Annotated in this window: 54 protein-coding genes and 1 tRNA gene (2 of these 55 only partly in view); 38 read left to right on the forward strand and 17 right to left on the reverse strand. The window is 67.9% G+C overall.

The genetic code is table 11. From position 1 onward, the window contains the following. A protein-coding gene (locus PQ455_RS08565; protein ID WP_273690956.1) for an SDR family oxidoreductase crosses the window boundary here: on the reverse strand, positions 1-114 show its 5' portion. It extends 51 nt beyond the left edge of the window; 114 of the gene's 165 nt are visible here — the first part of the coding sequence; the start codon lies at positions 112-114; the stop codon falls past the left edge of the window. A 166-nt stretch (positions 115-280) separates the two neighbouring features. Here PQ455_RS08565 and PQ455_RS08570 point away from each other — a divergent pair, with 166 nt between their 5' ends. The 5 genes from PQ455_RS08570 (at position 281) to PQ455_RS08590 (ending at position 3,845) form a co-directional block, all read left to right on the forward strand. After that, the gene (locus PQ455_RS08570; protein ID WP_273690958.1) at positions 281-415 is read left to right on the forward strand and encodes an aa3-type cytochrome c oxidase subunit IV; all 135 of its coding nucleotides are present in this window, start codon (positions 281-283) and stop codon (positions 413-415) included. Positions 416-430: 15 nt separating this feature from the next. Beyond that, positions 431-1,552, forward strand: coding sequence for an NAD(P) transhydrogenase subunit alpha (locus PQ455_RS08575; RefSeq protein WP_273690959.1), 1,122 nt, complete (start codon positions 431-433; stop codon positions 1,550-1,552). A gap of 74 nt (positions 1,553-1,626) precedes the next feature. Beyond that, the gene (locus PQ455_RS08580) at positions 1,627-2,019 is read left to right on the forward strand and encodes an endonuclease domain-containing protein (RefSeq protein WP_273690962.1); all 393 of its coding nucleotides are present in this window, start codon (positions 1,627-1,629) and stop codon (positions 2,017-2,019) included. Beyond that, positions 2,019-2,306 (forward strand): NAD(P) transhydrogenase subunit alpha part 2, encoded by a 288-nt coding sequence (locus PQ455_RS08585; protein ID WP_273690964.1) that lies wholly within the window; start codon positions 2,019-2,021, stop codon positions 2,304-2,306. Before PQ455_RS08580 ends, PQ455_RS08585 begins: the two co-directional genes overlap by 1 nt. Positions 2,307-2,432: 126 nt before the next feature. Beyond that, positions 2,433-3,845 (forward strand): NAD(P)(+) transhydrogenase (Re/Si-specific) subunit beta, encoded by a 1,413-nt coding sequence (locus PQ455_RS08590; RefSeq protein ID WP_273690966.1) that lies wholly within the window; start codon positions 2,433-2,435, stop codon positions 3,843-3,845. A 115-nt stretch (positions 3,846-3,960) separates the two neighbouring features. Here PQ455_RS08590 and PQ455_RS08595 read toward each other — a convergent pair whose 3' ends face one another. Then, the gene (locus tag PQ455_RS08595) at positions 3,961-4,632 is read right to left on the reverse strand and encodes a glutathione S-transferase family protein (RefSeq protein WP_273690968.1); all 672 of its coding nucleotides are present in this window, start codon (positions 4,630-4,632) and stop codon (positions 3,961-3,963) included. Positions 4,633-4,743: 111 nt separating this feature from the next. On the opposite strand from PQ455_RS08595, the gene PQ455_RS08600 reads away from it, so the two are divergent. The 8 genes from PQ455_RS08600 to PQ455_RS08635 all read left to right on the forward strand — a co-directional run bounded on the left by PQ455_RS08600 (position 4,744) and on the right by PQ455_RS08635 (position 13,165). After that, positions 4,744-6,288, forward strand: a complete 1,545-nt coding sequence (locus PQ455_RS08600) for an amidase (protein ID WP_273690970.1) — start codon at positions 4,744-4,746, stop codon at positions 6,286-6,288. 655 nt (positions 6,289-6,943) lie between these two features. After that, a complete protein-coding gene (locus PQ455_RS08605) occupies positions 6,944-7,198 on the forward strand; it encodes an exodeoxyribonuclease VII small subunit (RefSeq protein ID WP_273690972.1) in 255 nt (84 codons plus the stop codon). Next, complete coding sequence (locus PQ455_RS08610; RefSeq protein ID WP_273690973.1) at positions 7,195-8,109, forward strand: polyprenyl synthetase family protein; 915 nt, start codon at positions 7,195-7,197, stop codon at positions 8,107-8,109. The genes PQ455_RS08605 and PQ455_RS08610 overlap by 4 nt, the downstream gene beginning before the upstream one ends. Then, complete coding sequence (gene coaD / locus PQ455_RS08615) at positions 8,109-8,591, forward strand: pantetheine-phosphate adenylyltransferase (protein WP_273690974.1); 483 nt, start codon at positions 8,109-8,111, stop codon at positions 8,589-8,591. Before PQ455_RS08610 ends, coaD begins: the two co-directional genes overlap by 1 nt. A gap of 865 nt (positions 8,592-9,456) precedes the next feature. After that, a complete protein-coding gene (locus tag PQ455_RS08620; protein WP_273690976.1) occupies positions 9,457-10,131 on the forward strand; it encodes a peptidylprolyl isomerase in 675 nt (224 codons plus the stop codon). Further along, on the forward strand, positions 10,131-11,156 hold the full coding sequence (queA, locus tag PQ455_RS08625) for a tRNA preQ1(34) S-adenosylmethionine ribosyltransferase-isomerase QueA (RefSeq protein ID WP_273690978.1): 1,026 nt from the start codon (positions 10,131-10,133) through the stop codon (positions 11,154-11,156). The genes PQ455_RS08620 and queA overlap by 1 nt, the downstream gene beginning before the upstream one ends. A gap of 88 nt (positions 11,157-11,244) precedes the next feature. Next, positions 11,245-12,414, forward strand: coding sequence for an FAS1-like dehydratase domain-containing protein (locus PQ455_RS08630; protein ID WP_273690980.1), 1,170 nt, complete (start codon positions 11,245-11,247; stop codon positions 12,412-12,414). Positions 12,415-12,577: 163 nt separating this feature from the next. After that, entirely contained in the window at positions 12,578-13,165 is a 588-nt protein-coding gene (locus PQ455_RS08635; protein WP_273690983.1) for a carboxymuconolactone decarboxylase family protein, read from the forward strand. A 13-nt stretch (positions 13,166-13,178) separates the two neighbouring features. Here PQ455_RS08635 and PQ455_RS08640 read toward each other — a convergent pair whose 3' ends face one another. Further along, positions 13,179-13,649, reverse strand: coding sequence for a nuclear transport factor 2 family protein (locus PQ455_RS08640; protein ID WP_273690986.1), 471 nt, complete (start codon positions 13,647-13,649; stop codon positions 13,179-13,181). 97 nt (positions 13,650-13,746) lie between these two features. Continuing rightward, the gene (locus tag PQ455_RS08645; RefSeq protein ID WP_273691317.1) at positions 13,747-15,321 is read right to left on the reverse strand and encodes a cation:proton antiporter domain-containing protein; all 1,575 of its coding nucleotides are present in this window, start codon (positions 15,319-15,321) and stop codon (positions 13,747-13,749) included. Positions 15,322-15,501: 180 nt separating this feature from the next. Here PQ455_RS08645 and PQ455_RS08650 point away from each other — a divergent pair, with 180 nt between their 5' ends. The 5 genes from PQ455_RS08650 (at position 15,502) to pth (ending at position 21,919) form a co-directional block, all read left to right on the forward strand. Next, the gene (locus tag PQ455_RS08650) at positions 15,502-17,292 is read left to right on the forward strand and encodes a cation:proton antiporter domain-containing protein (RefSeq protein ID WP_273690989.1); all 1,791 of its coding nucleotides are present in this window, start codon (positions 15,502-15,504) and stop codon (positions 17,290-17,292) included. A gap of 69 nt (positions 17,293-17,361) precedes the next feature. Next, complete coding sequence (locus PQ455_RS08655; RefSeq protein WP_273690991.1) at positions 17,362-18,327, forward strand: bile acid:sodium symporter family protein; 966 nt, start codon at positions 17,362-17,364, stop codon at positions 18,325-18,327. 10 nt (positions 18,328-18,337) lie between these two features. Beyond that, positions 18,338-20,281, forward strand: coding sequence for an acetate--CoA ligase (gene acs / locus PQ455_RS08660; RefSeq protein WP_273690993.1), 1,944 nt, complete (start codon positions 18,338-18,340; stop codon positions 20,279-20,281). 245 nt (positions 20,282-20,526) lie between these two features. Further along, positions 20,527-21,141, forward strand: a complete 615-nt coding sequence (locus PQ455_RS08665) for a 50S ribosomal protein L25/general stress protein Ctc (RefSeq protein ID WP_273690994.1) — start codon at positions 20,527-20,529, stop codon at positions 21,139-21,141. A 211-nt stretch (positions 21,142-21,352) separates the two neighbouring features. After that, entirely contained in the window at positions 21,353-21,919 is a 567-nt protein-coding gene (gene pth / locus PQ455_RS08670) for an aminoacyl-tRNA hydrolase (RefSeq protein ID WP_273690995.1), read from the forward strand. Positions 21,920-21,941: 22 nt separating this feature from the next. Here pth and PQ455_RS08675 read toward each other — a convergent pair whose 3' ends face one another. Next, entirely contained in the window at positions 21,942-22,541 is a 600-nt protein-coding gene (locus PQ455_RS08675; RefSeq protein ID WP_273690997.1) for a hypothetical protein, read from the reverse strand. A gap of 276 nt (positions 22,542-22,817) precedes the next feature. Between PQ455_RS08675 and ychF the strand changes: the two genes are divergently transcribed. Beyond that, on the forward strand, positions 22,818-23,918 hold the full coding sequence (gene ychF, locus PQ455_RS08680) for a redox-regulated ATPase YchF (protein ID WP_273690999.1): 1,101 nt from the start codon (positions 22,818-22,820) through the stop codon (positions 23,916-23,918). Next, positions 23,915-24,391 (forward strand): MaoC family dehydratase, encoded by a 477-nt coding sequence (locus PQ455_RS08685; protein ID WP_273691002.1) that lies wholly within the window; start codon positions 23,915-23,917, stop codon positions 24,389-24,391. The genes ychF and PQ455_RS08685 overlap by 4 nt, the downstream gene beginning before the upstream one ends. 7 nt (positions 24,392-24,398) lie before the next feature. Here the strand turns inward: PQ455_RS08685 and PQ455_RS08690 are convergent, their stop codons facing one another. The 3 genes from PQ455_RS08690 to PQ455_RS08700 all read right to left on the reverse strand — a co-directional run bounded on the left by PQ455_RS08690 (position 24,399) and on the right by PQ455_RS08700 (position 28,037). Next, on the reverse strand, positions 24,399-24,995 hold the full coding sequence (locus PQ455_RS08690; protein WP_273691005.1) for a DedA family protein: 597 nt from the start codon (positions 24,993-24,995) through the stop codon (positions 24,399-24,401). A gap of 102 nt (positions 24,996-25,097) precedes the next feature. After that, the gene (locus PQ455_RS08695; protein ID WP_273691009.1) at positions 25,098-26,384 is read right to left on the reverse strand and encodes a class I SAM-dependent methyltransferase; all 1,287 of its coding nucleotides are present in this window, start codon (positions 26,382-26,384) and stop codon (positions 25,098-25,100) included. Positions 26,385-26,444: 60 nt separating this feature from the next. Next, the gene (locus PQ455_RS08700; protein ID WP_273691319.1) at positions 26,445-28,037 is read right to left on the reverse strand and encodes a peptide chain release factor 3; all 1,593 of its coding nucleotides are present in this window, start codon (positions 28,035-28,037) and stop codon (positions 26,445-26,447) included. A 79-nt stretch (positions 28,038-28,116) separates the two neighbouring features. Here PQ455_RS08700 and PQ455_RS08705 point away from each other — a divergent pair, with 79 nt between their 5' ends. Further along, positions 28,117-28,611, forward strand: coding sequence for a GNAT family N-acetyltransferase (locus PQ455_RS08705; protein WP_273691012.1), 495 nt, complete (start codon positions 28,117-28,119; stop codon positions 28,609-28,611). Between the two features lie 138 nt (positions 28,612-28,749). Here the strand turns inward: PQ455_RS08705 and PQ455_RS08710 are convergent, their stop codons facing one another. From PQ455_RS08710 to lon, 4 genes are all read right to left on the reverse strand, one after another. After that, the gene (locus tag PQ455_RS08710) at positions 28,750-30,096 is read right to left on the reverse strand and encodes a class I SAM-dependent methyltransferase (RefSeq protein WP_273691015.1); all 1,347 of its coding nucleotides are present in this window, start codon (positions 30,094-30,096) and stop codon (positions 28,750-28,752) included. A gap of 63 nt (positions 30,097-30,159) precedes the next feature. Then, positions 30,160-30,234: transfer RNA gene (locus tag PQ455_RS08715), tRNA-Val, on the reverse strand. A 119-nt stretch (positions 30,235-30,353) separates the two neighbouring features. Then, positions 30,354-30,626: an HU family DNA-binding protein gene (locus tag PQ455_RS08720; RefSeq protein WP_273691017.1), complete on the reverse strand. Its 273-nt coding sequence runs from the start codon at positions 30,624-30,626 to the stop codon at positions 30,354-30,356. 242 nt (positions 30,627-30,868) lie between these two features. Beyond that, positions 30,869-33,274: an endopeptidase La gene (gene lon / locus PQ455_RS08725; RefSeq protein ID WP_273691020.1), complete on the reverse strand. Its 2,406-nt coding sequence runs from the start codon at positions 33,272-33,274 to the stop codon at positions 30,869-30,871. Positions 33,275-33,394: 120 nt separating this feature from the next. Here lon and opgC point away from each other — a divergent pair, with 120 nt between their 5' ends. Beyond that, positions 33,395-34,561 carry an OpgC domain-containing protein gene (gene opgC / locus PQ455_RS08730; protein ID WP_273691023.1) on the forward strand — a complete coding sequence of 389 codons (1,167 nt, stop codon included), beginning with the start codon at positions 33,395-33,397 and terminating at the stop codon, positions 34,559-34,561. A gap of 132 nt (positions 34,562-34,693) precedes the next feature. Here opgC and PQ455_RS08735 read toward each other — a convergent pair whose 3' ends face one another. Further along, entirely contained in the window at positions 34,694-35,188 is a 495-nt protein-coding gene (locus PQ455_RS08735; protein ID WP_273691026.1) for a hypothetical protein, read from the reverse strand. Positions 35,189-35,295: 107 nt separating this feature from the next. On the opposite strand from PQ455_RS08735, the gene PQ455_RS08740 reads away from it, so the two are divergent. From PQ455_RS08740 to PQ455_RS08765, 6 genes are all read left to right on the forward strand, one after another. Next, positions 35,296-35,937, forward strand: a complete 642-nt coding sequence (locus tag PQ455_RS08740) for a phosphoribosylanthranilate isomerase (RefSeq protein ID WP_273691029.1) — start codon at positions 35,296-35,298, stop codon at positions 35,935-35,937. Next, complete coding sequence (trpB, locus tag PQ455_RS08745; protein WP_273691032.1) at positions 35,934-37,178, forward strand: tryptophan synthase subunit beta; 1,245 nt, start codon at positions 35,934-35,936, stop codon at positions 37,176-37,178. Before PQ455_RS08740 ends, trpB begins: the two co-directional genes overlap by 4 nt. Next, complete coding sequence (gene trpA / locus PQ455_RS08750; protein ID WP_273691035.1) at positions 37,175-37,999, forward strand: tryptophan synthase subunit alpha; 825 nt, start codon at positions 37,175-37,177, stop codon at positions 37,997-37,999. Before trpB ends, trpA begins: the two co-directional genes overlap by 4 nt. After that, a complete protein-coding gene (gene accD / locus PQ455_RS08755; protein WP_273691038.1) occupies positions 37,996-38,844 on the forward strand; it encodes an acetyl-CoA carboxylase, carboxyltransferase subunit beta in 849 nt (282 codons plus the stop codon). The genes trpA and accD overlap by 4 nt, the downstream gene beginning before the upstream one ends. A gap of 21 nt (positions 38,845-38,865) precedes the next feature. Beyond that, positions 38,866-40,176, forward strand: coding sequence for a bifunctional folylpolyglutamate synthase/dihydrofolate synthase (locus tag PQ455_RS08760; protein WP_273691040.1), 1,311 nt, complete (start codon positions 38,866-38,868; stop codon positions 40,174-40,176). Between the two features lie 286 nt (positions 40,177-40,462). Next, a complete protein-coding gene (locus tag PQ455_RS08765; protein WP_273691041.1) occupies positions 40,463-40,903 on the forward strand; it encodes a DUF6628 family protein in 441 nt (146 codons plus the stop codon). Positions 40,904-41,210: 307 nt separating this feature from the next. Here PQ455_RS08765 and PQ455_RS08770 read toward each other — a convergent pair whose 3' ends face one another. The 3 genes from PQ455_RS08770 to PQ455_RS08780 form a co-directional block, all read right to left on the reverse strand. Further along, complete coding sequence (locus tag PQ455_RS08770; protein ID WP_273691042.1) at positions 41,211-41,507, reverse strand: hypothetical protein; 297 nt, start codon at positions 41,505-41,507, stop codon at positions 41,211-41,213. Between the two features lie 84 nt (positions 41,508-41,591). Then, complete coding sequence (locus tag PQ455_RS08775; RefSeq protein WP_273691044.1) at positions 41,592-42,872, reverse strand: glycoside hydrolase family 130 protein; 1,281 nt, start codon at positions 42,870-42,872, stop codon at positions 41,592-41,594. Positions 42,873-42,976: 104 nt separating this feature from the next. Next, positions 42,977-45,262, reverse strand: coding sequence for a glycosyltransferase family 4 protein (locus PQ455_RS08780; protein ID WP_273691046.1), 2,286 nt, complete (start codon positions 45,260-45,262; stop codon positions 42,977-42,979). Positions 45,263-45,513: 251 nt separating this feature from the next. Between PQ455_RS08780 and PQ455_RS08785 the strand changes: the two genes are divergently transcribed. From PQ455_RS08785 to PQ455_RS08830, 10 genes are all read left to right on the forward strand, one after another. Then, positions 45,514-45,741, forward strand: coding sequence for a hypothetical protein (locus tag PQ455_RS08785; protein WP_273691048.1), 228 nt, complete (start codon positions 45,514-45,516; stop codon positions 45,739-45,741). A gap of 151 nt (positions 45,742-45,892) precedes the next feature. Then, the gene (cysS, locus tag PQ455_RS08790; protein ID WP_273691049.1) at positions 45,893-47,431 is read left to right on the forward strand and encodes a cysteine--tRNA ligase; all 1,539 of its coding nucleotides are present in this window, start codon (positions 45,893-45,895) and stop codon (positions 47,429-47,431) included. Beyond that, positions 47,421-48,533, forward strand: coding sequence for a non-hydrolyzing UDP-N-acetylglucosamine 2-epimerase (gene wecB / locus PQ455_RS08795; RefSeq protein ID WP_273691051.1), 1,113 nt, complete (start codon positions 47,421-47,423; stop codon positions 48,531-48,533). The genes cysS and wecB overlap by 11 nt, the downstream gene beginning before the upstream one ends. 13 nt (positions 48,534-48,546) lie before the next feature. Further along, the gene (locus PQ455_RS08800; protein WP_273691052.1) at positions 48,547-49,131 is read left to right on the forward strand and encodes an anthranilate synthase component II; all 585 of its coding nucleotides are present in this window, start codon (positions 48,547-48,549) and stop codon (positions 49,129-49,131) included. Further along, positions 49,128-50,120 carry an anthranilate phosphoribosyltransferase gene (gene trpD, locus PQ455_RS08805; RefSeq protein ID WP_273691053.1) on the forward strand — a complete coding sequence of 331 codons (993 nt, stop codon included), beginning with the start codon at positions 49,128-49,130 and terminating at the stop codon, positions 50,118-50,120. The genes PQ455_RS08800 and trpD overlap by 4 nt, the downstream gene beginning before the upstream one ends. Further along, positions 50,120-50,911: an indole-3-glycerol phosphate synthase TrpC gene (gene trpC, locus PQ455_RS08810; protein ID WP_420542848.1), complete on the forward strand. Its 792-nt coding sequence runs from the start codon at positions 50,120-50,122 to the stop codon at positions 50,909-50,911. The genes trpD and trpC overlap by 1 nt, the downstream gene beginning before the upstream one ends. Beyond that, positions 50,908-51,378 carry a cyclic pyranopterin monophosphate synthase MoaC gene (gene moaC, locus PQ455_RS08815; RefSeq protein ID WP_273691054.1) on the forward strand — a complete coding sequence of 157 codons (471 nt, stop codon included), beginning with the start codon at positions 50,908-50,910 and terminating at the stop codon, positions 51,376-51,378. Before trpC ends, moaC begins: the two co-directional genes overlap by 4 nt. After that, positions 51,375-52,562, forward strand: coding sequence for a molybdopterin molybdotransferase MoeA (locus PQ455_RS08820; RefSeq protein WP_273691056.1), 1,188 nt, complete (start codon positions 51,375-51,377; stop codon positions 52,560-52,562). Before moaC ends, PQ455_RS08820 begins: the two co-directional genes overlap by 4 nt. Positions 52,563-52,619: 57 nt before the next feature. Beyond that, positions 52,620-53,279, forward strand: coding sequence for a transcriptional repressor LexA (gene lexA, locus PQ455_RS08825; protein WP_273691058.1), 660 nt, complete (start codon positions 52,620-52,622; stop codon positions 53,277-53,279). Positions 53,280-53,290: 11 nt separating this feature from the next. After that, entirely contained in the window at positions 53,291-53,443 is a 153-nt protein-coding gene (locus tag PQ455_RS08830; RefSeq protein ID WP_273691060.1) for a hypothetical protein, read from the forward strand. Between the two features lie 865 nt (positions 53,444-54,308). Here PQ455_RS08830 and hflX read toward each other — a convergent pair. Next, on the reverse strand, positions 54,309-55,528 hold the 3' portion of the coding sequence (gene hflX / locus PQ455_RS08835) for a GTPase HflX (protein ID WP_273691062.1). 94 nt of this gene lie beyond the right edge of the window; only the last 1,220 of its 1,314 coding nucleotides appear in the window; its start codon lies off the right edge, out of view; the stop codon is at positions 54,309-54,311.

Consider the following 55,528-nt stretch of genomic DNA (forward strand, 5'->3'; position numbering starts at 1 on the left):
GCAGGCATCGGACAGCAGGAAGCCGATCTGCGCGGCGACTTCCCCGGGTTTGGCGTAGCGGCCGGGCGGCCCCCCCGCCCGCCATCGCCGCCGACAGCACATCGCGATCCACATCGCACAGGATCAACCGTGCCGCCCCGGGCACCAGCGCCGCCTTGCCGGCGAACGGCGGGTCCAATTCGTTACGCACGGTCACATCATTCCCCAAAGGACGGGTTGAGCGATTGTTTCCATCCCGCTACATCGCCCGCAGAGCAACGATCGCAACAGGGGAAGAGCGATGGCCGACACGAGCGCCAAGGGTCAGATGAAGGCTCATGAGGGCACCTACGCCAGTTTCATCGGCCTGTTCAAATATGGCACGGTGGCCTGCGCGCTGATCGCGGCGCTGGTCGTTTTCCTGATCTCCCGCTGATCCGGGCCTAATCCCATGAAAATCGCCGTCCTCAAGGAGGGCGCGGCTGGCGAGCGCCGGGTTTCGGCGACGCCCGAGACCGTCAAGAAATTGACGGCGCTCGGCGCGAGCCTTGCCGTGGAAAGCGGGGCGGGTGCCACCGCCACGATCGCCGATGACGCTTATGCCGCCGCCGGTGCCACGATCGGCGATCGCGCCGCCGTGCTGGCCGATGCCGACATCATCCTGGGCGTACAGGGGCCGGAACCCGCGAGCATCGCCGGTGCCAAGGCCGGCGCCTGGCTGGTCGCGGGGCTCAACCCGTTCGGCGAGCGCGCCCGCGTCGATGCCTATGCCGCCGCCGGGCTGGAGGCGCTGGCGATGGAGTTCATGCCGCGCATCACCCGCGCGCAATCGATGGACATCCTGTCGTCGCAGTCCAACCTGTCGGGCTACAAGGCGGTGCTGGATGCGGCCGCCGAATATGGCCGCGCCTTCCCGATGATGATGACGGCGGCGGGCACGATCTCGGCGGCCAAGGCTTTCGTGATGGGCGTCGGCGTCGCCGGCCTCCAGGCCATCGCCACCGCCCGCCGGCTGGGCGCGCAGGTCTCCGCGACCGACGTGCGCGCCGCTACGAAAGAGCAGATCGAGAGCCTCGGCGCCAAGGCGATCTTCGTCGAGCAGGTCAAGGGCATCGAGGGCGAAGGCACCGGCGGCTACGCCACCGAAATGTCCGACGAATACAAGGCCGCGCAGGCCGCGCTGGTGTCGGGCCATATCGCCAAGCAGGATATCGTCATCACCACGGCCCTGATCCCCGGCCGCCCCGCCCCGCGCCTCATCACCGACGCGCAGATCGCGACGATGAAGCCGGGCTCGGTGATCGTCGATCTGGCGGTGGAGCAAGGCGGCAACGTCGAGGGTGCGGTCGCGGGCGAGGTGGTCGAGCGCCACGGCGTGAAGATCGTCGGCCACCGCAACGTGCCGAGCCGCCTCGCCGCCGACACATCGGCGCTGTTCGCCCGCAACCTCTACAACTTCCTCTCCGCCTTTTGGGACAAGGAAACCGGCAAGCCGATCCTCGACGACGAGATCGGCAACGCCATCCGCCTGACGAAGGACGGCAAGGTCGTGAACGAGAGGCTGCTGGGATGACGGGGACGGAAGTTCCTCCCCATGCCCCGCATGGGGAGGGGGACCAGCCGCAGGCTGGTGGAGGGGCTTCCACCGTGACGCGCGCGCGCCGTCTGCGTCGGGACCTCAGCCTGCCCGAAGGCCTGCTGTGGCAGCGCCTGCGCCGCCGCGCCGGCAGCGCGAAATTCCGGCGCCAACACCCACTGGGGCCTTACATCATCGACTTCTATTGCGCGGCCGCAAAGCTGGCGATCGAAGTCGATGGCGAAGCCCACAATCGTGGCACACGTCCACAACGCGATGCGGTTCGAGATGATTACATCCGCGCCCGGGGGCTAGATCTCCTTCACATCCGCGCGGATGAGGTGCTGGCCGATCCTGATGCGATCGCCGGCATCATCATCCGCACCGCATTGCCCCTCCACCGCCCTACGGGCGGTCCCCCTCCCCATGCTCCGCATGGGGAGGAACTTCACGGAGCCGTCTGATGGACTTCATCTCGATCCTGTCGATCTTCGTCATGGCCTGTTTCGTGGGCTATTATGTCGTCTGGTCGGTCACCCCGGCGCTGCACACGCCGCTGATGGCGGTCACCAACGCGATTTCGTCGGTCATCATCGTCGGCGCGCTGATCGCCAGCGCGGCGGCGGGGTCGGCGACGGCGAAATATCTTGGGCTGCTCGCGGTGGTGCTGGCCTCGGTCAACATCTTCGGCGGCTTCGCCGTCACCGAGCGGATGCTCGCCATGTACAAGAAGAAGGAGCGGAAGGGCTGAGAGCCTTTCCACACCAATCACGTCATCCCGGCGAAAGCCGGGATCTCCCGAAGTCGGGCGCGGGTCCGGCCTCACAAGACCCCAGCTTTCGCTGGGGTGACGAAGGTTTTTTAGGGGGTAACGGGGATGCATGAAGCGGTGAACCCTTGGGTGGCGCTGGCCTATCTGGTGGCGGGCGTGTGCTTCGTCCTGGCGCTGCGCGGCCTGTCGAGCCCGTCGACCAGCCGGCGCGGCAACCGCCTCGGCATCTTCGGCATGGCGCTGGCGGTGGGGACGACCTTGTTCACCCACGACATCGCCTCGCTGCCCGAAATCCTGATCGCCATCGCCATCGGCGGCGCGATCGGCTTCGTCACCGCGCGCAAGATCGCCATGACGGACATGCCGCAGCTCGTCGCCGCCTTCCACTCGCTGGTCGGCCTCGCCGCCGTGCTGGTGGCCGCCGCCGCCTTCCTCAACCCCGACGCCTTCGGCATCCTCGATGCCGCGACCGGCCACATCAACCCGGTCAGCCGCGTCGAGATGGGCCTCGGCGTCGCGATCGGCGCGATCACCTTCTCCGGCTCGGTCATCGCCTTCCTGAAACTGGCGGGCAAGATGTCGGGCAAGCCGATCATGCTGCCCGGCCGCCACGTCATCAACCTCGGCACGCTCGCCGCGATCCTCGCGCTCACCGTCTATTTCATCACCGACGACGCGCCGTGGGTGTTCTTCACCATCACCGCCTTGAGCTTCGTGATCGGCTTCCTGCTCATCATCCCGATCGGCGGCGCGGACATGCCCGTCGTCGTCTCGATGCTGAACAGCTATTCGGGCTGGGCCGCCGCCGCGATGGGCTTCACGCTCCACAATTCGGCGATGATCATCACCGGCGCGCTGGTGGGTTCCTCGGGCGCGATCCTCAGCTACATCATGTGCAAGGCGATGAACCGCAGCTTCATCAGCGTGATCGCGGGCGGCTTCGGCGGCGACAGCGGCTCAGGCCCCGCCGCCGCCGCGACCGACCGCCCGTGGAAGCGCGGCTCCGCCGAGGATGCCGCCTTCCTGATGAGCCAGGCCGAACAGGTCATCATCGTCCCCGGCTACGGCATGGCCGTCGCCCAGGCGCAGCACGCGCTGCGCGAAATGGGCGACACGCTGAAGGCGCAGGGCGTGAAGGTGAAATACGCCATCCACCCCGTCGCCGGCCGCATGCCCGGCCACATGAACGTGCTGCTCGCCGAAGCCAACGTCCCCTATGACGAGGTGTTCGAGCTGGAGGACATCAACAGCGAATTCGCGCAGAGCGACGTCGCGTTCGTGATCGGCGCCAACGACGTCACCAACCCGGCCGCCAAGACCGACAAGACCTCGCCGATCTACGGCATGCCGATCCTCGACGTGGAAAAGGCCAAGACCGTCCTCTTCATCAAGCGGTCGATGGGCGGCGTGGGCTATGCCGGCGTCGACAACGAAGTCTTCTACCGCGACAACACGATGATGCTGCTGGCCGACGCCAAGAAGATGGTCGAGGAAATCGTGAAGGCCATGAACCACTGATCGTGGCGGGGGCTGCCTGTAAGCCCTGCCCTAACCTAACCGTAGCCCCAGGCCTCCCGAGATCCCGGCCTGCGCCGGGATGGCCGTATAGGTCGCGGAGCCGCGCCCTAAATGGTCAGAAGTCCACCTTGTCGTAATGGTCCGGCGGCGCGATCACCTCCATCCGCTCGCCCAGCAGGGGGCGGAAGCTCGGCCGGCTCTTCAGCCCGGCATACCATTCCCGCGTCGAGCGATGCCCGCGCCAGTCGATCCCGCCCAGATAATCCGCGACCGAAATATGCGCCGCCCCCGCCAGATCGGCGAGGCTGAACAGCGGCCCGCCCAGCCAGCGGCGGTGATCGATCAGATAATCGACATAATCCAGATGCGTGTTCGCCCGCTTCATCGCCTCGCGCAGCTGCGCCGCGTCGGGCGACTTGCGGTGGACGAGGCGCTTTTCCATCCGCTCGTACAGCAAAGGCGCCACCACCTCGCGATAGAAGATCTGGTCGAACCACGCCACCAGCCGCCGCACCTCGGCGCGATCGGGCGCCTGGCCGGGGATCAGCGGCGCCTTGTCGATCGTCTCCTCGAAATATTCGCAGATCGCCGAGCTGTCGATCAGCGTCATCCCCGTATCGGGATCGCGCATCACCGGCGTCTGCGCGGCGGGGTTCATGTCGATGAATTCGTCCCGCTGCTCCCACGGCGATTCGCGGATCAGGCCATAGCCCACCCCCTTCTCGCCGAGCGCCAGGCGGACCTTGCGCGAGAAGGGGCAGAGCGGGAACTGGAAGAGTTGCCACATGGGTTAATCCTCTAGCCCCGGATCGCGCAGGGTCGCCAGTTTATTTCCATCGACGGATCGATCGTTGCTGGGGATAGAATGCAGGAACACCCGCCCCCGGAGACCGGCCCGATGAAGCGCATCCTGCTCGCCTGCACCCTGATCGCCGCGCCGCTGGCCGCGAAAACGGCGGTGGAGGAACGATCGATCACCCAGTTGCAGGACGATCTCACCACCGGCCGCACGACATCGGTGAAGCTGGTGAAGGCCTATTTCGATCGCATCGCGAAGCTCGACCGCGCCGGCCCGCACCTCAACAGCGTGATCGCGCTCAACCCCGATGCGCTGAAGGACGCCGCTGCCCGCGACGCCGCGCGCAAGGCCGGCCGGCCGCAAGGCCCCCTCTTCGGCGTGCCGATCCTGATAAAAGACAATATCGAGAGCCTCGAGCCCATCCCCACCACCGCCGGATCGCTCGCGCTCGCTGCCAACGTCACCCACCGCGACGCGCCCGTGGTCGCCCGCCTCCGCGCGGCCGGCGCGATCATCCTGGGCAAGACCAACCTCAGCGAATGGGCCAATTTCCGCTCGAACCGCTCGACCAGCGGGTGGAGCGGCGCGGGCGGCCTCACCCGCAACCCCTATGCCACCCGCCGCAGCGCCTGCGGCTCCTCCTCGGGCAGCGGCGCGGCGGCGGCGGCCAGCCTTGCGGCGGCGGCGATCGGCACCGAGACCGACGGCTCGGTCACCTGCCCCGCCGCGATCAACGGCCTCGTCGGGCTGAAGCCCACCGTCGGCCTCGTCTCGCGCAGCCGCATCATCCCCATCTCCCCCAGCCAGGACACCGCCGGCCCGATGACCCGCGACGTCCGCGACGCCGCCATTCTCCTCACCGCGATGGCCGGCACCGACCCGGCCGACCCCGCCACGGCGGAGGCCGACACCCGCAAGGCCGATTACCTCGCCGCGCTCGACCCCGCCGCGCTCACCGGCAAGCGCATCGGCGTGATGCGCTTCGCCGCCGGCTTCGATCCCGCCGTGGACGCGCTGTTCGCCACCGCGCTCGCCGATCTGAAGGCCGCCGGCGCCACCCTCGTCGAAATCCCCGCGCTCGACCGCACCGGCATGGGCGCGGCGGAAACCACGATCCTCCGCACCGAATTCGTCGAGGCCCTCAACGCCTATCTCGCCACCACGCCCCCGGCCGTCACCGCCCGCACGCTCGACCAGCTCATCGCCTTCAACACCGCCCACGCCGATCGCGAGATGCCCTGGTTTGGGCAGGAGACGTTCGAGAAAGCCGCCGCCACCAAGGGCACCCGATCCCCCGAATATCGCGCCGCGAAAGACACCGCCGCCCGCAAATCCCGCACCGAGGGCATCGACCGGATGCTCGCCACCGACACGCTCGACGCTTTGATCTTCCCCACCCTTGGCCCCAGCTGGACGATGGATCTCGTCGGCGGCGATCATTTCAACGGCGGCGGCGGCGGATCGCTCGCGGCGGTCGCGGGCTATCCGCACCTCACCGTGCCGATGGGGCAGGTAAAGGGCCTCCCCGTCGGCCTCTCCTTCATCGGCCCCGCCTGGTCCGAGGCGCGCCTCCTCGCCCTAGGCTACGCCTACGAAAAACGCACCCACCGCCGCCTGCCGCCGACTTATACGGAGGGGCCGTGAAGGCGTCCGTCTTAGACCGTAGCCCCTTAAAGCGGTCCGCCCGCAGCCCCCCCCTTTTTAGGGTATTCAATGATCAACCTTGATCCGTGTAGGCCATGACCAAACTAACGAGAAGCGTCAGTCCTGAAACTATAAGCCAACTTGCGATGATAGCTGTTTTGGAATTATTGGGAAAAGATTGGAGATACGTCCAGTATCCTACGTATCTATCTTGCCCAAGAGCTTTGGCCATTAAGAGGGAGAGCGGTAGGCTGATCGCCGGGCCTACCCAGATGAACCTCCAGTAGCTGAGGCTTCCGTCAAGTGCATCCGCGAGAGCAAGGCTGAGGAAGGGGCTTCCAGCCAAAAGGGCGACAAAGGCAGCGTATAAGGCTCGGTAGATTAGCATCATAGCAGGCCAATGACTGCCGTCCAACAAACCCGACCATTAGGCGTTATGCCGATGCCGGTCGTGCACGGAACCGCGACCTAATCCAAATATCTATCTTTCGAGGCCAATTCTCCAACCGTTCGTGTCGAGCGAAGTCGAGACACGTGGCGCGCGGGGCACATCCCTCGACTTCGCTCGGGACGAACGGCGTACGGGAACCTCCGATCACAACCCAAAGCCGTACCCACCTTGACCCGTCACCCCCCGCCCGTCACAAGCCGGGCCATGACGGATGCGGCTGACGACACGGGCATAGGCACGCTCTCCTTCGAGGAGGCGCTCAAGCGGCTGGAGACGATCGTCCACCGGCTGGAAAGCGGCGAGGCCTCGCTCGACGAGGCGATCACCCTCTATGGCGAGGGCGATCGGCTGCGCGCGCAATGCGAGGCGCGGCTGAAATCGGCCGAGGCGCGCATCGAGAAGATCGTGGCGGGCGGCGACGGCCGCGCGGGCGGCGTCCGCCCGTTCGACGAGGCATGAGTTCGGCCGTGGCGTCGATCGTCGACATGAACCTGAAGGCCGCGATGGAGCGCATCGCCGGCGAGATCGACGAGGGCTTCGATCGCCTCCTCGCCGTGCCCGACGACGGCCGCGCCCGCCTCTATGAAGCGATGCGCCATGCCGCGATCGGCGGCGGCAAGCGGCTGCGCCCGCTGCTCGTGGCGGCCGGCTGCAACCTGTTCCGCGTCGATCGCGGCAGCGCGATCCGCGTCGGCCTCGCGATCGAGGCGATCCACGTCTACAGCCTGATCCACGACGACATGCCCTGCATGGACGACGACGACATGCGGCGCGGCAAGCCCACCGTCCACCGCCTCTACGACGAGGCGACGGCGGTGCTGGCCGGCGACAGCCTCCACGCCCTCGCCTTCGAATGGCTGGTCGATCCCGCCACCCACGCCGATCCCTTCGTCCGCGCCGATCTGGTGGCGGAAATCGCCCGCGCCTCCGGCCCGGCGGGCATGGCCGGCGGCCAGATGATGGACCTCGCCGCCGAGGACGCCTCGTTCGACCTCACCGGCGTCACCCGGCTCCAGCAGCTCAAGACCGGCGCGCTGATCGGCGCCTGCCTGGAAAGCGCCGCCATCCTCGGCCACGTCCCGCCCGAAGGCCGCCGCCCTTTACGCGGCTATGCCCGCGACATCGGCCTCGCCTTCCAGATCGCCGACGATCTGCTCGACGTGGAGGGCGATGCCGAGGCGGCCGGCAAGGCCGTCGGCAAGGATGCCGCCGCCGGCAAGGCGACCTTCGTGTCGCTGCTCGGCGTCGAGCGCGCGCGCACCCAGGCGGCGATGCTGGTCGAGCAGGCGATCGGCCACCTCGCCAGCTTCGGCGCCGAGGCCGATCTCCTCCGCCAGATCGCCCGCTACATCATCGAACGCGATCGCTGATGCGCACGGCCGTCTATCCCGGCACCTTCGATCCGGTGACGCTCGGCCACCTCGACATCATCGCCCGCGCCGCCCGTCTGTTCGACCGGCTCGTGATCGGCGTCTCCACCAACCCCGGCAAGACGCCCCTCTTCTCGCTGGACGAGCGCATCGCCCTGATGGAGGCCGAATGCGCCGCCTTCGCGGGCGCGATCGTGGTCAAGCCTTTCGAGGGGCTGGTGACCAAATTCGCCGAGGCCGAAGGCGCCGTCGCGATCGTGCGCGGCCTGCGCAGCGGCACCGATTTCGATTACGAAAACCAGATGGCCCAGCTCAATCGCGGCATGGCCGGCACGGTGGAATCCGTCTTCCTGATGGCCGCCGCCGCCCTCCAGCCCGTCTCCTCCTCCTTCGTCCGCGAAATCGGCCGCATGGGCGGCGACATCGCCCCCCTGGTCACCGCCACGGTAGAACGCGCCGTCCTCGCCAAGCTCGGCCGCTGACCGTTCCTCCCCATGCGGAGCATGGGGAGGGGGACCGCCGCCAAAGGCGGTGGTGGAGGGGTATCCGCCCCACGCCGCCGTCATTGCGAGCACAGCGAAGCAATCCAGCCCCTCGGCCGCACGCCACCGTCGCGCAATACCCACCGTCACCCTGAACTCGTTTCAGGGTCCATCCCTCCCCACGTGCCGCCATCTCCAGCCGAGAGATGGATGCTGAAACAAGTTCAGCATGACGAATTCACTTGACAAATAGGAACATTAAGTAAACATACGCCATCGCTCGCTTCCCACAGGCCATGGGAAGAGGGCAAGCATCCGGGGCGGGCAACCGTCCCGGAACGACCGGCGCGAAGCCATCCGGTTCACACCGACGATGCATCGCGACCGGCTCGGGGGATTATACGCAGGCGGCCCAGCCAAACCGGCCAGTAGCCCTGCCAAGGGGCGAAAACCCAAGGGGCCACCGTCCACCGGGCCAATCCCAGCGCGGGCCTGCGGCGGCCCGCAAATGTGCTGTACCAAGTCCGCCCGGATGCCCGTGGCAGGACGCGCCGGTCGAAACGCTTCTTCCCGATTTCCGTCCGAATAGCGTCAACGAATCCTACAACCCACCGTCACCCTGAACGCGTTCAGCATGACGATCACAAATCCTCCCCTGCAAGGGGAGGGGGACCATCCGAAGGATGGTGGAGGGATGACCCGCTCTCGATAGCGCGATACCCCTCCGTCAGCCCTGCGGGCTGCCACCTCCCCTTGCAGGGGAGGATCGTCGCCACCAGCACCTCCCAATTCACCCCCCAGTCACCATCCCGCCCCCATCCAAAGGGTCTGGCGCCGGAGGGCACCACGGGGATAAGAGGGCGCCATGAAGACGAATTTCCTGATCGGCCTGACGGGCATCCTGTTCGCTGGCGGCCTCGCCGTCGCCCAGACCCCGGCGACCGCGCCCGCCCCCTCCGCGCCGCCGGCCGCCAGCCCGGACAATATGCTCAACCTCGATCTATCGACCGGCGGCCGGGTCGTGATCGAGCTGCGGCCCGACAAGGCACCCAATTCGGTCGAGCGGATCAAGGTGCTGACGCGGCGTGGCTTCTACGATGGCCTCGTCTTCCACCGCGTCATCGAAGGCTTCATGGCGCAGGGCGGCGATCCCAAGGGCGACGGCACCGGCGGCTCCGACCTGCCCGACCTGAAGGCCGAGTTCAACGATCTGCCCCACGTACGCGGCACGATGGCGATGGCGCGCTCGCAATCGCCCGACAGCGCCAACAGCCAATTCTACATCATCCTCTCGCCCAGCTTCACGCTCGACAAGAAATACACCATCATCGGCCGCGTCGTCTCCGGCATGGGCTTCGTCGACCTGCTCGAAAAGGGTGAGCCGCCGGCCAATCCGTCGAAGATCGTGAAGGCCAGCATCGGCGACGCCCTGCCCTATGTGATGCCGGCCCCCACCCCGGCGCCCCAGCCAGCGCCGCCCCCGGCCGCCGCCAAACCCGCTGCGCCCAAGCCCGCGCCGAAGGCCGTGAAGAAGCGCTGATGCGCGTCGATCTCTTCGATTTCGATCTTCCCGCCGACCGCATCGCCCTCCGCCCCGCCACCCCGCGCGATGCGGCGCGGATGCTGGTCGTGCGCGGCGACGTGCTGGCGGATCGCGCCGTCTCCGATCTGCCGAACGAACTGCGCGCGGGCGACCTGCTCGTCTTCAACGACACCCGTGTCATCCCGGCCCAGCTGGAGGGCACGCGCGGCGAGGCCCGCATCGGCGCGACCCTCCACAAGCGTGAGGGGCCGCGCCGCTGGCAGGCGTTCGTCCGCAACGCCAAGCGGCTGAAGGCCGGCGACCGCATCCTCTTCGGCGAAGGCGTCGAGGCCGAAGTCGCCGACAAGCTCGACACCGGCGCGGTGACGCTCGACTTTCTCGGCGACGAACCGGTCGAGATCCTTCTCGAACGCGCCGGCCGCATGCCGCTGCCGCCCTATATCGCCCAGCGCCGCCCCGCCGACGCGCAGGACCGCGCCGATTACCAGACGATGTTCGCCACCCGCGAGGGCGCGGTCGCCGCGCCGACGGCCGCGCTCCACTTCACCGATCGGCTGATGGCGGGTCTGGCGGCGCGCGGTATCGAGCACACCACCCTCACCCTCCACGTCGGCGCCGGCACCTTCCTGCCTGTCAAGGCCGACGATACCGACGATCACCGGATGCACGCCGAATGGGGCCGCATCGACGCCGCCACCGCCGCCCGCATCAACGCCACCCGCGCCGCCGGCAACCGGGTCATCGCCGTCGGCACCACCAGCCTGCGCCTGATCGAAAGCGCCGCCGCCGAGGACGGCCAGGTCCACCCCTTCGAGGGCGACACCGCCATCTTCATCACCCCCGGCTACCGCTTCCGCGGCAGCGACGGCCTGATGACCAACTTCCATTTGCCCAAATCGACGCTGTTCATGCTGGTATCGGCGCTGATGGGCACCGATCGGATGCAGGCGGCCTATGCCCACGCCATCGCCGAAGGCTACCGCTTCTATTCCTACGGCGACGGATCGCTGCTGCTGCCCTGAGGCCCGCGCCGCGCCTGTCAGAATCGGTCAAGCCACGCCCCGCGACCCCGCCTAAATCCCGGCCCATAAGAGTGGGAGGGATATATCCATGGCCGTCACCGTGCTCGACTGTTCCGATATCGATCAATATCTCGGCAAGCCGATCAGCTCTTCGCGCATCCGCGAGCCGATCTCGAACAACGATATCCGCCGCTGGGCGCAGGGGATGCATTACCCCAACCTCCTCCATTACGACCCCACCTTCGCGCAGAAGAGCCGCCACGGCCGGATCGTCGCGCAGCAGAGCTTCCCGGTCGCGATCGACGACGGCATGGGCACCTCACCCGCCTGCGTCGGCTTCATCGCCGATTCCCATCTGCTGTTCGGCGGCGACGAATGGTGGTTCGAGGATCAGCCCGTGTTCGGCGGCGACTGGATCCATAACGAGCGCATCCCCTTCGACTATGTCGTCAAGGAGACCAAGCTGGCCGGCCCCACCTGTTTCCAGCGCGGCGACAATTTCTATCGTAACCAGCATGGCCAGCTGATCGCCAAGCAGCGCTCGACGGCGATCCGCTACAATGCCGCCGCCGGCGCCGCCAACGTCGATACGTCCGAATTCGACGATCCGATCTGGACCCGCGACGACCTCGCCGCGCTCGAGATCCGCAAGGCCGGCTGGATCAGGATGCTGCGCCAGCTTGGCCATCGGGAGCGGTGGTGGGACGACGTGGCCATCAGCGATACGCTGCCCGAGCGCGTCTTCGGCCCGCATTCGATCGCCAGCTTCACCACCGAATGGCGCTCGTGGATCATCAACACCTGGGGCGCGGTGCAGGTGCGCAAGTTCGATATGGAATCCTTCGGCTTCTCGCCGGACATGGCCGGCTGCGAGAATGATCCGGACATGCTGATCGAAAATCCCGAGCTGACCGACGGCGCCTATATCGGCCCGTCGCGTGGTCACCTCTTCCCCGAATTCGCCCGCACCATCGGCATGCCGCGCGGCTATGGCTACGGCGGCGCGATGGGGTCATGGGTGACCGATTTCCTGTCCGGCTGGGCGGGCGAGCACGGCATGGTCGTCCACTCGATCGCCAATTATCGCGGCCCCGCGCTCACCGGCGACATCACGATCCAGACGGCCGAGGTGGTCGACAAGACGGTGGATACCGAGGGTCGCCACCTGATCCACGTCAAGCATCTGATGCGGAATCAGAAGGGCACGACGATGGCGACCGGCACCGCCGAAATCCGCCTGCCGAAGAAACCCGGCTGATCGCGCCGGCCGGCGGACAGCGGCGCGAACACCCTGCGCGCCGCCCGCAAACATCCGCCGGGCGATCGATGGCCACCCCCGCTTGATCGGCCACCCGGCGCGCCCGACACCGGCACGGTCGCGCGCCGCCGCGCCCCGTCTCGTCATCATGAGGTAACAGATCATGGCCGACCCCACCCAGCGCATCGCCCCCATCACCGATGCCGATCGCACCGACGCGGTTCGCGCGATGTTCGCGGCGATCGCGGGCGTCGGCGGATCGGCCAATGTCGACAATCATTTCGTGTTGAAGACGTTCGCGCGTCACCCCGCGCTGACCCAGCCGTTCCTCGTCTTCAACCGCCACCTCCTGTCCACCTCCACCCTGCCCGTCCGCCTCCGCCAGATCGCCATCCTTCGCGTCGCGTGGGTGCGGCGCGCGAAATATATGTGGGCGAGCCATATGCGCATGTCGCTCGGGCTGGGCCTCACCGTCGCCGATATCGAGGCGGCCAAGATCGGCGAGGCCTCCCCGCACTGGGCGGATTTCGAGCGCGTCGTCGTTCGCGCCGCCGATCAACTCATCGCCGGATCGGATGTGGACGACGATCTGTGGGCGTCGCTCACCGCCGGCCTGGCCGACCAGCAGATCATGGACCTGATCTTCACGATCGGCGCCTATACGGGCCTCGCCATGGCGTTCAACGCGATGCGGATCCAGCGCGAGCCCGATCTCGTCGCGCTGGCCGAGGAACTCGGGTCTCCGGCCTGACGCCGCCGCCGCCTCAGCGCGAGTTGCGGACCGCCGCGCCGAACAGGCTGTCAGGCGAACGCCAGTCCTCCCGGACCAGGCGATGGGCGATCAGCCACGCCGCGCCGACCTTGCGGAAACTGTCTATATACAGGCCGGCATGGTCGGCGCCGATGTCGGTCCAGGCGATCCAATAGGTTCGCGCCCGGGCGGTATCGGCGCCGGTCAGGTCGATCTGGCAGGTCGTCAGATGATGGCGCACGAAGCTCGCCCCATGCACGCCGCTCGTCCGCGTCCGCTCCAGCCAGCGGCTCATCCAGTCGCGGATCGCCTCGCGGCCCTCGTAGCGAAAAGCGAAAGCCGGGTCGTCGTGGCGCGTCTCCATGATGCCGTCCGGCGCGAAGCAGGCGACATAATCGTCCACCTTCAGCCGGTCGCCGGCATGGTTGTAGCGCGCCATTGTGTCGCGGATCGCCTCGCGGGCGAGGAACTGGTCGATCGTCATGACCGTCCATCGCCTGCCGCGCGGCGGAAACCCAGAATGTTCGGATAGACCTCGGCAGCATAGCCGGCGATATCGCCGGGGCGGATGCGCAAATTTCTCAATGCCCCGTCAGCGCATCCTCCACCATCCGCCGGGCGATCTCCTCCTCGCCCATGATCGCGACATCCGCGCCCTTCTCCGTTACATGCGCCATATGATCGTGCGTATGGGCGCGGGCGACGATGCGGAGCGTGGGGTTCATCTTGCGCGCCTGTTCGGCCACCTGCCCCGCCTCGAACGGATCGGGGATGGCGACGAAGAGCATCCGCGCCTTCTCGATCCGGGCGCGCGACAGCACGTCGCCCGAGGCGGCGTTGCCGAACACCAGCCGGACATTGTCGTTCGGCTTCGGCAGACCGGCCAGATCCTCCTGCGTCTCGATCAGCACCATCGGCTCGTCCGCCTCGATCAGCGCCTTGGCGACGTAGCGGCCGACCCGGCCGAAGCCGACCAGCACCACCGGGCCTTTGGCCGGCGCGGGCGGCGCCTGCCCCATCGGATGCTCGTCCTCCACGCCCACCGCCTTGCCGACGAACCGATCCGCCAGCACGAACAGCAGGGGATTGAGCAGGATCGAGAGGATCGCGCCCGCCAGGATGAGATTGCGCCCGACCGGCGGCAGCAATTCCAGCTGCGTTCCCAAGGTGGCGAGGATGAAGGAGAATTCGCCGATCTGCGCCAGGCTGGCCGAGATCGTCAGCGCCGTCCGCCGGCCGCGCCCGAAGACCAGCACGATGACGAAGGCCGCGATCGACTTGCCGATCAGGATGATCGCCACCGTCGCCAGCAGCGCCAGCGGCGCATCGAGCAGCACCGACGGATTGAACAGCATCCCCACCGACACGAAGAACAGCACCGCGAAGGCATCGCGCAGGGGCAGCGTCTCCTGCGCCGCCCGCGCGCTCAGCGGCGATTCGGCGAGGATCATGCCGGCGAAGAAGGCGCCCAGCGCGAAGGACACGCCGAACAGCATCGCCGCGCCGAACGCCACCCCCAGCGCCACCGCCAGCACCGACAGGCGAAACAGCTCGCGCGATCCCGAATGCGCCACCAGATGCAGCAGCCACGGAATGAAGCGCCGGCCGGCGATGAGCATGATCGCGACGAAGGCGGCGACCTTGCCGAGCGTGATGGCGATGGTGAGGCCGAGCCCCTGCCCGCCCTCCCCGCCGCCATTGGCTAGCGCCGGGATCAGCACCAGCGCGAGGACCATCACAAGATCCTCGACGATCAGCCACCCGACCGCGATGCGCCCGCGCTCCGTCTCCAGCAGCCGCCGTTCCTGCATCGCGCGCAGCAGCACGACGGTACTCGCCACCGACAGCGCTAGGCCGAAGATCAGGCCGCCGCCGATATCCCAGCCCAGCCACCAGCCGAGCCCCGCGCCCAGCGCCGTCGCCACCGCGATCTGGACGATGGCGCCGGGAATGGCGATGGTCTTCACCGCCAGCAGATCCTTCAGGGAGAAATGCAGGCCCACGCCGAACATCAGCAGGATCACGCCGATCTCGGCCAGTTCGTTGGCGAGTTCCTGATCCGCGACATAGCCCGGCGTGAAAGGGCCGATGAGGATGCCGGCGAACAGATAGCCGACCAGCGGCGGCAGGCGCAGGCGCTGCGCGACCGACCCCATGACGAAGGCCAGGACGATCCCGGCGACGATCGTCGCGATCAGCGGCGTATGGTGCAAATCTTTATCCCTCCCGGTGCGCGCCTCGCTTCGTCTCATCGGGTTCGCGCGCGGTGCGACTTTCTGGTCCGATGCGGCTCATAACTGTGGCGTTTCGATTCCGTTCACCGCAACAATGGTCGCATGGCGCTTCCGATCCATTCCGTCGCGTTCAGCGATTCCCTCGTCATCCTCGGCGCGGCCGGTCTGGTCATCCCGGCGTTCGCGCGGTTTCGCATCAACCCGGTGATCGGCTTCATCCTCGTCGGCGTGCTGGTCGGCCCGGCGGGTCTCGGCCGGCTCGTGCCGAACACCCCGTGGATCTACCATCTCACCATATCCGATCCCCATTCTATCGCCCCGTTCGCGCAATTCGGTATCATCTTGTTGCTGTTCTCGATCGGGCTGGAGCTGTCGTTCGCCCGCCTGTGGCAGATGCGGCGGATGGTGTTCGGGCTGGGCGCGGGGGAGCTGATCCTGTCGGGCCTCGCGCTGGCGGTGGGCTTCTGGCTGTTCGGGCAGAAGCCGGCGGGCGCGCTGGGGCTGGGCTTCGCGCTCGCCCTCTCCTCCACCGCGCTGGTGCTGCCGATGGTCGGCACGCAGAGCCAGGTCGGCCGCCGTGCCTTCGCGATGCTGCTGTTCGAGGATGTGGCGCTGGTGCCGATCATCTTCACCTTGGGCGCGCTGGCCCCGAACGCGCAGGACGCGGGGTGGGACGGGCTCATCAACACCATCCTCGTCGGCACCTTCGCGATCGTGGCCCTGCTGGTGCTGGGCCGGCTGCTGCTGCCCAGGCTGTTCGCGCAGGCCGCGCGCACCAAGAGCCCCGAGCTGTTCCTCGCCGCCAGTCTGCTGGTCGTGATCCTCGCCTCGATCGCGACGACCACGGCGGGGCTGTCGCCGATCGTCGGCGCGCTGCTGGCCGGCATCCTGATCGCCGAGACCGATTATCACAGCGAGGTCGAACTCATCACCGAGCCGTTCAAGGGCCTCGCGCTCGGCGTGTTCCTCATCACGGTGGGGATGAGCGTCGATCTGGCGGTGATCTTCGCCAACTGGCTGGCGCTGCTCGGCGCGGTGGTGGGCGTGGTCGTGGTGAAGGCGGTCATCACCGGCGTGCTGCTGCGCATGAGTGGCGCGCGGCCGGGCATCGCCACCGAAGTCGGCGTGCTGATGTCCTCCCCGTCCGAAACCACCCTGATCGTGCTGGCGACGGGCGTGCAGGCGGGGCTGATCGCGGCCAACACCGCCGCTTTCTGGCAGATCGTCACCGCCATCGGCCTCACCATCACGCCGCTTCTCGCCGGCCTCGGCAAGCAGGCGGCGGCGCGCGTCGACCGGCGGACGCGCGGCGAGGCCGCCGCCGAGGAGGATCTGACCACGGCCGAGGCGCGCACCGTGATCGTCGGCTTCGGCCGGGTCGGCCGGCTCGTCGCGCAGATGCTTCAGGAGCATGCTCTGCCCTATCTGGCGGTGGACGCGAACGTGGACACGATCTCGGCCGCCAAGAAGCGCGGCTATGCCGCCACCTTCGGCGATATCGGCCGGCCGGGAATGATCGAGAAGCTCGATCTCGGCCGCGCCAACGCCGTCATCCTCACGATGGACGATCCGGTCCAGTCGGTGCGCGTGACCCGCCGGGTGCGCGGCGCCTTCCCCGATCTCACCATCGTCGCCCGCGCGCGGGACCCCAATCACGCCGCCGAACTCTATCGCGCCGGCGCCACCGATGCGGTGCCCGAAACGCTCGAAAGCTCGCTCCAGCTGTCGGAGGCGGTGCTGGTCGATCTCGGCCTGGCGATGGGGCCGGTGATCGCCTCGATCCACGAGAAGCGCGCGCAACTGCGGGCCAAGATCATGGACATGGCCAAGGTGACGCGCGAACCCCCGCTGCGCGGCCGCCGCCTGCGCGACGTGACGCCGCGGGGCGAATAGCCGCGACAGCCAACATTTGTACCATCCGGGGGGTGGCCCCTCCCCGGCCGCTTCGCTAGGTCCGCTGCCATGCTGCGCCGTCTCCTGCCCGATCCCTTCATCCTCCTGCTCGTCTCCACCGTCGCGCTGGCGAGTATCTTGCCGGCGAGCGGCGTGGGCGCGCAGATCGTCGGCTGGCTGGCGACGGCGGCGGTGGTGCTGCTGTTCTTCCTCCACGGCGCCAAGCTGCCGCGCGAGGCGGTGATCGCGGGGCTGCGCCACTGGCGGCTGCACCTCACCATCCTGAGCTTCACCTTCCTGATCTTCCCGCTGGTCGGCTTCGGCGCCTCGAAGCTGTTCGCCGGGCTGATGGACCCGGTGTTGTGGACCGGCATCCTCTTCCTCGCCGCGCTCCCTTCCACGGTGCAATCGTCGATCGCGCTCACCTCGCTCGCCAAAGGCAACGTGCCCGGCGCGATCGCCTCGGCCTCGGCCTCGCAGATCCTCGGCATCTTCCTGACGCCGCCGATCATCGGTGTGCTGGCCAGCGCGCACGGCGGCGGGGTCGAGCTGGGCTCGGTCGGCGGCATCCTGCTGCAACTGCTGGCGCCGTTCGTCGCAGGGCATCTGTTGCGGCCGTGGATCGGCGCCTTCGTCGATCGCAACAAGAAATATATCGGCTATTCCGATCGCTCGGCGATCCTGCTGTCGGTCTATTCCGCTTTCTCGGCGGCGGTGATCGAGGGCGTGTGGAGCCGGCTGCCGCTGAAGGAACTGGGCATCCTTTTCCTCGTCTGCGCGGTGCTGCTGGCCGTCATGCTCGGCCTCACCCAGATCGTGACAAAGCTGCTCGGCTTCAATCGCGAGGATCGCATCACCGCCATCTTCTGCGGCACCAAGAAGTCGATCGTCAGCGGCATCCCCATGGCGCGCGTTCTCTTCGCCGGGCCGGATATGGGGCTGATCCTGCTGCCCGTGATGATTTTCCACCAGATGCAGCTCATGGCCTGCGCGTGGCTCGCCCGCCGCTGGGGCCAGGAGACTGCACAGACCTAGGAGTGCGTGCATGAGCCAGGACGTCTATCCCGTGCCGATCGAATGGGCCGAGAAGGCCCGCGTCGACAAGGCCGCCTATGACGCGATGGTCCGCGCCTCGCTGGAGGATGCGGACGCCTTCTGGCTCGATCAGGCCAGGCGGCTCGACTGGATCACGCCGCCGACCAAAGCCAATGAAAGCAGCTTTGCCGAGGAGGATTTCGCCATCCGCTGGTTCGCCGACGGCGAGCTGAACGTCTCGGCGAACTGCCTCGACCGCCATCTCGCCACCCGCGCCGATCAGGTGGCGATCATCTGGGAACCGGACGATCCCGCCGCCGAGCCCCGCCGCATCACCTATGCCGAGCTTCATGCCGAGGTCTGCCGCTTCGCCAATGTGCTGACGGCGCAGGGCGTGAAGAAGGGCGACCGCGTCACCGTCTATCTGCCGATGATCCCCGAGGCGGCGGTGGCGTTGCTCGCCTGCGCCCGCATCGGCGCGGTCCACTCGGTGGTGTTCGGCGGCTTCTCGCCCGAGGCGCTGGCGGGCCGCATCACCGATTGCGACAGTCGCATCGTCATCACCGCCGACGAGGGCCGGCGTGGCGGCAAGACCGTTCCGCTCAAGGCCAATGTCGACAAGGCGGCGGCGCACACGCCCTGCCTCAAATCGGTGATCGTGGTAAAGGCGACCGGCGGCGCGGTGACGATGAGCGAGGGCCGCGACATCTGGTATCACGAGGCCGCCGCGTCCGTGCCCGCGACCTGCGACCCGACACCCATGTCGGCCGAAGACCCGTTGTTCTTGCTCTATACTTCGGGATCGACCGGCAAGCCCAAGGGCGTGCTGCACACCTCCGGCGGCTATCTGCTGTGGGCGGCGATGACGTTCGAGACGGTGTTCGATTATCACCAGGGCCAGGTCTATTGGTGCGCCGCCGATATCGGCTGGGTCACCGGCCACAGCTATATCGTCTACGGGCCGCTGGCGAACGGCGGGACGAGCCTGATGTACGAGGGCGTGCCCAACTGGCCGGATGCCTCGCGCGTGTGGCAGGTGGTCGATCGCCATCAGGTCGAGATCGTCTATCTCGCCCCGACGGCGCTCCGCTCGCTGATGAAGGAAGGCGACCATCTCGTCACCGCGACGAGCCGCAAGTCCCTGAAACTGCTGGGCACGGTCGGCGAGCCGATCAACCCCGAAGCGTGGCGCTGGTATCACGACGTGGTCGGCGAAGGGCGCTGCCCGATCGTCGATACGTGGTGGCAGACCGAGACCGGCGGCCACATGATCACCCCCCTGCCCGGCGCCCATGCGCTCAAGCCCGGCTCCGCCACCGCCCCCTTCTTCGGCGTGGAACCCTATCTGCTCGATCCCGAGGGCAAAAGGCTGGAGGGCAAGGCCGAGGGCAATCTCGTCATCGCCCGATCGTGGCCGGGCCAGATGCGGACGGTGTGGGGCGATCACGATCGCTTCTTCCAGACCTATTTCACGACCTATCCGGGCTATTACACCACCGGCGATGGCGCCCGCCGCGACGAGGACGGATATTGGTGGATCACCGGCCGGGTCGATGACGTCATCAACGTATCGGGTCACCGCATGGGCACCGCCGAGGTCGAAAGCGCGCTGGTGCTGCACGAGGATGTCGCCGAGGCCGCCGTTGTCGGCATGCCGCACGACGTGAAGGGCCAGGGCATATACGCCTACGTCACCCTCAACGCCGGGGTCGAACCGAGCGACGCGCTCCGCAAGACGCTCGTGCAATGGGTACGGCAGGAGATCGGCCCGATCGCCACGCCCGACGCGATCCAGTTCGCCCCCGGCCTCCCGAAAACGCGTTCCGGCAAGATCATGCGCCGCATCCTTCGCAAGATCGCCGAGGGCGACACGAGCGCGGCGGCGCTGGGGGATACCTCGACCCTGGCGGAACCGGCGGTGGTGGAGGATCTGGTGGCGAACCGGGTGGGATAGATCCGGCCCATGTCGTGCTCCTGCGAAGGCAGGAGCCCAGGGTTACCAAGCGCACCGCACGACACCCTGGGTTCCTGCCTTCGCAGGAACACGGCAGCTTGCATGAATAAGGCGTAGCCTCCTCAGGGTTTGCGCAGACGCGCCCACCCTTGCTCCCGCCCCCCACTTCCGCTATGCGCGCGCCTCCCGTCGGGTCATCCCTGGAGGCCGGCGGTTCTATCAATCAAGCGAACTGGAGACATGATATGAGCGATACGCTCACCCTGTCGGCCGAGGCGCGCGAGCGGGCAGGCAAGGGAGCCTCCCGCGCCATGCGTCGCGAAGGCCGCGTCCCCGCCGTTGTGTACGGCAACAAGCAGGAACCCCTCTCGATCCACCTCGAGGAAAAGGCCCTCGTGAAGGCGCTCAGCACGGGCCACTTCATGAACACCGTCGTGATGATCGACGGCGTCGGCCAGGCGATCCGCACGCTGCCGAAGGACGTCCAGTTCCATCCCGTCAGCGATCGCCCGCTGCACGTCGATTTCCTGCGCATCGGCGAGCACACCACCGTCCATGTCGACGTGCCGGTCGTGTTCACCGACGAGGAGCTTTCGCCCGGCATCAAGCGCGGCGGCGTTCTCAACGTCGTCGTCCATGATCTGGGCCTGGTGGTCGACGCCGCCGAGATCCCGAGCGAGATCAGCGTCTCGCTGAAGGGCCTCGAAGTGGGCGACAGCATCCACCTGAGCAACATCACGCTGCCCAAGGGCGCCAAGCCCTACGATCATGACGATGTCACCATCGCCACGATCGTCGCCCCGTCGGCGCTCAAGTCGAGCGAAGGCGAGGCGGAAGCCGAGGCCGAGCCCGAGGCTTAAGCCACAGCTGGTCGCGCTTCGGCGCGGCCGGGATCAGGGCCGGGGATGGGCAGCATCTGCGCCATCCCCGGCCCTTTTTCGTTCGGGGACACAATCTCCGTTCGTGCCGAGCGAAGTCGAGGGACGTGAGGCAGGCGGTGCCGTCCGGGGCACGCCCCTCGACTTCGCTCGGGGCGAACGGTCAGGTTCCAGCAGGATCGGAGGCCGGCGCGTGCAACTCTGGGTGGGGCTCGGCAATCCGGGCGCGCAATATGCGCTTCATCGCCACAATGTCGGCTTCATGGCCGTCGATACCATCGCCGAGGTTCACGGCTTCGATCCGTGGAAGAAGCAGTTTCGCGGGTGGACCGCGCAAGGCCGCATCGGCACCGCGCGCATCCTGCTGCTCAAGCCCGCGACCTTCATGAACGACAGCGGCGTCTCGGTGCGCGAGGCGATGGGCTTCTACAAGCTCGATCTGGCCGCGCTCACCGCCTTCCATGACGAACTCGATCTGGCGCCCTTCAAGGTGAAGGTGAAGACCGGCGGGGGTGCCGCCGGCCACAACGGCCTGCGCTCGATCGACGCGCATCTGGGGCAGGACTATCGCCGCGTCCGCCTCGGCATCGGCCATCCCGGCCATAAGGACCGCGTGACCGGCCATGTGCTGGGCAATTACGCCAAGGCCGAGATGGACCCGCTGGCCGACATGCTGGGCGCCGTCGCCGCCGAGGCGCCGCGTCTGGCGGCCGGCGAGGACGTGCGTTTCATGAATGATGTGGCGCTGCGGCTGGCTTAGCGCCCGAGGACGACGAAGACCGTCAGAACTTCCGCGCGAACGACAGCCGGACGACCTCGCCGATATCGCGCTCGCCGCGCCCGCTGACCTGCTGGCGCAGCATCTGGGCGGAGGCCATCCGCTCCATCGATCCCGTCGCCAGCGGGCGGCGATCGTGATCGACCACCGCGCCCGCCTCGATACCGAGCGTCATGTTGCGCGCCGGGCTCATCGTATAGCCCATCGTCATCGCCGGATTGATGCCGCGCGGCTCGCTGAAGCGGCGGCGGGCGTTGAGCGGATCGACGATCAGCCCCGCGCCAGCCCCGTTCGCCAGCCGCCCCATGCTGCCGCGCGGCTGCTTCGGATCGAAGCGCAACCCCGCCGAGACTCGGAACCCCTCACCCAGCGGCATATAATCCACCATCGAACTCGCCTTGCGCCGCACGAAGGCGCGGTCGCCGGACAGGCCGGGCGCGACCTCGGTGCGCAGCCGCAGCGTGTCCTTGCGATTGAGCGACAGGCCGCCGATGATCGCCGCGGAAGCGGTGGTGATCCCGGTCATGTCCATCACGGGCCGGGCCTGCGCCCCCTGCGCACACCCGGCCGACATCACGCACAATGCAGCAAGCCCCATCCGCATGGCTAAACGTCCTCTGGTAGAAGGTTGGATCGGGTGAATTCCCCCGTCACCCGATCCACTTGCGTGACGCTGCGGGGCGCCGACATGCACATCAAAAAATGACACACCCAGCGATAAGGCGGTGTTTTTTGTCGATCGGCCGAGGTCGTTTCGGTGCCGGTTAACCTTATATGCTCCCGTCACCGCCGCTGGCATTTGCCGCCGAACCCTTCTATCGAGCCGCCACATATCGGCGCGGCGCTCCCGCCCGCGCGTCACCGGATCACGAGGCAAAGCATGGGTTTCCGCTGCGGCATCGTCGGCCTGCCGAACGTCGGCAAGTCGACCCTCTTCAACGCGCTGACCGAGACGGCGGCGGCGCAGGCGGCCAATTACCCCTTCTGCACGATCGAGCCCAATGTCGGCCAAGTCGCAGTGCCCGATCCCCGGCTCGATGCGATCGCCGCCATCGCGGGCTCCGCCAAGATCGTCGAGACGCAGCTGGCCTTCGTCGACATCGCCGGCCTCGTGCGCGGCGCGAGCAAGGGCGAGGGCCTCGGCAACCAGTTCCTCGCCAACATCCGCGAGGTCGACGCCATCGTCCACGTGCTGCGCTGCTTCGAGGATGGCGATGTCACCCATGTCGAGGGCAAGGTCGATCCGATCGCCGATGCCGAGACGGTCGAGACCGAACTGATGCTCTCCGATCTGGAGAGCCTCGAAAAGCGCGTCCCCGCCTTCCAGAAGAAGGCCGCGCAGGGCGACAAGGAGGCCAAGGCCGCCGCGTCGGTGCTGGGCCAGGCGCTCGATTTCCTCCGCGAAGGCCAGCCCGCCCGCCTCACCAAGCCCAAGGATGAGGATGAGGAGCGCATCTTCGCGCAGGCGCAGCTCATCACCGCCAAGCCGGTGCTCTACGTCTGCAACGTCGACGAGGGCGCCGCGGCCGAGGGCAATGATCTTTCGGCCAAGGTGTTCGCCAAGGCGGCGAGCGAGGGCGCCAAGGCCGTCGTCGTCTCCGCCGCGATCGAGGCGGATATCGCCACCATGGCGCCCGAGGATCGCGGCGACTTCCTGAGCGACCTCGGCTTGACGGAGACCGGCCTCGCCCGCGTGATCCGCGCCGGTTACGATCTGCTCCACCTCCTCACCTTCTTCACCGCCGGCCCCAAGGAAGCGCGCGCCTGGACGATCGAGGCGGGCTCCAAGGCGCCGCAGGCGGCGGGCGCGATCCACTCGGATTTCGAGCGCGGCTTCATCCGCGCCGAGACGATCGCCTACACCGATTATGTCGCCTGCAAGGGTGAGGCCGGCGCGCGCGAGAGCGGCAAGCTGCGCTCCGAAGGCAAGGACTATGTCGTCCACGATGGCGACGTGATGCTGTTCCGGTTCAACGTATGAGCGAGGGTGCCGTGAGCGAGGATCGCTATTTCGAGGATTTCGTGGTCGGCGACATCCACCGCTACGGCCGGTTCGAGGTCGAGCGCGGCGAGGTGCTGGATTTCGCGCGCCGCTACGACGCCCAGCCCTTCCACCTCGACGACGCGGCGGCGGCCAAGACCCATTTCGGGCGGCTGGCGGCGAGCGGCTGGCATACGGCGGCCATGTCGATGGCGATGATCGTCGATGCCGGCAATCTGGCGGGCGGCGGCGGGTCGCTCGGCGCGCTGGGCGTCGACAATCTGCGCTGGCTGAAGCCGGTCTATCCGGGCGACGTGCTGCACGCGACGAGCGAGATATTGGAGGCCAACCCCTCCAGATCGACCCCCGGCCGGGGCACGGTGAAGCTGCGCACGACGGTTCTCAACCAGGATGACGAGCCGGTGATGCGCTACGAGGCGATCACCCTGTGGCGGACCCGGCCGGCCGGCTGAGCGGCGCTCAGCGCGGCTTCCAGGTCACCAGCCGCACGACATACCATCCGGCCAGCAGCGCGACCACGCCCAGCGACACTGGCGCCAGATAGCGATCGACATCGGGCGCGCGCTTGCCGAGCTGATAGCCGGCGATCGCCAGCGCGCTCGTCCAGCCGAGCGAGCCGAGCGTGGACCAGATCAGGAAGGGCAGCAGCCGCATCCCGAACAGCCCCGCCGGGATCGACACCAGCGACCGGATCGTCGGCACCATCCGCCCGAGGCACACGAACCACGCCGCATAGCGATCGAAGAAATCGTCCGCCCGCTCGACCGACTGCCAGTCGAGCGTCAGCACCCGGCCGAAACGGCGCACGAAAGTCTGGAACCGCTCCAGCCCCAGCCAGCGGGCGAGGCCGTACCAGAAGAGATTGCCCGTCATCGCGCCCGCCGTACCCGCCACGATCACCAGCGGCAGCGACAGGCTCCCGCTCGCCGCGCGCACGCCCGCCAGCGACATGATGAGTTCGGACGGGATCGGCGGAAACACCGTCTCGATTAGCATCAGCAGGTAAATGGTGCCGTAGCCCGCCTGCCCGATCCATTCGACGATAGGCTCGTTCAAGACCGGGCTCCCTGCCGTGGCGGGGCTACAACGCCTGATCGGCGATCAGTGCCGCACGCGGATCGGCGATGGCATCGGCGCGCTCCTTCTCCGATCGCGGACTCACTCTGGAACGATCGAGCGCACGAAGACGCCGACCGCGCGCGCATCGCTGCCGCCATCCGTGGGTGCGTTCGACGTGAGAGTGATGCGTTGATTATCACCCTGCCGCTGCGGGAAGCGCAATTGCACGGTCTGGCCAGGCAGGAGCGAGAAGTGCTGAGACACCCCACCGAATGTCACCTGCCCAATCCGCTCGACGGGGCGCCGGTTCTCAAGCACGAGCGAGATTTGGCCATCTCGGGATGGCAGTTCGATGAAGGATTCCGCCGTCGTGAACCGGCCATCCATCTCCGTCGAATGCCAGGACGCGCCTTCCGCGACGGTCATCGCGCACGCCGACAAGGGTAGCGGGTCCAGCCACTTGCGAAATTCGTAGATCTGCGCGGTCTTGGCGTTCGCATCGTCATAATAGAACCACGAAAGACCCGCCCGCCTGAACTTGCCGATCAGATAGTCTTCCTGAAAACCAAGCTCCATCCACCCGCGCCATCGCATCACGGCGGCGGTGCCCCAATCCAGTCGGAGGCCCCATTCATAGGGCATGGTGGGCTGCAACCCCCGATAGATCGGTTCACCGGCCAACAGCAGCCGACCGCCAGGCTGGAGCATATCCCGGAGCTGGGGAATGACCTCCTCGAAGTTCAGGCAGTGATGGAAGCATTCGTAGAACAAGATCAGGTCGTAGGCGCCCGGATGCCCGGCGGGATTGTAACCAAAGGGTTGATGATGCGCGGTAAGGTCGACCCGAAAATGGTCCGACATCGACTGAACGGCCTTGCAGAAGCCGGGGCTGATATCGACGGTGTCGACCTTCGCGCCAAGGCGGGCGAAAGCGAGAGCGTTCTGGGCGAAGCCCGCGCCACATTCCAGGACCCGCGATCCCGCACGGACATCGCTGCGCAACATGATGTGGCCCATCGCCATCAAATGCAGGCCGGCTTCCTTTGAATCGCCCGTCAGATAGAAAGCCGGGCGGTAGATCGCGTCCATGTCCGCGACTTCGGGCGTGTCTTCATTGATGAGAGGCTCGTATGCGTCCTTCCCTGTCACCTCCTGCCAAAATCTCAGCTGCTGCTGAAGATAGGCCTCCGTATCCGGACCGATCGACAAATCGAACCATTCGGGCAAGGCGAGGTAGGCCGCACCAAGCTCATGATGACGCGACGGATCCCGAAAGACTTGTAGCGCATTATCGAGCCCCGAAACCGTCAACATGAAAGGATTTCTCCGCGTCATCTGTTCGTCGAACTGGAAGCTGGTCGAAGCCGCCCGGCGGGTTGATGCCATGCGGAATATCCCACCGCAACGTCATTCCCCCCTCCGGCTCAGCTATCCGACCTGAGGGCCCTAGCGACGGTCCTTCGTCGCCGCGAAGCGCAGCGCGGGGAAGCGACCGGTGATATAGTTCAGTTCCCACGCGTCCTTGGCCATGAACACCGGCGCGCCGTCGCGATCCTCCGCCATCGCCGCGCGATGCTGGCCGACGAATTCGTCGAGCGCCTTGGGGTCGTCCGCCGTCACCCAGCGCGCCGTATCCCAGGGCGACGCCTCGAAACCCGCATCCACCTTATATTCGGCCTGCAATCGCGAGATCAGCACGTCGAGCTGGAGCTGGCCGACCACGCCGACGATCCATTGCGAGCCGATCGAGGGGTGGAACACCTGCATGATCCCCTCTTCCGCCATGTCGTTGAGCGCGTTACGCAGCTGCTTGGTCTTGGTCGGGTCGGCGAGGCGGATGCGGCGCAGGATCTCGGGCGCGAAATTGGGCAGCCCGGTGAAGCGCAGCACCTCGCCCTCGGTCAGCGTATCGCCCACGCGCAGGGTGCCGTGGTTGGGGATGCCGATGATGTCGCCCGGCCACGCCTCGTCCGCCAGCTCGCGATCGCGGGCGAGGAACAGCAGGGGCGAATGCACCGCGATCGTCTTGCCGGTGCCGATCTGCGCCAGCTTCATGCCGCGTTTGAAGCGCCCCGCGCACAGCCGCATGAACGCCACCCGGTCGCGGTGCTGCGGGTTCATGTTGGCCTGCACCTTGAAGATGAAGCCCGCCACTTGGCTCTCCTCGGGCGAGACGTCGCGCGGCTCGGCGGGCTGGGCGCGCGGGCCGGGGGCGAAGCCCGACAGCGCGTCGATCAGCTCGGCCACGCCGAAATCCTTGAGCGCCGACCCGAAATAGACCGGCGTCAGGTCGCCCGCGCGATAGGCTGCCATGTCGAACGCCGCATAGCCCGCCTGCGCCAGCTCGGCCTCCTCACGCAGCAGCGCCGCGCCCTCGGGCGACAGCACGCCTTCGAGCGCGGGATCGTCGAGGCCCGCGACCGGCACGACCTTGCCCTCGAAGGCGCCGGTGGCGTCGTCGGCGGGCTGGTAGAGGCGGTTGTAGGCCAGATCGTAGATGCCCTCGAACGTGCCGCCCATGCCGACCGGCCAGCTCATCGGGCACACGTCCAGCGCCAGCGCGTCGGCCACCTCGTCGAGCAGCTCGAACGGCGCCCGCCCCTCGCGATCGACCTTGTTGACGAAGGTGATGATCGGCACGTTGCGCAGGCGGCACACCTCGAACAGCTTGCGCGTCTGCGCCTCGATGCCGCGCGCCGCATCGATCACCATCACCGCCGAATCGACCGCCGTCAGCGTGCGATAGGTATCCTCGCTGAAATCCTCGTGGCCCGGCGTGTCGAGCAGGTTGAAGGTGATGATCGTGCCGTCCGCCTCGGTCCGCTCGAAGGTCATCACCGACGACGTGACCGAGATGCCGCGCTGCTGCTCGATCTTCATCCAGTCGGATCGCGCCCGGCGATTGGCGCCGCGCGCCTTCACCTCGCCGGCGAGATGGATCGCGCCGCCGACGAGCAGCAGCTTTTCGGTGAGCGTGGTCTTGCCCGCGTCGGGGTGGGAGATGATCGCGAAGGTGCGGCGTTCGGGGAGGTTCGTCATGTCGGCGGCGCGATAGCAGCGCGGGGCGGCAGGCGAAAGCGCGCTTGCGGGCGCGGCGGCGCTGCGCCACCCTGCCCCGATGCTGATCCGCACCGCCTCCCTCGACGACGCGGCCGCCGTCGCCGACATCTACGCCCATCACGTCCTCCACGGCACCGGCACGTTCGAGGAGGTGCCGCCCCAGCCCGAGGAGATGGCGGCGCGGATGGTGAAGGTGCTGGCCAAGGACTGGCCCTGGCTGGTCGCGGAGGGCGAGGACGGCACGATCGCGGGCTATGCCTACGCCACCCAGTTCCGCGACCGCGCCGCCTATCGCTTCTCGTGCGAGAATTCGGTCTATGTGCGCGAGGGGCTGCGGGGGAAAGGCATCGGCGGCGCGCTGCTGGAGGCGCTGGTGGCGGCTTCGGCCAGGGCCGGCTTCCGCCGCATGTTCGCGGTGATCGGCGACAGCGCCAACAGCGGCTCGATCGCGCTCCATCGCCGTTTCGGCTTCCACGACGCCGGCCTGCTGGAACAGGCCGGATGCAAGTTCGGCCGCGACCTGGACGTGATCTTCATGGCGCGGGCTCTGTAACCATCGTTCCTCCCCGGCACGGGGAGGGGGACCATCCGCAGTATGGTGGAGGGGGCTCACCCCATACGCCGCGCTTCGTGGATGAGCCCCTCCGTCAGTCTTACAGGCTGCCGCCTCCCCGCATCGGGGAGGACCGCGTCAGTTGCCCTTCTTCCGCACGATGATCCCGAAACTCGTCGTCACATACGGCCCCAGCACCACCTTCAGATGCTCCGGTCCGTAGGGCGGCATGTCGATATGCTGGTCGTCGGGCTGCTCGCCCTGATCGAAGTTGAACGGCGCCACCGCGTGCCCGGCCGCGATCAGGCGCGCGGCGAGCTTCTCCATGTCGCGGCGGCGGAACAGCACCGTGCCCTGATTGTCGACCGTCTTGCGGTTCGACGTGAGGTTGAGTTCGGAGGTGTGGACCGCCACCCCGCCCGGCCTCAGCGTCGCGATCGAGGCTTCGACGAAGCGCAGCCCCTTGGCGATCGAGCCGAGATGTTCGTAGGCGCAGGCCGACCAGCAGAAGTCGAAGCCGGTCAGGTCGGCGGGGATATGGTTCATGTCCACCGCGCGGAAGGCGACATGCCGGCGCAGCGTCGCCTCGTCGCAGATGTCGGGATAGACCAGCCCGTCCAGTTCGGAGCTGTGCTGGTTGGTCGCCCGCCATTCCAGCGCGCGGGCGTCGTCCTGCGGCAGATCGGTCGCGACGACATCGACGCCCATCGCCGCCATCAGCGCCGGCAGACGCTCGCCGCCGACCCCGAAGCCCAGCCCGCGCCGGCCCGGCCGCAGCGCCCCGGCCCGCTCCAGCGCCTGGAGGATGTAGATGAATTCCCACTGCTTGCGGTGGCGGTGGCGCGGATGGTGCAGCCGCGCCACCCACTCGTCATAGACCGGCTCGTCGAACTGCGCGGCGGTGCACATCTGCGACACCGGTTCGGTCAGCAGGGCCGGCCCGGTCACACGTGGCACGGCCGACGTGTCGGTGCCGAACAGGCTTTGCAGGAAGGATGGCCGCTGCTCGCCGAATATCTCCGTGCGTCCCGCACCCACCGCCCGCGCGAAGCGGCCGCCATCCTCCGCGCCCATCAGGGTCACCGTCGCCGCCGAGGCGGACGCATCGGTTTCGTCCAGAATGATGACCGCCAGCGCATAGGTTTCGTCGGGCCGCGCCGTCCCGTCGATCACGATCTCGCCGCCGTCGCGCGCCAGATCGGCCAGCGGGCGGATGAGCGTCGCGACCTGACGCGGCTGGGGATTGAGATCGCTGGGCAGCGCGCTGACCCGGAGCTTCAGCCGCCCGCGCGTCGCCGTGAGGTCGTCGAGCCGCAGCCGGAAACGGATCGGGCCGGGTCGGGCGTGCACATAATGCGTGTGCAGCCCATATTTCGCCGACGGCAGCGGCGCCTCGCCGCCGAGGCCCGCGATCCGGCTCCTCGCCTTCGGAAAGTAAGCGAAGGGATCGAGGTCGCGCTCATAGCCGTCGATCGGGGAACTCATCGGACTGGCATAACCCCGGTTACAGAAAAGCCCAGCCGATCGGGGATCTGGCTGGGCTCATCATGGTGGGCGCGGCTGGGATTGAACCAGCGACACCTGCGGTGTGAACACAGTGCTCTACCACTGAGCTACGCGCCCACTGTCGGTCGCGTCCACCCTCCGGGGAGGGCTTCGGCAGGCCCGATATCGTGGCGGACATCGAACCGGAAGGGGCGCTTAACCGCTGGAATCGCCGCTGTCCAGCGCCCCGATGCGGTTTAGTTGACCAGATCCTTGAGGCCCTTGCCCGGACGGAACTTGGGCTGGGAGGACGAGGCGATCTTCATCGGCTCGCCGGTGCGCGGGTTGCGGCCCGTGGAGGCCTTGCGCTTGCTGACGGAGAAGGTGCCGAAGCCCACGAGGCGGACTTCGTCGCCGCCCTTCAGCGCGGACCCGATGGTTTCGAGAACGGCCTCGACGGCCTTGGACACGTCGTTGCGGCCAAGGCCGGTGTTTTCGGCGACAGCGCCGATCAATTCCTGCTTGTTCATTTTTTTATCCTCTCCCCCTTGCCGGAGGGGGCCATGTAAAGCCGCGAGAACGGCCCGAGTCAAAAGGAAAAAGCGGCGGAAAAGCGATGTCTTCCAGCGCCTGGTTTTGCGGAAATCCTCCCCTGCAAGGGGAGGGGGACCATCGGCGCAGCCGATGGTGAAGGGGTGACCCGCCCTCGATGGCGTGACACCCCTCCGTCAACCCTGCGGGTTGCCACCTCCCCTCGCAGGGGAGGAGCACTCTAGTGGCGCAGCGTCGCCTCCGCGCCGCTGCCCAGCGCGACCGGCGCGGCGGCCAACTCGTCGGCCTCGGTCCAGTCGATCGGGGCGATGGGGCCGGCGAGCGCCAGTTCCAGCACCTGATCGACATGGGCGACGGGAATGATCTTCAGCCCCTCGCGCACATTGGCGGGGATTTCGGCCAGATCCTTCTCATTCTCCGCCGGGATCAGCACGGTGGTGATCCCTCCGCGCAGCGCCGCGAGCAGTTTTTCCTTGAGGCCGCCGATCGGCAGCACCCGCCCACGGAGAGTCACCTCCCCGGTCATGGCGACATCGCGCCGCACCGGGATGCCGGTGAGGGTCGAGACGATCGTGGTGACCATGCCGATGCCGGCCGACGGCCCGTCCTTGGGCACCGCCCCTTCGGGCAAATGGATGTGCACGTCCTTGCGGGCGAACAGGCTGGGCTTGATGCCATAGCCCGGCGCGCGGGCGCGGACGAAGGAGAAGGCGGCCTGCACCGATTCCTGCATCACCTCGCCCAGCTTGCCCGTCGTCTTGACCAGCCCCTTGCCGGGCACGGTGACCGCCTCGATCGTCAGCAGTTCGCCGCCCACCTCGGTCCAGGCGAGGCCGGTGACCGCGCCGATCTGGTCCTCCTCCTCGCCGATGCCGAAGCGATATTTCCGCACGCCGGAGAATTCGGCCAGCGTCTCGGCGGTAACCTCCACGCTCTCGGCCTTGCCCTCCAGGATGCGGCGCAGCGACTTGCGCGCCACCTTGGCCAGTTCCCGCTCCAGCGTGCGGACGCCGGCCTCCCGCGTGTAATAGCGGATCAGGTCGCGCAGCGCGTCCTCGGCGAGCGAGAATTCGCCAGCCTTCAGCCCATGCGCCTCGATCTGCTTGGGCAGCAGATGCGTCGTCGCGATCTCGACCTTCTCGTCCTCGGTATAACCCTCCAGCCGGATGATCTCCATCCGGTCGAGCAGGGGCTGCGGCAGATTCAACGAGTTGGCGGTCGTCACGAACATCACATCCGAAAGATCGACGTCGATCTCCAGATAATGATCCTGGAACTTGCCGTTCTGCTCCGGGTCCAGCACCTCCAGCAGCGCCGAGGCCGGATCGCCGCGGAAATCCTGGCCCAGCTTGTCGATCTCGTCGAGCAGGAACAGGGGGTTGGACGTGCCCGCCTTCTTGAGATTGGTCACGATCTTGCCCGGCAGCGAGCCGATATAGGTGCGGCGGTGGCCGCGAATTTCCGCTTCGTCGCGCACGCCGCCCAGCGACTGGCGCACGAACTCACGCCCCGTCGCTTTCGCGATGCTGCGGCCGAGCGAGGTCTTGCCGACACCCGGCGGGCCGACGAGGCACAGGATCGGCCCCTTCAGCTTGTTGGTCCGCGCCTGCACCGCGAGATATTCGACGATGCGGTCCTTGACCTTTTCCAGCCCATGGTGGTCGGCGTCCAGCACCGCCTGCGCGGCGGCGATGTCCTTCTTGACCTTGGATTTCTTGCCCCACGGCAGGCCGAGCAGCACGTCGAGATAGTTGCGCACCACCGTCGCCTCGGCGGACATCGGCGCCATGCCCCTGAGCTTCTTCAGCTCGGCGGTGGCCTTGGAACGCGCTTCCTTCGACAGCTTGGTCGTGGCGATCTTCTGGGTCAGCTCGGCGATCTCGTCGCTGCCCTCCTCGCCCTCGGCCCTGCCCAGCTCGCGCTGGATCGCCTTCAGCTGCTCGTTGAGATAATATTCGCGCTGGGTCTTCTCCATCTGCCGCTTCACGCGGCTGCGGATCTTCTTCTCGACCTGCAACACGCCCAGCTCGCCCTCCATGAAGGCGAACACCATCTCCAGCCGCTTGGCCGGATCGAGCTCGACCAGCAGAGCCTGCTTGTCGGCGACCTTGATGGCGATGTTGGCCGCGACCTGATCGGCCAGGCGCGAGGGATCCTCGATGTCGCCCAGCTGCTTGGCGGCGTCACCGGAGGCCTTCTTGTTGAGCTTGGCGTAATTCTCGAACTGCTCGACGACCGAGCGCATCAGCGCGGTCCGCTCCGAATTGGCGGCCTCGTCGCTTGCCTGCTCCTCGATCAGCTCGATCTCGCCGGTCAGGAAGCCCTCGCCTTCCTCCATCGTCTTGAGCGAGGCGCGCTGGCGCCCCTCGACCAGCACGCGCACCGTGCCGTCGGGCAGCTTGAGCAGCTGGAGCACGGTGGCGATCACGCCGAGATCATAGACCGCGTCAATATCGGGATCGTCCTCGCGCGGATCGAGCTGCGAGACGAGGAAGATCGACTTGTCGGCGGCCATGGCGCTCTCGAGCGCGGCGACCGATTTGGCGCGGCCGACGAACAGCGGCACGATCATATGCGGGAAAACGACGATATCACGCAGGGGAAGAATAGGCAGCGTCTGGGACATGAAGACTCCTGGAACCCCAGCTTCCATCCGGGGCTTTGCAACCTATATGGGCGTGGTTGCCGAGTGGATCAATGCGCCGCCGCGATTGCGTTTCGCATGGCAACATGCTTTGGGAAAATCGTGGTTTCCGAGACCGTAACCTCTCCCCCGGCGGCCGTTTCGGCCGGCCCGCGCGCCTCGCGTGATCACGCGATCGACCTGCTGCGCGGGCTCGCGCTCATCACCATCACGGTCAACCATCTGACCGGAATCGTGGTGCGCGGCGGCATGAAGGGGATGCCCTTCCCCACCCTCTCCCATTATGGCTTTTCCAGCGCGGCGGAGATTTTCTTTCTGCTCTCGGGCTACCTCGTCGGGCTGGTCTATCTGCGGCACGATCGGCCGACCGATCTCGGCCGGTTCGGCAAGGCGATGCTGGCGCGGGCGGGCAAGCTCTACGCCTATAATCTGGCGCTGTTCCTGCTGGTGCTGCCGCTGGTGTGGGTGTCGCGGAAACTCGCCTGGATCACCTTCTACCGCTATTTCCTGAATGGCGGGATGGGCAGTTTCGGCCAGTTCCTGATCGTCTACGTCCAGCCCTTCTGCCTCGAAATCCTCGCCGCCTATATGGCGCTGATGCTGCTGGCGCCGCTGTTCGCCTGGGGGCTGGTGCGCTGGCCCAAGACGTCGCTGCTCGTGTCGATCGTGGTGTGGGCCGTCTCCTACCATTATTCGTGGCTGCGGCTGCCGGGCGGCACGCCGGCGGGCGACTGGCTGTGGAATTTCAGCCCCGGATCCTGGCAATTGCTGTTCTTCTGCGCGATGGCGGCGGGGCGCTGGCGCCTGCTCGATACAGTGCGCGCGCGGGTGCAGGCCAATCACTGGTATTTCTGGGGCGCGCTGGCGGTACTGGCCGTGCTGACCTTGATGTTCCTGTCCGAAGACTGGTTCCGCATCCATTTCTATGGCCAGAACAAGGAGCGGCTCGGCGCACTGCGGGTGTTCCATGCGCTGGTCGTCTGCGCCGTGGGGCTGAGCGCCTTCTGGGCCTGGCCGCGCGTTCAGACCATGGTGCCGGGGCGGCTGATCTCGGCGATCGGCTCGGCCTCGCTCCCCTGCTTCGTGGCGAGCGTCGCGATCAGCTATGCGGCGGGCTATCTGTGGCTCGAATATGACCCCAGCCACACCGCCTATCTGCTGTTGAGCGGCGCTTCGATCGTAGCGCTGATCCTCTTCGCACAACTGCGCCGCGTCCTCCTGGCCCTGCGGCTGCGCCTGCCCGATCTGCGGGCGCAGCCGGCGATTTAGTGGTCCAGCTGCGCTGAACCAGGGGCGGCACCAGCCCGCTCCCCCACCCGGCCACCCAACGGCAGTATCTTATGGGTGGCCGGGTGGGGGAGCGGGCTGGTGCCGCCCATCCGCCGTGAGGCGGATCAACCCTTACGGCATCAGGCGTACGTTACCCAGATACTCGCGCGCCCAGCCCGCTTCCTTGGGCATCGCCAGCGACCGATAGGCGACCTGCACCACATACAGATCGTTCGGCCCGTTGATGGCGCGGGCGAAGGTCGTCTCCATCTTGCCGGTCGCCGTGTTCATCCGGCAGTCGTAGCGCAGGCCGGCCGAGCCGCCCATCGGCACCGCCGTCGCCGATCCCTTGGGGCAGGCCGCCGACAGTTTCTTCGAGAGTTCGGTCAGGAAGGTCGCGGCCGGCACCTTCATGCCGATCATGCGCTGGGTGGTGATCATCGTCGTCCACGCTTGCACGGTCTGTCCCTTGGGGACCAGCTCAACCATCTGCATCTGCGCGTTGCTGGCATTGTAGCCGACCACGAAATTGGGCGTCGGCGGCGCCATGATCCGTTCGGCGAGCGCCGGTGCCGCCAGAGCCGCGCAGCCTAACAGGCCCGCCGCCAGCTTCATCCCGTTCCGCATGATCCTCTCCTTGATCGTTCGGTACGGGATCAAGTGATGGGCGGGCGCGAAGGTTCCGGGTCCGCAATCGATCGCCGACCCGCTGCCGAGCCGCTATAGCCCGCGCCATGACTCGCCCCACCGCCAAGATTTGCGGCCTCTCCACCGCCGTCACGCTCGACGCCGCCATCGCCGGCGGCGCGAGCCATGTCGGCTTCGTGTTCTTCCCGAAGAGCCCGCGCGACATGCCCCCCGAAGCCGCCGCCGCGCTGATCCAGCGCACGCCGCGCGGCGTCGCCACCGTCGGCGTGTTCGTCGATCCCGATGACGAACTGATCGACCGGGTCGTCGCCGCTGGCATCGGCGCGCTCCAGTTGCACGGCAAGGAAAGCCCAGAGCGCACCGCCGCCCTTGCCGCCCGCACCGGGCTGGAAATCTGGAAAGCCGTCCCCGTCCGCACCCGCGCCGATCTCAACATGGCGAAGAGCTATCGCGGTGCCGCGACCCGCATCCTCTACGACGCCAAGGTGCCCGAGGGCGCCGCCATCCCCGGCGGGCTCGGCCTCCGCTTCGACTGGACCCTGCTGGACGGTTTCGCCCATCCTTTGCCCTGGGCGCTGTCCGGCGGGCTCGATGCGGACAATGTCGCCGAGGCGATCGGCGTCACCCAGGCACGGCTCGTCGATGTATCCTCAGGGGTGGAGAGCGCGCCGGGCGTCAAGGATGTGGACAAGATCGCCCGCTTCCTTCAATCGGTCGCGCGTCTATGAACGCTCCCAACTCCTTCCGCGCCCAGCCCGACGATACCGGGCATTTCGGGCAGTTCGGCGGCCGCTACGTCGCCGAGACGCTGATGCCGCTCATCCTCGATCTGGAGCGCGAATATCGCGCCGCCCAGTCGGATGCCGATTTCCAGGACGAGCTGGATTGGCTGCTCAACCATTATGTCGGCCGCCCCAGTCCGCTCTATTTCGCCGAGCGACTGACCGAGGCGCTGCGTGACGCCGCGCGCGCCAAGGGGCTGGAGGGCAAAGGCCCGAAGATCTACCTCAAGCGCGACGAGCTGAACCACACCGGCGCGCACAAGATCAACAATTGCATCGGCCAGATCCTGCTGGCCCGCCGCATGGGCAAGACGCGGATCATCGCCGAGACGGGCGCCGGCCAGCATGGCGTCGCCACCGCCACCGTCGCGGCGCGCTTCGGCCTGCCGTGCGTGATATTCATGGGCGCCAAGGACGTCGAGCGGCAGCAGCCGAACGTGTTCCGCATGAAGCTATTGGGCGCCGAGGTCCGCGCGGTCGAGAGCGGCTCGCGCACCCTGAAGGACGCCATGAACGAGGCGCTGCGCGACTGGGTCGCCAACGTCCACGACACGTTCTACATCATCGGCACCGCTGCCGGCCCGCACCCCTATCCCGAACTGGTCCGCGATTTCCAGTCGGTGATCGGCAAGGAAGCGCGCAAGCAGATCATGGCCGCCGAAGGGCGCCTGCCCGATCTGCTGGTGGCCGCGATCGGCGGCGGATCGAACGCGATCGGCCTGTTCCACCCCTTCCTCGACGACAGCGAAGTCGCGATGCTGGGCGTCGAGGCGGCCGGCCACGGGCTGGACACCGACCAGCACGCCGCCAGCATCGCCGGCGGTGAGCCCGGCGTCCTCCACGGCAACCGCACCTATCTGTTGCAGGACGAGGACGGCCAGATCACCGAGGCCCATTCGATCTCGGCCGGGCTCGACTATCCCGGCATCGGCCCCGAACATAGCTGGCTGCACGAGAGCGGCCGGGTCGACTACGAGAGCGCGACCGACCGGGAGGCGCTCGACGCTTTCCAGTTGCTCTGCCGCACCGAGGGCATCATTCCCGCGCTCGAACCTTCGCACGCCATCGCCGCCGTTGCCCGCAAGGCCATGGAAATGCGGAGCGACCAGATCATCGTCGCCAATCTGTGCGGGCGTGGTGACAAGGATATCTTCACCGTCGCCGCCGCTCTGGGGGTGTCGATATGACCCGCCTGACCGATACGTTCGCGCGCTGCGCGGCCGAGGGGCGCGGCGCGCTCGTCACCTTCGTAACCGGCGGTGACCCCACCCCCGCCGCTACCCCGGCGATCCTCGACGCGCTGGTCGCGGGCGGCGCCGACGTGATCGAGCTGGGGATGCCCTTCACCGATCCGATGGCCGACGGCCCGGCGATCGAATTGGCCAACCTCCGCTCGCTCGCCGCCGGCACCCGCACCGCCGATCTGCTCGCCATCGCCACCGCCTTCCGCGCGCGCCATCCGCAGGTGCCGCTGGTGCTGATGGGCTATGCCAATCCGATGGTGCGGCGCGGGCCGGGCTGGTTCGCCCATGCCGCCGCCGAGGCTGGCGTGGACGGCGTGATCTGCGTCGATATCCCGCCCGAGGAGGATGACGCGCTCGGCGCCGCCCTGCGGGGCGCGGGGGTCGACATGGTCCGCCTCGCCACCCCGACCAGCGATGCCGAGCGGCTCAAGACGATCGTGAACGGCGCGTCGGGCTTCCTCTATTATGTCTCGGTCGCCGGCATCACCGGCAAGCAGCAGGCACAGCAGGCCGCGATCGAGGAGGCGGTCACCCGCCTGCGCGACGCGACCGATCTGCCCATCGCGGTGGGCTTCGGCGTCCGCACGCCGGCCCAGGCCTCGGCCATCGCCCGCGTGGCGAACGGCGTGGTGGTCGGATCGGCCATCGTCGAGATCGTCGCCACCGCCGCCGCCGAGGGCCGTGACCCCGCGCCGGCGGTGCAGAGCTTCGTCAGTGACTTGAGCGCCGCCGTTCGCGGCGCGCGGCAGGAGATGGCGGCATGAGCTGGCTCGATCGCGTCCGCAACGCGCTTCCCTTCGCGCCCCGGCGCGACGTGCCCGACAATCTCTGGCAGAAGTGCCCGAGCTGCGGCCAGATGGTGTTCGCCAAGGAGTGGGAGGAGAATCTCTCGGTCTGCCCGAAATGCGGCTTCCACGGCCGCATCGGCCCCGACGAGCGCTTCGACCAGCTCTTCGACGGCGGCATCTACACGCCGCTGGCCCCGCCCGAGGTGCGCGAGGATCCGCTCAAATTCCGCGATTCGGCGAAGTACGTCGATCGCATCAGGAAGGCGCGGGCCACCACCGGCGATCAGGACGCGCTCATCAACGCGCGCGGCGAGATCGAGGGGCTGAAGGCCGTCGTCGGCGTCCAGAATTTCGCCTTCATGGGCGGATCGATGGGCCTCGCCGTGGGTGCCGCCTTCGTCGCGGGCGCCGAGGCGGCGATCGCCGATCGGTGCCCCTACATCATCTTCACCGCCGCCGGCGGCGCGCGCATGCAGGAGGGTATCCTCTCCCTCATGCAGATGCCCAAGACCACCGTCGCCATCGCCCGCCTGCGCGAGGCCGGCCTGCCCTATATCGTCGTGATGACCGACCCCACGACCGGCGGCGTCACCGCCAGCTATGCGATGCTCGGCGACGTACAGATCGCCGAACCGGGCGCGCTGATCGGCTTCGCCGGCCAGCGGGTGATCGAATCCACCATTCGCGAGAAGCTGCCCGAGGGCTTTCAGCGGGCCGAATATCTGCTCGATCACGGCATGCTCGACATGGTCGTCCACCGCGCCGAGCTGCGCGCCGAACTGGCGCGGCTGATCGGCTATCTGTGCCCCCAATCCGCCTGACGGGCGCCGGAGCGGCCTGAGATGGCGGACCATGCGGTCTCGTCCGATCCGGCGGTGCAGGCCCAGCTCGACCGGCTGGCGACGCTCTCACCGGGTGCCGACATCCTCGGACTGGAGCGGATCACGGCGCTGCTGGCGCGGGTCGGCGATCCGCACTTCCGCCTGCCGCCCGTGTTCCACGTCGCCGGCACCAACGGCAAGGGATCGACCTGCGCCTTCCTGCGCGCCGCGCTGGAGGCCTCCGGCCACACCGTCCATGTCTTCACCAGCCCGCATCTGGTGCGCTTCAACGAGCGGATCCGTGTCGCCGGGCGGCTGATCGAGGATGCGCTGCTCGCCGATCTACTGCGGGAGGTGCTGGATGCCGGCGCTGACGTCGGCGCCAGTTTCTTCGAGGTCACGACCGCCGCGGCCTTCCTCGCCTTCGCCCGCATCCCCGCCGACGCCTGCGTGATCGAGGTGGGGCTCGGTGGCCGGCTCGACGCGACCAACGTGATCCCCGCCCCCGTCGCCTGCGGCATCGCCCAGCTCGGCATCGATCATCAGGCTTTCCTGGGTGACACGATCGAGCAGATCGCCGCCGAGAAGGCCGGCATCGCCAAGCGCGGCGTGCCCCTCCTCACCCAGCATTATCCGCGCGGCCAAGCCGAGCAGATCGGCCGTGTCGTGCAGGATACGGGCGCCCCCTGGATGGCCAAGGGCGGCGCATGGGATGCGACGGTCCTGAAGGGCCGCCTCCACTATCATGACGCGGCCGGCGAGCTTGAGCTACCGCTGCCGCGCCTGCCCGGCCGCCATCAGGCCGGCAACGCCGCGCTGGCGGTGGCGATGCTGCGCCACCAGCAGGCGCTGCCGATCGCGCCGACCGCCTATCGCGCCGCGATGGGCTGGGCCGAATGGCCCGCCCGCCTCCAGCGCCTCACCACCGGCGCGCTGGCCGATCGGATGCCGGCGGGCTCGGAACTCTGGCTCGATGGCGGCCACAACCCCGCCGCCGCCCTCGCCATCGCCGATTTCCTGAAAAGTCGCGGGCAAAAGGCGGCGCTGATCGTCGGCATCCTCGCCAACAAGGATCCCGCCGGCATCCTCGCGCCGATCGCGCCTTACGCCACCAGCATCCACGCCGTCCCGATCCCCGGCCACGCCCATCACGATCCCGACGCGCTGATCGCGCTGGCCCGCGCGCATGGCTTTGCGGGCGAGGCGGCGGCGGACGTACCCGGGGCGCTCGACCGCATCCTCGCCGGAGAGGTGCCGCCGATGGTGCTGGTGATGGGCTCGCTCTACCTCGCGGGCCGCGTACTGGAAGCCAACGGGACGCTACCGGAGTAACCCCCCATGCCGTGCTCCTGCGCAGGCAGGAGCCTAGGGTTACGGAACGGTAGGGAACGAGCTTCGACCGTCGGCACTGTCAGAGCAGCACCTCGTCACGCGCCCTCGACACAACCACATTCGATCCGGTGCCTAACTCTGGGCTCCTGCCTACGCAGGAGCACCGGCGCGGTTGGGGCGGCCAACCGTGGCCCATGATCGCCCATCCCCTCGCCGTCTGCAATTATTGCGATTGACTTGCAATAGCGTGCCATGCTTTTCTCTCGTCATCGAGAGGAGACAATCCATGTCGGACACGCCCGAACTCACCCGCCTGCTGCCGATCGCGGCGCCCACCTGTCACAACCGGCGCATCCTCCTCTTCGCGATCCGGCGGATCGCGGCGCATGGGCTGGACGATGCCCATGCCGCCCATGCGATGATCGGCTGGTTCGGGCTCGGCTTCCGCCGCCCGCTCATCCTGCTGCGCGCGCTCATGGCGGAAATGTCGCGGGTGTCGGCGCGCAAGATCGTGGTCGCGCCCTGCTGCTGCAACCGCATGACCGCGACCGAGGCGGGCATCCTCTCCGCCGTCGACGGCGCGGTGCGCGATCCGCAGGGCGCGCACGACATGCTCAGCGAATTGCTCGGCGTGAAGCATTGCCTCGGCGCGCTCGGCAGCGCGCAGGCGCTGGGCCAGGCGTTCGCCGATCTCGGTCACCCATTCGAGCAGGAAGAGTTGCACTGAACGCACGTTGCGATGCAACAAACAACATTGCGTCAGTGCGCAATATTATTATGTCTACTCACGAGCGGGACATTGCCGCTCGTGAAAGGGAAAGACATGAAGCTGTTTGAGAACACCCTCAGCCTCACGCTGGTGGTTGTGGCTCAGGCGCTCGCGGTAGGCATCGTCCTCGCCGCGTAACTCCTTGATCCGGCGAGGTTGAAGCCCCCTCGCCGCACAGGATCGAGATATCGAGAGAAGCGCCTCGTCGAGCGACCGGCCGTATGGCGATGCCAGCGGCCGGCACGCAAGACCCTTCGCCGTCCCCTTACCCCTGTCCTGCCCGCGCCGCCGCTCTGGCCTGCCGCTGCGCCCGCGCCTTGCGCCATGCCGTCCGCGTGAAGATCGCCGCCCATGGCAGGATGATCGCCGTCGCGATCATCGCCAGATCGCCCGTCAGCGCGACCACGCCCAGCACCATCGCCGACAGCGACGACGGTAACAGGATGAAGCCGGTCGATCGCGCCTCCATCCGCACGAGGCCGGGCCGGATCATCCCGATCAGCCCGACGACGATCATCAGCACCGCCGCGATGAAGCAGAGGCCGGCCACCAGATCCCGCATCGATCGTCACCCGTTCCGCGCCATGGCCGGTGCCACGCGCGGGATCAACGTGCGGGCGGCGCCTCCGGCTCCCGCCGGCGCCGCTCACACCATCGCGGCGACGAGATCCTTGATCGGCACGAAGGCGAAGGCCACCGAACTGTCCGCCACGCCGTAGGGCACGAACAGCATTCCATCCTGCTTCAGCGCGCCGCACGTATAGACCACGTTGGGCACATAACCCTCGCGATCCTGATCCGCCGCCGAGAAGAGCGGCTGGGTCATCCGGCCGATCACCTTGGAGGGATCGTCCTTGTCGAGCAGCACCGCGCCGATCGAATATTTGCGCATCGCGCCGACACCGTGGGTCAGCAGCAGCCAGCCCTCGTCCAGCTCGATCGGCGAGCCGCAATTGCCGAGCTGCACCTGCTCCCACGGATAGCGCGGCTCCAGCAGCAGCTGGCCCTCGCCCCAATAATCGAGCCGATCCGAACGGATCAGGAAGACATTCTCGCCATCCTGCCGGCCGATCATCAGATAATCGCCGCCCACCTTGCGCGGGAACAGCGCCATGCCCTTGTTGCGCGCCGCCGGCCCGCTCATCGGCGCCAGCTGGAAACTGCGGAAATCCTTGGTGCGCAGCATTTCGGATCGGATGCCCGAGCCGTTATAGGCGGTGTAGGTGCCTAGATATTCCATGCTGCCGTCGTCGTGCGTGAACTGCACGAGGCGGAGATCCTCCAGGCCATTGCTCTGCGCCGCCGTCATCGGGAACAGCACCGTGCCCGACAGCGAGCTGTCCGGGTTGCGATGCACCTCGATCGCGCCATTCTCCAGCTCGGCCGCGCTGTCGGCGGCGGTGGCGAAGGGCGGCTCGGACATCAGCTCGAACACCGACCCCGGCCCGACGATGCCCTCGCGGAAGGCAACCGAGGAGATATGCCCCTCGCCGACCGCGCGCAGCGACATGGCGATGCGCACCGCGCCGTCCGACAGGCCCGACTGGTCGGGATGCGGCACGATCGACGGGTTCATCAGCGCCGCCGCCGCATAGCTATATTCGTGGCAGAAATAGGCGCCGATCAGCTGGCGATGCGCCTCCGACAGCGAATCGCCGTCCAGCTTCAGCGCATTGGCGATCGCCGCGTAACGCGTGCGGAAGACGTTGCGCGTCTGCCAGTGGCGCGCCTCGAAGTCGCGCAGCACCAGTTCCAGCTCTGCGTCGGCCTCGGCCTCGCTCAGCGCCAGCACGGCGTTGACGATCCGCCGCACGCGGCCCGGCTTGCCCGGCATGACGTTGGCGTCGATCGCGATATGGAAGGGCCGCACCACGACCCGTGCCGGATCAGCCTGCAAACGCAGCGGACACGCTATGACGTCGAGCAACCTGTCGTCTCCCCGGCCGCGACCGCGACAGATGCGGCCTCAGAGCGCCTGTCTTAGCGCGAGAGGCCGGGGCCGCAAGCGTCGCGGCCCACGATCGGGCAAGTTCAGCCGGCTTTCAGCGTTTTCACCGGTGTCGCGGGCGTTTCCTCGCCCCGCCCGGCGGCGTGCATTTCGGCGATCGTGCAGCAGGCGAACTGGAAGGCCAGCACGGACTCGGCACCTTGGTTCATGTTGATCCGGTCGCTCATCAGCCCGTCGAAGCAGCCGCCGTCGTCGGACGCCAGCGGCAGGCCGACATCATTGTCGCCCAGATACCAGCGGTAGGCCCGCTCCGCCGCCGCGGCCCAGCGCGCGTCGCCGGTGATCGAATAGGCCAGCGCCGTCGCGTCGAGCGAGGCCCAGGCCTCCAGCGGTTGCTGGTCATAGGGCAGCGGCGGGCGATATTCGCGGCCGAAGCTGTCGGTGCCGACCGCGCGGAACTGGCCGGCGGGGTTGGTCTGCACCGCATCGATCCAGGCGAGCGTTTCCAACCCGGCATCGATCAGCGCCTGATCGCCCAGCACGTCGCCGGCGCGCAGCAGCGCTTCGGGCAGACGGGCGTTGTCATAGGCGAGCGTCGCTTCGAACCAGGCCCAGTCGTCGCGCCGCGCCACGGCCAGCTGCGTCATCAGCCGATCCGCGAAGGTGCGGACGAGCGTGCGGGCCAGTTCATGGCTTGGGTGCGATCGCAGCACGGATTCGGCGCCGAACAGGCAGAAGGCCCAGGCCCGCTGCGATCCCAGCGCCAGCGCCGACGGCGCCACCTGATCGAACAGATGCAGCGCCCAGCGCTTCAGTTCGGGGATACGCCCGCGCTGCACGGTATCGCCGATCGACCAGAGCGAACGGCCGAAACTGTCCTCCGAGCCGACCGCCTCGAGCCAGCTGCGATCGAAGCCCATGAAGTTGCGGAACCGCCCCTGATCGCCGTTCCAGGCATGCTGGACGAAGGAGGCATAGACCGTCGCCAGCGCGTCGGCGCGCTCGGCGTCGGCCGCCGGCATGCGGTGCATCAGCATCAGCGCGCGGCAATTGTCGTCGACGCAATAGCCATGGTCACGATCGGGGACGCTGAAGATCGAATGCTGGATGATGCCCGTTCCGTCGGACAATCGCTCCACCGCGTCGAGGCGCGGCGTCACCGGGTCGAGCCGGCCGGGGCGCTTGCGCTTGAGCCGCACCGGCTTGCGATCGAGCGCGCGGGTGCAGATGCGCAGATAGGCGTCGGCCAGCATGTCCCACGTCATGCCGCGCCCGACATCATAGGCCCGCTCGCGCATCGCCAGCAGACGCTGCGGATCGTCGAGCAAACCGCCGATCGCGCGCGCGAACCCGTCGCTGCTCCCGAAATCGATCAGCGCGCCCACGCCGTCGGCCAGCAATTCCTCGGCATGCCAGTAAGGCGTCGACACCACCGCCCGGCCCAGCGCCACCGCATAGGAGAGCGTGCCCGACGTGATCTGGGCGGCATTGAGGTAGGGCGTGACGTAGATGTCGGCCGCCGACAGGTAATCGAGCAGATCCTCCTGTTCGAGAAAGCCATCGATGAAGCGGATATTGTCCGACACGCCCAATTCGCCGGCCAGCGCCTTCAGGCTGTCGCGGTAGACCTCGCCTTCGCGGGCGACGAGGTGCGGATGGGTCGCGCCGAGCACGACATATAGCAGGTCCGGCCGCGTCGCCGTCAGCGCCGGCAGCGCGCGGATCATCGTCTCGATGCCCTTGTTGGGCGACAGGAGGCCGAAGGTCAGCAGCACGCGATGCCCAGCGAAACCGAAGCGCGGCTTGAACATGGCGGGGTCGGTCATCGGCCTATCGGGCACGCCATGCGGCACCACGGCGATCAGCGATGCCGCGATGCCGTGAACGCGGCGCAGGATGTCCTTGCCCTTCTCCGCCATCACGATCAGCGTCGATGCCCGGCGCGCCAGCGCCTCGATCACGGCGCGCTGATCCGCGTTCGGCTCTTCCAGCACCGTATGCAGAACCACGACGACCGGCGCCTCGACCCGGTTGAGCACCTTCAGCAGATGCGCGCCGGCATGATCGCCGAAAATGCCATATTCATGCTGGACGAGGACGACATCCGCCTCGCTGTCGTTGATGCGCTGGGCGGCGAGATGATAGTCGCTCACCTCTTCCTGCGCGATTTCGCAAACGACTTCAGGGCCATAGGCATAGGTGCTGCCGGGATCGGTCATCGCGTAGAGATCGGCGGCCAGTTCGGGCTTGTGGGCGATCATCGCGTCGCGAACATGGGTGGTATAGGTGGCGATGCCGCACAGCCGCGGCAAGCTGTTGCCGATCATCGCGATGCGCCGCACCGACTTGATCCCCTGGCCTTCGCTCATCACATCTCCGTCGCGCAGCAGCCCGCCCATGGGGCTAAGTTTTGGGATTGGCACGGTTTTCACCTTGCCCAGGGATGAATGTTCATCGGGGCGAAAGGTTGCATCGATCGCGCTGCGGCGCAAAAGGAATCGACGAACCGTTTGGGGTATCCGATCATTTCTACGTTGACGGTTGAGAGTGTTAGGCTATTTGGGCGCAGGGACGGCGTTCGGGCCGGGCCCGAAATAGAAGACTAAATGGAGCTGCTCGAATGAAGAAGCTTAGCTTTGTTCTCGCCGCTGCCGGCCTGATGTCCCTGGCCGCCTGCAGCAAGCCGACCCCGGCCGAGAACGCCGCCGACAACGCCGCCGCCGCGCTGGATAACGCCGCCGAGAACCTCGAGGACATGTCCGAGAACACCTCGAACGACATGGCCGCCGAGGCGCTGTCGAACGACGCGGAGAACCTGCACGACGCCGCCGACAACGTCGCTGGCTAATCGGTCTCCTCTCCTCACGGAGAGGAAACAGGATTTCGGAACGGGCGTCCACCTCAGCGGTGGGCGCCTGTTTTCGTTTGGGGCCGGTCTGCCGCGCCGCCTGCATTTAGCCGTTGGTCGCGCCCGCCGCCCGCGCTAGTCAGCGGCCGATATGAGCCTTCCCGATACATTGATCGGCGCCCCGCTGCGCCTGTTCGACAGCCTCACGCGCGGCTTGCGCGATTTCGCGCCGATCGATCCGGCGATGGTGCGGCTCTACAGCTGCGGCCCGACGGTCTACAATTTCGCGCACCTCGGCAATCTGCGCGCCTATGTCTTCACCGATACGCTGCGCCGCACCCTCAACTGGAAGGGTTATGCGGTCAATCACGTCATCAACATCACCGATGTCGGCCATCTGACGTCGGATGCGGATGCCGGCGCCGACAAGATGGAGGCGGCCGCCGCCAGCACCGGGCGCTCCATCTGGGACATCGCCGCTTTCTACACCACCGCCTTCAAAAGCGATCTCTCCGCCCTCGGCATCCGCGAGCCGACCGTGTGGAGCGTCGCCACCCAGCATGTGCAGGACATGATCGCCTTCGCCCGCGCGATCGAGGCGCGTGGCGCCACCTACGAACTCGACAGCGGCCTCTATTTCGACACGTCCACCGTGCCCGACTATGGCCGCCTCGCCGGCGCCCGGCCCGACGACACCGTCGGCCGCATCGCCGAGGTGGAGGGCAAGCGCAATCCGGCCGACTTCGCGGTGTGGCGCCGCTCCCCGGCCGACGAGCAACGCCAGATGGAATGGCTTTCGCCCTGGGGGCCGGGCGCGCCCGGCTGGCATCTCGAATGCTCGGTGATGAGCATGAAATATCTCGGCGAGCAGTTCGACATCCACACCGGCGGGATCGACCATCGCGAGATCCACCATTGCAACGAGATCGCGCAGAATCAGGCCTTCACCGGCAGTGGCCACAGCGGCGCCAACTTCTGGATGCACAACAACTTCCTGGTCGATCGATCGGGAAAGATGTCGAAATCGCGCGGTGGCTTCACCACCCTCGCCTCGCTCGTCACGCGCGGCGTGCCGGCGCTCGCCTATCGCATGCTGTGCCTCACCGCCCATTATCGCGGCGAGCTGGAATTCTCGCCCGAGGCGATCGCCGCCGCCCTCACCCGCCTGAAGCGTATCGCCATCGCGGTCGAGCGGCTGAAAGGGCAGACCGAGCCCGCCGCGTGGCGCCGCGTACTGGCCGAGGCCGGTGACAGCCGGGGCGCGAGCCTCGCCTACCAGCGCGGCATCATCGAGGACGGGCTGTCGGCCAAAGCGCTGGCGGTCCTGACGGAGTTCGATGCCGCGATGGCCAACGACCTCGGCACCCCGGCCGCCCTTCCGCTGCTGGAGGCCGCCATCGCCGACAAGAAGATCCCGGCCGACGAACGCCTCCGCCTCGTCGGCAGCATGGATCTCGTCCTCGGCCTCGATCTGATCGCCGGCGACCGCCGCGCGCTCAGCGTCCGCCCCGAGGGGGCAACGCTGGACGACGATGCGGTCGAGGCGCTGATCGCCGAGCGGCAGGCGGTGCGCGCGGCTAGGGATTTCGCCGCGTCCGATGCGCTGCGCGACCGGCTCGATGCCGCCGGGATCGAGATCATGGACGGCGATCCGCTCCGCTGGGAGTGGCGCCCGCAGCTTGGCGAGTGAGCCCCGCCGCATCCTTCTGATCGGGGGGACGCGGCCGGAAGCGATCAAGCTCGCGCCCCTGCTCCTTGCCGCCGAGGGGCGCCCCGATCTCCGCCTCCGCCTGATCGCCACCGGCCAGCATCCCGAGATGTTCGCCGATGCGCTTCACGCCTTCGGCCTGAAGGCGGATCGCACCCTGCCCCCCGCCCGGCCCGGCGACACGATCGAGAACCTTGCCGATCGCATCGCCCGCGCCCTCCCCGCGCTGCTCGCCGAGATCGCGCCCGATATCGTGCTGGTGCAGGGCGACACGACTTCGGCCTGGGCTGCGGCGCGGGTGGCGCATCAGGCGGGCTCCGCGGTCGGCCATGTCGAGGCGGGCCTGCGATCGGGCGACCTCAATATGCCTTGGCCGGAGGAACGCAATCGGGTCCAGATCGACGCGCTTTCCACGATGCTGTTCGCCCCCACCGTCGAGGCCGCCCGCCATCTCCGCCATGAGGGCGTGCCCGGCCGCGTCTTCGTGACCGGCAACACCGGGATCGACGCCTTGCTGTGGATGCGCCGCAACGTCGCGCTCCACCGCCATTCCGATCGCCGCCTCATCCTCGTGACGGCGCACCGCCGCGAGAATGTCGCCCATCTCCCCGCTATCTGCCGCGCGCTGCGCACCATCGCCGCGCGGGGCGACGTCTCGATCCTGCTGCCGGTCCACCCCAATCCCGCCGTCGCCGCCGTGGTCGAGCGCGAACTGGCCGGCGTCCCCGATATCGAGCTGACCCCCGCCCTCACCTATCCGGCGATGGTCGCGCTGATGGCGCAGGCCCACCTCCTCCTCACCGATTCGGGCGGGTTGCAGGAGGAGGCCCCGGCGATCGGCCTGCCGACGCTGGTGCTGCGCGACGTGACCGAGCGGCCCGAGGCGCTGGCGACGGGCAATCTCGCGATGGTCGGCACCGTGCCGCGCCGCATCGTCGCCGCCGCGCGCCGCCTGCTCGATGACGCGCGCGCCCACGCCGCCATGTCGCGCCCGGCCTTCCCCTATGGCGACGGGCAGGCCGCGCACCGCATCCTCGACGCGATCGTGGCGCATCCCCTTCCCCGCCGCGCGGCCCTCCGCTAAGCGCGGGACCATTATGATCTTGGTCATCGACAATTACGACAGCTTCACCTGGAACCTGGTGCACTACCTCCAGGAACTCGGTTCCACCGTGGAGGTCGTGCGCAACGACGCGATCGGCGCGGGGCAGGCCATCTCGACGGGTGCGGAAGCCTTCCTGATCTCGCCCGGCCCCTGCACCCCCAACGAGGCCGGGATCAGTCTCGATCTGGTCGCCGCCTGCGCCGATGCCGGCAAGCCGCTGCTGGGCGTCTGCCTCGGCCATCAGGCAATCGGCCAGCATTTCGGCGGGCGGGTCGTCCGCGCGCCCAGCCTGATGCACGGCAAGACCTCGCCGGTCGAACATGACGGCACCGGGCTGTTCACCGGCCTCCCCTCGCCCTTCACCGCCACCCGCTATCATTCGCTCGTGGTGGAGGACGTGCCAGACGATCTGATCGTCAACGGCTGGACGGGCGACGTGGTGATGGGCGTGCGCCACGCGACGCTGCCGATCCACGGCGTGCAATTCCACCCCGAGAGCATCGCCACCGAGCATGGCCACGCCTTGCTCGCCAACTTCCTGCGGATGGCGGGGATCAAGGTCGCGGAGCCGGCATGACGACCCTGGCGTTGCTGCCTGACCCTTCGACACCGCTCGACGAGGCGACGGCGCATGCGGCCTTCGCCGACATCCTCGACGGCAAGGTGCCCGACGAGGCCGTCGCCCGCTTCCTGATCGATCTGGCCGAGCGCGACGAGACCGCCATCGAGATCGCCGCCGCCGCCCGCGTGCTGCGCGAGCGGATGATCGCGGTGAAGGCCCCCGTCGGCGCGATCGACGTGTGCGGCACCGGCGGGGACGGCCAGCACAGCCTCAACATCTCCACCGCCGTCGCGATCGTGGTGGCCGCCGCCGGCGTGCCCGTCGCCAAGCACGGCAACCGTGCCGCCTCGTCGAAAGCGGGCGCGGCCGACACGCTGGAGGCGCTCGGCCTCGATCTCGATCGCGCATCCGCCCGCGCCGAGGAAAGCCTCGCCGACCTCGGCATCGCCTTCCTTTTCGCGCAGAAGCATCATCCGGTGCTGGCGCGCATGGCCCCGATCCGCCGCGCGATCGGCCGGCGCACGGTGTTCAACCTGATCGGCCCGCTCGCCAATCCGGCGCGGGTGACCCGCCAGTTGCTGGGCGTGGCGCGGGTCGATTTCCTTCCCACTGTCGCCACCGCGCTCGACTATCTCGGTGCCGAGGCGGCGATGGTGGTCGCGGGCGAGGAAAGCCTCGACGAACTTTCGATCGCCGGCCCCAGCCGCATCGTCCGCATCGGCCCCCGCGCCGGCGAGTTGACGATCACCCCCGAGGATGCCGGTTTGCCCCGCCATTCGCTCGACGCGATCCGGGGGGGCGACGCCGCTTTCAACGCCGCCGCCCTGCGCGCGCTGCTGATGGGCGAACCCGGCCCCTATCGCGACGCCGTCCTCCTCAACGCCGCCGCCGCGCTGATCGTCGCCGACCGCGCCGACGACTGGCGGGATGCCGTCGAGGAAGCCGCCGAAGTCATCGACAAAGGCCTCGCCAACGCCCTGCTCAACTGCTGGATCGCTTTCTGATGAACCGTTTGACCGCGATCCTCGATACCAAGCGCGAGCATGTCGCCGCCGGCAAGGCGCGCCGCTCGATCGCCGATCTCGACGCGCTGGCGGCCGGACAGACGCCCCCGCGCGGTTTTCGCGCCGCGCTCGATCGCACCGTGGCGGCGGGCGGCTATGGCCTCATCGCCGAGATCAAGAAAGCCTCGCCCTCAAAGGGCCTGATCCGCGCCGATTTCGATCCCCCCGCCCACGCCCGCGCCTATCAGGCCGGCGGCGCCACCTGCCTTTCCGTCCTGACCGACGAGCCCTATTTCCAGGGCGCCGACGCTTACCTCCAGGCGGCGAGCGCGGCGGTCGATCTGCCTTGTCTCCGCAAGGATTTCATGATCGATCCGTGGCAGGTCGCCGAGGCGCGCGCGCTGGGTGCCGACGCCATCCTCATCATCGTCGCCGCGCTGGACAACGGCGCCATGATCGAGATCGAGGCGGCCGCGATCGAGCGCGACATGGACGTGCTGGTCGAGGTTCATGACCGCGCCGAACTCGATCGCGCGCTGATCCTGCAATCGCGGCTGATCGGCGTGAACAATCGCGATCTCAGGGACTTCTCGGTCGATTTCGAGCGGACCTACGAACTCGTCGGCCATGCCCCGGCCGGCTGCACCTTCGTCGCCGAAAGCGGCCTCGGCCATCGCGGCGATCTCGATGCGATGGCCAGCCACGGCGTCCGCTGCTTCCTGATCGGGGAATCGCTTATGCGGCAGGCCGATGTCGAGGCGGCGACACGTAGCCTGCTCACCCCGGCATGACCGGCCTTACCCATATCGACGCCGCCGGCGCCGCCCGCATGGTCGACGTCTCCGCCAAGGCCGAGACGAGCCGCACCGCCATCGCCGAGGGGCGCATCGCCATGTCCCCCGCCGCCGCCGCCGCGATCTGCGAGGGATCGGTCGGCAAGGGCGACGTGCTGGCGGTCGCGCGGGTCGCCGGGATCATGGCCGCCAAGCGCACCGCCGATCTGATCCCGCTGTGCCACCCCCTGCCGATCGCCGCCTGCACGATCGACCTGATCGTGGAGGACGACGCGGTGATCGCCACCGCCACCGTCACCACCAACGGCCGCACCGGGGTCGAGATGGAGGCGATGAGCGCCGTTTCGGTCGCCCTGCTCACCGTCTACGACATGGCCAAGGCGGTCGATAAGGCCATGACGATCGGGGATATTCGTCTCCTGTCCAAGACCGGCGGCAAGTCGGGCGACTGGCGCCGGCCGTGAGCCTGCTCCCGGTCGCCGACGCCCGCGCCCGCCTGCTCGCGCTGGCCGCGCCGCTGCCGATCGAGACCGTGCCGCTGATCGACGCGGCCGGGCGCCATGCCGCCGAACCCGTCCTCGCCCGCCGCACCCAGCCCGCCGCCGATCTCTCCGCGATGGACGGCTACGCCATCCGCTTCGCCGAGCGCCCCGGCCCGTGGCGCATCGTCGGCGAGAGCGCGGCCGGGCGCCCCTTCGCGATCCCGCTGGCCCCCGGCGAGGCCGCGCGCATCTTCACCGGCGCCGCTCTGCCCCCCGGTGCCGACACGATCCTCATCCAGGAGGAAGCCACCGCCGCCGACGGCCTCGTCCGCATGACCGGCAAAGGCCCGCCGGCCCAGGGCGAGCATGTCCGCCGGCGCGGCGCCGATTTCGCGGACGGCGCCCCCCTCATCGCGTCCGGCGATCGCCTCACACCCGCCCGCATCGGCCTCGCCGCCGCCGCCGGTCACGGCGCCCTGCCCGTCCGCCGCCGCGCTCGCGTCGCCCTGATCTCGACCGGCGACGAACTGGTGCCCCCCGGCGCGCCCACGCCCGACGACCGCCTGCCATCCAGCAACGCGCCGATGCTGGCGGCCCTGTGCGGCGGCCCGCTGGCGGAGATCGTCGATCTCGGCATCGTGCCCGACGATCTGGCCGCCCTCACCGCCGCCTTCGCCGAAGCCGCGCGCATCGCCGACGTGGTCGTCACGATCGGCGGGGCCTCGGTCGGCGACCATGATCTCGTCCGCCCCGCGCTGGCAGCGGCGGGCGCGGCGCTCGATTTCTGGCGGGTCGCGATGCGGCCGGGCAAGCCGCTGATGGCGGGGCGGATCGGCGACGCGGTCGTGCTCGGCCTGCCCGGCAACCCCGTCTCCGCCTTCGTCGGCGCCACCCTGTTCCTGAAACCGCTGCTCGCGCGTCTCTCCGGCGCGGTCGATCCCGCCCCCCCGATGGCCTTCGCCACCCTGCTCCATCCCCTCCCCGCCGTGGGTGGCCGAACCGATTTCCTGCGTGGGATCAATCAGATGGATGGCATTCGTGCGATGAATCGGCAGGACAGCGCCGGCCTGTCCTCGCTCGCCGCGGCCGATTGCCTGATCGTCCGCCCCGCCGGCGCGCCGCCCATCGCGGCGGGGGAACAGGTCGAGATCGTTACGCTCGCTTGACAGTCTGTTCCATGTTGCCTAGACGTTCCGCGTTCGTTCCCGATGGGGTATCATGCGATGCTGACGTCCAAGCAGAATGAGCTGCTCACCTTCATCAACCATCGACTGGGCGAGACCGGCGTGTCTCCCTCGTTCGAGGAGATGAAGGAGGCGCTCGACCTCAAGTCCAAGTCGGGGGTTCACCGGCTCATCAATGCGCTGGAGGAGCGCCAGTTCATTCGCCGCCTGCCCAACCGCGCCCGCGCGCTAGAGGTGCTGCGGATGCCCGAACTGATGCGCAAGGCCCCGCCCGCCTTGGTCGCCGTGCCGAAGAAGCCGATCCCGCAGGCCGCCAACGACGTGCTGGAAATCCCGCTCCACGGCCGCATCGCCGCCGGCGTGCCGATCGAGGCGATGGAGGGGCAGACCAGCCTGTCCGTCCCCGCCGCGCTGCTGGGCCCGGGCGAACATTATGCGCTCGAGGTCTCGGGCGATTCGATGGTCGAGGCCGGGATCCTCGATGGCGACTATGCGCTCATCCAGCGCACCGAGAGCGCCCGCGAAGGCCAGATCGTCGTCGCCCTGATCGACGAGATGGAAGCGACGCTCAAATATTTCCGCCGCGAAGGCACGATGATCCGGCTCGATCCGGCCAATCGCGCCTATGATCCGCAACGCTACAGCCCGGCGCAGGTCCGCGTGCAGGGCCGCCTCGCCGGCCTGCTCCGCCGCTACTGATCGCGCCCGATATGGCGCATGACCCGAAGGCGTTGCGGCCGATCCTGGAAGCCGCGACGCCGCCGGACGCCGAACTGGCGATGCGCGCCATGTTCGGCGGGCGGATGGCTCGCGCCCGAACTCGGCCTCCCTCTCGCCATTGGATGATGATTGCCTATCAGTGACGGGCTGATCGGCCTGGCGCTGTGCTGGTGTGCCTGATTCCATCGCGGGCTCGCCCAGCGTCGGTAACCGAAACCGAAAATAGGATTTCCCCGCGCATCCTCCCCTTGGCCTGAAGATGGCGACTGCGACCGGCGCGGTCCTGCCACTTGCATCCGGCAGGATGTGCCCTTGAGAGGGCTATCGCACCTCCGGGGAGGCGCGGGCGGCCGGGGGCGGGGCGGATCCCATGCTGAGGTGGCAGCAGGATCGAACACCGCACCGGGCCTTTGACGATCACGCGAAGCTTCGGCTGATGCCGGATGACTCCGCGCCGGTCGCCCCGGCGGCCTGCGCCACCAGGAGCCTGCCCCCTCCACCGCGATCACCAGTGACGGAAGCGGCGCGGCTTGTACGCTATTTGTTCTGGTTTGTCAAGTTTTAGATTGTGGTTAGATTCTGCGGCTGTCACTTCGCCACAGACTGCGCGCCTTCGATGGGCATAGCAGGGTTACCGGCGCGACGGTTAGAACCAGGACGACGAACGCTCTGGCGTCCAAGGGGCTTATTTGTTCCTTGGTGACGTCGAAGAAGGCAAACGTGAACCAAATCAGGAAGAAGGTCCAACTACACATAAGCCACGGCAACAGCCGCAACTAGCAGGGCGATGACCTTTCGCATGATCTATCCCTATCGCTGTGGTGATGATCTGCAAGAGCAGGTGGCAGCGAACCGATCGCGACGATCGTCACCCCGGACGTGTTCCGGGGTCCACCGGCTCCCGATCGATCCGGTTGAAGGACGGCATTGACGCGTGCTTCGGGCTGGACCCCGGCACGAGGCCGGGGTGACGAGCATCGTGGGGCGGCGGATTCCCCGCCCCGCCCCCTAGCGCGCCTGAAACCGCGCCCAATCCTCTTCCGAAAGGCGCACCTCGACGACCTGCGTCTCGCCCTCGGTCTCCTCGTGCAGCACTTCGCCATGCTGGTGGAGCCAGGCGAGGGTCGCGCCGTCGGTGAGGGGGATGTCGAGCGTGTAGCGGCGGTGGCCGGCGGCGAGGCGGTCGCCGACGGTGCGGCGGAGGGTTTCGACGCCCTCGCCGGTGAGCGCCGACAGGGCCACCACATCGTCGCGGCGGGCGGCTTCGTGGAGGAGGCGCTCGGCCTCTTGCGGGGGCAGCGCGTCGAGCTTGTTCCACGCCTCGAAGATGAGCGCGGTGGGGTTGGCGTCGGGGCCGTCGGCGGCGGGGCCGATGCCGATTTCGGCCAGCACAGCCATCACGTCGGCGCGCTGCGCCTCGCTGTCGGGATGGGAGACGTCGCGGACGTGGATGATGAGGTCGGCGGCGGTGACCTCCTCCAAAGTTGCGCGGAAGGCGGCCACCAGCTGCGTCGGCAGGTCCGAGACGAAGCCGACCGTGTCGGACAGGATCGCCTTGTCGATACCCGGCAGGCTGATCTGCCGCATCGTGGGGTCGAGCGTGGCGAAGAGGAGGTTCTCGGCCATGACGGCGGCGCCGGTCATGCGGTTGAACAAGGTCGACTTGCCGGCATTGGTGTAGCCAACCAGCGCCACGACAGGCCACGGCGCACGCTGGCGGCGGGCGCGGTGGAGGCCACGCGTCTTGCGGACCTGTTCCAGTTCGCGGCGCAGTTTCGCCATGCGATCGCGGATGAGGCGGCGATCGGCCTCGATCTGGGTTTCGCCGGGGCCGCCGAGGAAGCCGAAGCCGCCGCGCTGGCGCTCGAGGTGGGTCCAGCTGCGAACCAGCCGCCCGGCCTGATAGTCGAGATGGGCGAGTTCGACCTGCAACCGCCCCTCGGCGGTGGCTGCCCGCTCGCCGAAGATTTCGAGAATGAGGCCGGTGCGGTCGATCACCTTGGCCTTGCAGGCCGTCTCGAGATTCTTCTGCTGAACGGGTGTGAGCGCGGCATCGACGACGACCAGTTCGGCCTCGTCCATGCGCACCGCATCGGCGATCTGCTCGACCTGGCCGGAGCCGAAGAGCGTGGCGGGCTTGGGCTCGCGCAGGCGGAAGGACAGGCGCTCGACCACGTCGATGCCGATCGCGGCGGCGAGGCCGGCGGCTTCGTCCAGCCGCGCCTCGA

The organism is Sphingomonas naphthae (assembly GCF_028607085.1).
Classification (GTDB): Bacteria; Pseudomonadota; Alphaproteobacteria; order Sphingomonadales; family Sphingomonadaceae; genus Sphingomonas_Q; species Sphingomonas_Q naphthae.

What these genes read in the sequence shown, in the direction of transcription:
- trpB (WP_273691032.1), top strand. Translation starts at nt 35,934, where the DNA reads ATGAACGCTCCCAACTCCTTCCGCGCCCAGCCCGACGATACCGGGCAT.
- PQ455_RS08740 (WP_273691029.1), top strand. Translation starts at nt 35,296, where the DNA reads ATGACTCGCCCCACCGCCAAGATTTGCGGCCTCTCCACCGCCGTCACG.
- PQ455_RS08570 (WP_273690958.1), top strand. Translation starts at nt 281, where the DNA reads ATGGCCGACACGAGCGCCAAGGGTCAGATGAAGGCTCATGAGGGCACC.
- PQ455_RS08780 (WP_273691046.1), bottom strand. Translation starts at nt 45,262, where the DNA reads ATGAGCGAAGGCCAGGGGATCAAGTCGGTGCGGCGCATCGCGATGATC.
- PQ455_RS08630 (WP_273690980.1), top strand. Translation starts at nt 11,245, where the DNA reads ATGGCCGTCACCGTGCTCGACTGTTCCGATATCGATCAATATCTCGGC.
- PQ455_RS08600 (WP_273690970.1), top strand. Translation starts at nt 4,744, where the DNA reads ATGAAGCGCATCCTGCTCGCCTGCACCCTGATCGCCGCGCCGCTGGCC.
- PQ455_RS08575 (WP_273690959.1), top strand. Translation starts at nt 431, where the DNA reads ATGAAAATCGCCGTCCTCAAGGAGGGCGCGGCTGGCGAGCGCCGGGTT.
- queA (WP_273690978.1), top strand. Translation starts at nt 10,131, where the DNA reads ATGCGCGTCGATCTCTTCGATTTCGATCTTCCCGCCGACCGCATCGCC.
- trpD (WP_273691053.1), top strand. Translation starts at nt 49,128, where the DNA reads ATGACGACCCTGGCGTTGCTGCCTGACCCTTCGACACCGCTCGACGAG.
- trpC (WP_420542848.1), top strand. Translation starts at nt 50,120, where the DNA reads ATGAACCGTTTGACCGCGATCCTCGATACCAAGCGCGAGCATGTCGCC.
- PQ455_RS08645 (WP_273691317.1), bottom strand. Translation starts at nt 15,321, where the DNA reads ATGGGGTCGGTCGCGCAGCGCCTGCGCCTGCCGCCGCTGGTCGGCTAT.
- PQ455_RS08720 (WP_273691017.1), bottom strand. Translation starts at nt 30,626, where the DNA reads ATGAACAAGCAGGAATTGATCGGCGCTGTCGCCGAAAACACCGGCCTT.
- lon (WP_273691020.1), bottom strand. Translation starts at nt 33,274, where the DNA reads ATGTCCCAGACGCTGCCTATTCTTCCCCTGCGTGATATCGTCGTTTTC.
- PQ455_RS08700 (WP_273691319.1), bottom strand. Translation starts at nt 28,037, where the DNA reads ATGACGAACCTCCCCGAACGCCGCACCTTCGCGATCATCTCCCACCCC.
- PQ455_RS08685 (WP_273691002.1), top strand. Translation starts at nt 23,915, where the DNA reads ATGAGCGAGGGTGCCGTGAGCGAGGATCGCTATTTCGAGGATTTCGTG.
- PQ455_RS08710 (WP_273691015.1), bottom strand. Translation starts at nt 30,096, where the DNA reads ATGAGTTCCCCGATCGACGGCTATGAGCGCGACCTCGATCCCTTCGCT.
- PQ455_RS08765 (WP_273691041.1), top strand. Translation starts at nt 40,463, where the DNA reads ATGTCGGACACGCCCGAACTCACCCGCCTGCTGCCGATCGCGGCGCCC.
- PQ455_RS08650 (WP_273690989.1), top strand. Translation starts at nt 15,502, where the DNA reads ATGGCGCTTCCGATCCATTCCGTCGCGTTCAGCGATTCCCTCGTCATC.
- PQ455_RS08595 (WP_273690968.1), bottom strand. Translation starts at nt 4,632, where the DNA reads ATGTGGCAACTCTTCCAGTTCCCGCTCTGCCCCTTCTCGCGCAAGGTC.
- PQ455_RS08655 (WP_273690991.1), top strand. Translation starts at nt 17,362, where the DNA reads ATGCTGCGCCGTCTCCTGCCCGATCCCTTCATCCTCCTGCTCGTCTCC.
- PQ455_RS08590 (WP_273690966.1), top strand. Translation starts at nt 2,433, where the DNA reads ATGCATGAAGCGGTGAACCCTTGGGTGGCGCTGGCCTATCTGGTGGCG.
- PQ455_RS08770 (WP_273691042.1), bottom strand. Translation starts at nt 41,507, where the DNA reads ATGCGGGATCTGGTGGCCGGCCTCTGCTTCATCGCGGCGGTGCTGATG.
- PQ455_RS08830 (WP_273691060.1), top strand. Translation starts at nt 53,291, where the DNA reads ATGGCGCATGACCCGAAGGCGTTGCGGCCGATCCTGGAAGCCGCGACG.
- PQ455_RS08675 (WP_273690997.1), bottom strand. Translation starts at nt 22,541, where the DNA reads ATGCGGATGGGGCTTGCTGCATTGTGCGTGATGTCGGCCGGGTGTGCG.
- moaC (WP_273691054.1), top strand. Translation starts at nt 50,908, where the DNA reads ATGACCGGCCTTACCCATATCGACGCCGCCGGCGCCGCCCGCATGGTC.
- PQ455_RS08610 (WP_273690973.1), top strand. Translation starts at nt 7,195, where the DNA reads ATGAGTTCGGCCGTGGCGTCGATCGTCGACATGAACCTGAAGGCCGCG.
- PQ455_RS08800 (WP_273691052.1), top strand. Translation starts at nt 48,547, where the DNA reads ATGATCTTGGTCATCGACAATTACGACAGCTTCACCTGGAACCTGGTG.
- PQ455_RS08585 (WP_273690964.1), top strand. Translation starts at nt 2,019, where the DNA reads ATGGACTTCATCTCGATCCTGTCGATCTTCGTCATGGCCTGTTTCGTG.
- trpA (WP_273691035.1), top strand. Translation starts at nt 37,175, where the DNA reads ATGACCCGCCTGACCGATACGTTCGCGCGCTGCGCGGCCGAGGGGCGC.
- cysS (WP_273691049.1), top strand. Translation starts at nt 45,893, where the DNA reads ATGAGCCTTCCCGATACATTGATCGGCGCCCCGCTGCGCCTGTTCGAC.
- PQ455_RS08640 (WP_273690986.1), bottom strand. Translation starts at nt 13,649, where the DNA reads ATGACGATCGACCAGTTCCTCGCCCGCGAGGCGATCCGCGACACAATG.
- PQ455_RS08665 (WP_273690994.1), top strand. Translation starts at nt 20,527, where the DNA reads ATGAGCGATACGCTCACCCTGTCGGCCGAGGCGCGCGAGCGGGCAGGC.
- PQ455_RS08635 (WP_273690983.1), top strand. Translation starts at nt 12,578, where the DNA reads ATGGCCGACCCCACCCAGCGCATCGCCCCCATCACCGATGCCGATCGC.
- PQ455_RS08695 (WP_273691009.1), bottom strand. Translation starts at nt 26,384, where the DNA reads ATGGCATCAACCCGCCGGGCGGCTTCGACCAGCTTCCAGTTCGACGAA.
- coaD (WP_273690974.1), top strand. Translation starts at nt 8,109, where the DNA reads ATGCGCACGGCCGTCTATCCCGGCACCTTCGATCCGGTGACGCTCGGC.
- PQ455_RS08620 (WP_273690976.1), top strand. Translation starts at nt 9,457, where the DNA reads ATGAAGACGAATTTCCTGATCGGCCTGACGGGCATCCTGTTCGCTGGC.
- ychF (WP_273690999.1), top strand. Translation starts at nt 22,818, where the DNA reads ATGGGTTTCCGCTGCGGCATCGTCGGCCTGCCGAACGTCGGCAAGTCG.
- lexA (WP_273691058.1), top strand. Translation starts at nt 52,620, where the DNA reads ATGCTGACGTCCAAGCAGAATGAGCTGCTCACCTTCATCAACCATCGA.
- PQ455_RS08760 (WP_273691040.1), top strand. Translation starts at nt 38,866, where the DNA reads ATGGCGGACCATGCGGTCTCGTCCGATCCGGCGGTGCAGGCCCAGCTC.
- PQ455_RS08785 (WP_273691048.1), top strand. Translation starts at nt 45,514, where the DNA reads ATGAAGAAGCTTAGCTTTGTTCTCGCCGCTGCCGGCCTGATGTCCCTG.
- PQ455_RS08705 (WP_273691012.1), top strand. Translation starts at nt 28,117, where the DNA reads ATGCTGATCCGCACCGCCTCCCTCGACGACGCGGCCGCCGTCGCCGAC.
- accD (WP_273691038.1), top strand. Translation starts at nt 37,996, where the DNA reads ATGAGCTGGCTCGATCGCGTCCGCAACGCGCTTCCCTTCGCGCCCCGG.
- PQ455_RS08735 (WP_273691026.1), bottom strand. Translation starts at nt 35,188, where the DNA reads ATGCGGAACGGGATGAAGCTGGCGGCGGGCCTGTTAGGCTGCGCGGCT.
- acs (WP_273690993.1), top strand. Translation starts at nt 18,338, where the DNA reads ATGAGCCAGGACGTCTATCCCGTGCCGATCGAATGGGCCGAGAAGGCC.
- PQ455_RS08605 (WP_273690972.1), top strand. Translation starts at nt 6,944, where the DNA reads ATGACGGATGCGGCTGACGACACGGGCATAGGCACGCTCTCCTTCGAG.